The 56,088-nt window shown below is 36.9% G+C and carries 56 protein-coding genes, 1 tRNA gene, 4 pseudogenes and 2 riboswitches (1 of these 63 cut by a window edge); of the genes and pseudogenes, 46 read left to right on the top strand and 15 right to left on the bottom strand.

The genetic code is table 11. The annotated features are described in order from the left end of the window. Nucleotides 1-105: 105 nt before the first annotated feature. Nucleotides 106-768 (bottom strand): YitT family protein, encoded by a 663-nt coding sequence (locus tag ED2_RS01220; protein WP_016176803.1) that lies wholly within the window; start codon nucleotides 766-768, stop codon nucleotides 106-108. Between the two features lie 109 nt (nucleotides 769-877). Here ED2_RS01220 and ED2_RS01215 point away from each other — a divergent pair, with 109 nt between their 5' ends. Then, on the top strand, nucleotides 878-1,165 hold the full coding sequence (locus tag ED2_RS01215) for a hypothetical protein (protein ID WP_016176802.1): 288 nt from the start codon (nucleotides 878-880) through the stop codon (nucleotides 1,163-1,165). A gap of 582 nt (nucleotides 1,166-1,747) precedes the next feature. On the opposite strand, the gene ED2_RS01210 is transcribed toward ED2_RS01215, so the two are convergent. Together ED2_RS01210 and ED2_RS01205 are read right to left on the bottom strand one after the other, a co-directional pair. Continuing rightward, a complete protein-coding gene (locus ED2_RS01210; protein WP_016176801.1) occupies nucleotides 1,748-2,188 on the bottom strand; it encodes a helix-turn-helix domain-containing protein in 441 nt (146 codons plus the stop codon). 15 nt (nucleotides 2,189-2,203) lie between these two features. Beyond that, nucleotides 2,204-3,769, bottom strand: a complete 1,566-nt coding sequence (locus ED2_RS01205) for an ATP-binding cassette domain-containing protein (protein ID WP_005877149.1) — start codon at nucleotides 3,767-3,769, stop codon at nucleotides 2,204-2,206. Nucleotides 3,770-4,253: 484 nt separating this feature from the next. Between ED2_RS01205 and ED2_RS16240 the strand changes: the two are divergent. The 8 genes and pseudogenes from ED2_RS16240 to ED2_RS01170 form a co-directional block, all read left to right on the top strand. Next, a pseudogene (locus ED2_RS16240) lies at nucleotides 4,254-4,373 on the top strand (DUF3788 family protein); the annotation flags it as partial. Between the two features lie 553 nt (nucleotides 4,374-4,926). Next, nucleotides 4,927-6,465, top strand: coding sequence for an ABC transporter permease/substrate-binding protein (locus tag ED2_RS01200; protein ID WP_005877147.1), 1,539 nt, complete (start codon nucleotides 4,927-4,929; stop codon nucleotides 6,463-6,465). After that, on the top strand, nucleotides 6,462-7,427 hold the full coding sequence (locus ED2_RS01195; protein ID WP_005877145.1) for an ABC transporter ATP-binding protein: 966 nt from the start codon (nucleotides 6,462-6,464) through the stop codon (nucleotides 7,425-7,427). Before ED2_RS01200 ends, ED2_RS01195 begins: the two co-directional genes overlap by 4 nt. After that, nucleotides 7,414-8,733: a dihydrolipoyl dehydrogenase family protein gene (locus tag ED2_RS01190; RefSeq protein ID WP_016176799.1), complete on the top strand. Its 1,320-nt coding sequence runs from the start codon at nucleotides 7,414-7,416 to the stop codon at nucleotides 8,731-8,733. Before ED2_RS01195 ends, ED2_RS01190 begins: the two co-directional genes overlap by 14 nt. Before the next feature lie 47 nt (nucleotides 8,734-8,780). Next, nucleotides 8,781-8,885, top strand: a riboswitch (TPP riboswitch). 79 nt (nucleotides 8,886-8,964) lie between these two features. Continuing rightward, nucleotides 8,965-9,708: an ABC transporter permease gene (locus tag ED2_RS15895; protein ID WP_016176798.1), complete on the top strand. Its 744-nt coding sequence runs from the start codon at nucleotides 8,965-8,967 to the stop codon at nucleotides 9,706-9,708. Nucleotides 9,709-9,720: 12 nt separating this feature from the next. After that, nucleotides 9,721-10,707: an ABC transporter substrate-binding protein gene (locus ED2_RS15890; protein WP_016176797.1), complete on the top strand. Its 987-nt coding sequence runs from the start codon at nucleotides 9,721-9,723 to the stop codon at nucleotides 10,705-10,707. A gap of 11 nt (nucleotides 10,708-10,718) precedes the next feature. Further along, entirely contained in the window at nucleotides 10,719-11,453 is a 735-nt protein-coding gene (locus tag ED2_RS01175; RefSeq protein WP_005877138.1) for an ABC transporter ATP-binding protein, read from the top strand. Then, a complete protein-coding gene (locus tag ED2_RS01170) occupies nucleotides 11,446-12,174 on the top strand; it encodes a TatD family hydrolase (protein WP_005877136.1) in 729 nt (242 codons plus the stop codon). Before ED2_RS01175 ends, ED2_RS01170 begins: the two co-directional genes overlap by 8 nt. A gap of 184 nt (nucleotides 12,175-12,358) precedes the next feature. On the opposite strand, the gene ED2_RS01165 is transcribed toward ED2_RS01170, so the two are convergent. The 4 genes and pseudogenes from ED2_RS01165 to ED2_RS01145 all read right to left on the bottom strand — a co-directional run bounded on the left by ED2_RS01165 (nucleotide 12,359) and on the right by ED2_RS01145 (nucleotide 15,477). Next, nucleotides 12,359-12,979, bottom strand: a complete 621-nt coding sequence (locus ED2_RS01165) for a VanZ family protein (protein WP_005877134.1) — start codon at nucleotides 12,977-12,979, stop codon at nucleotides 12,359-12,361. Between the two features lie 33 nt (nucleotides 12,980-13,012). Then, complete coding sequence (locus ED2_RS01160) at nucleotides 13,013-14,206, bottom strand: ABC transporter permease (protein ID WP_016176796.1); 1,194 nt, start codon at nucleotides 14,204-14,206, stop codon at nucleotides 13,013-13,015. A gap of 14 nt (nucleotides 14,207-14,220) precedes the next feature. After that, nucleotides 14,221-15,095 (bottom strand): annotated as a pseudogene (locus ED2_RS01150) (ATP-binding cassette domain-containing protein). Beyond that, nucleotides 15,064-15,477, bottom strand: coding sequence for a GntR family transcriptional regulator (locus ED2_RS01145; protein WP_016176795.1), 414 nt, complete (start codon nucleotides 15,475-15,477; stop codon nucleotides 15,064-15,066). Before ED2_RS01145 ends, ED2_RS01150 begins: the two are co-directional and overlap by 32 nt. A 427-nt stretch (nucleotides 15,478-15,904) precedes the next feature. On the opposite strand from ED2_RS01145, the gene ED2_RS01140 reads away from it, so the two are divergent. The 7 genes from ED2_RS01140 to ED2_RS01115 all read left to right on the top strand — a co-directional run bounded on the left by ED2_RS01140 (nucleotide 15,905) and on the right by ED2_RS01115 (nucleotide 22,261). Next, the gene (locus tag ED2_RS01140) at nucleotides 15,905-17,368 is read left to right on the top strand and encodes an AcpB/EbpR/MafR family transcriptional regulator (protein WP_016176794.1); all 1,464 of its coding nucleotides are present in this window, start codon (nucleotides 15,905-15,907) and stop codon (nucleotides 17,366-17,368) included. A 354-nt stretch (nucleotides 17,369-17,722) separates the two neighbouring features. After that, the gene (locus ED2_RS01135; RefSeq protein WP_016176793.1) at nucleotides 17,723-19,195 is read left to right on the top strand and encodes an AcpB/EbpR/MafR family transcriptional regulator; all 1,473 of its coding nucleotides are present in this window, start codon (nucleotides 17,723-17,725) and stop codon (nucleotides 19,193-19,195) included. Between the two features lie 228 nt (nucleotides 19,196-19,423). Continuing rightward, on the top strand, nucleotides 19,424-19,762 hold the full coding sequence (locus ED2_RS01130) for an LPXTG cell wall anchor domain-containing protein (RefSeq protein ID WP_016176792.1): 339 nt from the start codon (nucleotides 19,424-19,426) through the stop codon (nucleotides 19,760-19,762). A 33-nt stretch (nucleotides 19,763-19,795) separates the two neighbouring features. Continuing rightward, complete coding sequence (locus tag ED2_RS15885; RefSeq protein ID WP_016176791.1) at nucleotides 19,796-19,939, top strand: hypothetical protein; 144 nt, start codon at nucleotides 19,796-19,798, stop codon at nucleotides 19,937-19,939. A gap of 114 nt (nucleotides 19,940-20,053) precedes the next feature. Next, the gene (locus tag ED2_RS15880) at nucleotides 20,054-20,398 is read left to right on the top strand and encodes a hypothetical protein (RefSeq protein ID WP_016176790.1); all 345 of its coding nucleotides are present in this window, start codon (nucleotides 20,054-20,056) and stop codon (nucleotides 20,396-20,398) included. Nucleotides 20,399-20,593: 195 nt separating this feature from the next. Further along, the gene (locus tag ED2_RS01120) at nucleotides 20,594-21,121 is read left to right on the top strand and encodes a hypothetical protein (protein ID WP_016176789.1); all 528 of its coding nucleotides are present in this window, start codon (nucleotides 20,594-20,596) and stop codon (nucleotides 21,119-21,121) included. Between the two features lie 225 nt (nucleotides 21,122-21,346). Then, nucleotides 21,347-22,261: a plasmid recombination protein gene (locus ED2_RS01115; RefSeq protein ID WP_312846475.1), complete on the top strand. Its 915-nt coding sequence runs from the start codon at nucleotides 21,347-21,349 to the stop codon at nucleotides 22,259-22,261. A gap of 38 nt (nucleotides 22,262-22,299) precedes the next feature. On the opposite strand, the gene apf is transcribed toward ED2_RS01115, so the two are convergent. Next, nucleotides 22,300-22,908, bottom strand: a complete 609-nt coding sequence (gene apf / locus ED2_RS01110; RefSeq protein WP_016176787.1) for an aggregation-promoting factor — start codon at nucleotides 22,906-22,908, stop codon at nucleotides 22,300-22,302. 492 nt (nucleotides 22,909-23,400) lie between these two features. Beyond that, nucleotides 23,401-23,610 carry a DUF378 domain-containing protein gene (locus tag ED2_RS01105; protein WP_016176786.1) on the bottom strand — a complete coding sequence of 70 codons (210 nt, stop codon included), beginning with the start codon at nucleotides 23,608-23,610 and terminating at the stop codon, nucleotides 23,401-23,403. Between the two features lie 345 nt (nucleotides 23,611-23,955). Here ED2_RS01105 and ED2_RS01100 point away from each other — a divergent pair, with 345 nt between their 5' ends. From ED2_RS01100 to ED2_RS01090, 3 genes are all read left to right on the top strand, one after another. Further along, nucleotides 23,956-24,231 carry a hypothetical protein gene (locus tag ED2_RS01100; RefSeq protein WP_005876387.1) on the top strand — a complete coding sequence of 92 codons (276 nt, stop codon included), beginning with the start codon at nucleotides 23,956-23,958 and terminating at the stop codon, nucleotides 24,229-24,231. Between the two features lie 456 nt (nucleotides 24,232-24,687). After that, entirely contained in the window at nucleotides 24,688-24,885 is a 198-nt protein-coding gene (locus ED2_RS01095) for a cold-shock protein (RefSeq protein WP_005876389.1), read from the top strand. A gap of 315 nt (nucleotides 24,886-25,200) precedes the next feature. Then, nucleotides 25,201-25,533: a putative quinol monooxygenase gene (locus tag ED2_RS01090; RefSeq protein WP_005876391.1), complete on the top strand. Its 333-nt coding sequence runs from the start codon at nucleotides 25,201-25,203 to the stop codon at nucleotides 25,531-25,533. Nucleotides 25,534-25,720: 187 nt separating this feature from the next. On the opposite strand, the gene ED2_RS01085 is transcribed toward ED2_RS01090, so the two are convergent. Next, a tRNA-Leu gene (locus ED2_RS01085) sits at nucleotides 25,721-25,804 on the bottom strand. Between the two features lie 115 nt (nucleotides 25,805-25,919). Between ED2_RS01085 and ED2_RS15570 the strand changes: the two genes are divergently transcribed. The 6 genes from ED2_RS15570 to ED2_RS01060 all read left to right on the top strand — a co-directional run bounded on the left by ED2_RS15570 (nucleotide 25,920) and on the right by ED2_RS01060 (nucleotide 31,961). Continuing rightward, nucleotides 25,920-26,075 (top strand): hypothetical protein, encoded by a 156-nt coding sequence (locus ED2_RS15570; RefSeq protein WP_005876393.1) that lies wholly within the window; start codon nucleotides 25,920-25,922, stop codon nucleotides 26,073-26,075. A 169-nt stretch (nucleotides 26,076-26,244) separates the two neighbouring features. Next, nucleotides 26,245-27,462 (top strand): pyridoxal phosphate-dependent aminotransferase, encoded by a 1,218-nt coding sequence (locus ED2_RS01080; protein ID WP_005876395.1) that lies wholly within the window; start codon nucleotides 26,245-26,247, stop codon nucleotides 27,460-27,462. Between the two features lie 196 nt (nucleotides 27,463-27,658). Beyond that, a complete protein-coding gene (locus tag ED2_RS01075; RefSeq protein WP_016176785.1) occupies nucleotides 27,659-28,495 on the top strand; it encodes a helix-turn-helix domain-containing protein in 837 nt (278 codons plus the stop codon). A 74-nt stretch (nucleotides 28,496-28,569) separates the two neighbouring features. Continuing rightward, the gene (gene nagA / locus ED2_RS01070; RefSeq protein ID WP_016176784.1) at nucleotides 28,570-29,718 is read left to right on the top strand and encodes an N-acetylglucosamine-6-phosphate deacetylase; all 1,149 of its coding nucleotides are present in this window, start codon (nucleotides 28,570-28,572) and stop codon (nucleotides 29,716-29,718) included. A 366-nt stretch (nucleotides 29,719-30,084) separates the two neighbouring features. Beyond that, nucleotides 30,085-30,504 carry a MarR family winged helix-turn-helix transcriptional regulator gene (locus tag ED2_RS01065; protein WP_005876402.1) on the top strand — a complete coding sequence of 140 codons (420 nt, stop codon included), beginning with the start codon at nucleotides 30,085-30,087 and terminating at the stop codon, nucleotides 30,502-30,504. 80 nt (nucleotides 30,505-30,584) lie between these two features. After that, on the top strand, nucleotides 30,585-31,961 hold the full coding sequence (locus ED2_RS01060; RefSeq protein ID WP_016176783.1) for an MATE family efflux transporter: 1,377 nt from the start codon (nucleotides 30,585-30,587) through the stop codon (nucleotides 31,959-31,961). A 64-nt stretch (nucleotides 31,962-32,025) separates the two neighbouring features. On the opposite strand, the pseudogene ED2_RS16235 reads toward ED2_RS01060, so the two are convergent. Then, nucleotides 32,026-32,151 (bottom strand): annotated as a pseudogene (locus ED2_RS16235) (DUF3788 family protein); the annotation flags it as partial. A 463-nt stretch (nucleotides 32,152-32,614) separates the two neighbouring features. On the opposite strand from ED2_RS16235, the gene ED2_RS01055 reads away from it, so the two are divergent. From ED2_RS01055 to ED2_RS01010, 10 genes and pseudogenes are all read left to right on the top strand, one after another. After that, the gene (locus tag ED2_RS01055; RefSeq protein ID WP_016176782.1) at nucleotides 32,615-33,457 is read left to right on the top strand and encodes a PRD domain-containing protein; all 843 of its coding nucleotides are present in this window, start codon (nucleotides 32,615-32,617) and stop codon (nucleotides 33,455-33,457) included. Between the two features lie 4 nt (nucleotides 33,458-33,461). After that, nucleotides 33,462-35,309: a beta-glucoside-specific PTS transporter subunit IIABC gene (locus ED2_RS01050; protein ID WP_016176781.1), complete on the top strand. Its 1,848-nt coding sequence runs from the start codon at nucleotides 33,462-33,464 to the stop codon at nucleotides 35,307-35,309. A gap of 19 nt (nucleotides 35,310-35,328) precedes the next feature. Next, nucleotides 35,329-36,774 (top strand): glycoside hydrolase family 1 protein, encoded by a 1,446-nt coding sequence (locus ED2_RS01045; RefSeq protein ID WP_060789674.1) that lies wholly within the window; start codon nucleotides 35,329-35,331, stop codon nucleotides 36,772-36,774. 504 nt (nucleotides 36,775-37,278) lie between these two features. Then, a complete protein-coding gene (locus ED2_RS01040) occupies nucleotides 37,279-38,313 on the top strand; it encodes an acyltransferase family protein (protein WP_060789673.1) in 1,035 nt (344 codons plus the stop codon). A 7-nt stretch (nucleotides 38,314-38,320) separates the two neighbouring features. Continuing rightward, a complete protein-coding gene (locus ED2_RS01035) occupies nucleotides 38,321-38,875 on the top strand; it encodes an RNA polymerase sigma factor (protein WP_016176778.1) in 555 nt (184 codons plus the stop codon). Then, nucleotides 38,868-39,596 (top strand): hypothetical protein, encoded by a 729-nt coding sequence (locus tag ED2_RS01030; protein ID WP_005876417.1) that lies wholly within the window; start codon nucleotides 38,868-38,870, stop codon nucleotides 39,594-39,596. The genes ED2_RS01035 and ED2_RS01030 overlap by 8 nt, the downstream gene beginning before the upstream one ends. Next, the gene (locus tag ED2_RS01025; protein ID WP_016176777.1) at nucleotides 39,593-40,459 is read left to right on the top strand and encodes an ABC transporter ATP-binding protein; all 867 of its coding nucleotides are present in this window, start codon (nucleotides 39,593-39,595) and stop codon (nucleotides 40,457-40,459) included. Before ED2_RS01030 ends, ED2_RS01025 begins: the two co-directional genes overlap by 4 nt. 4 nt (nucleotides 40,460-40,463) lie before the next feature. Further along, the gene (locus ED2_RS01020; protein ID WP_005876421.1) at nucleotides 40,464-41,624 is read left to right on the top strand and encodes an ABC transporter permease subunit; all 1,161 of its coding nucleotides are present in this window, start codon (nucleotides 40,464-40,466) and stop codon (nucleotides 41,622-41,624) included. A gap of 241 nt (nucleotides 41,625-41,865) precedes the next feature. Continuing rightward, nucleotides 41,866-42,211 (top strand): annotated as a pseudogene (locus ED2_RS01015) (VOC family protein). Between the two features lie 111 nt (nucleotides 42,212-42,322). Further along, nucleotides 42,323-42,829 (top strand): nucleotidyltransferase domain-containing protein, encoded by a 507-nt coding sequence (locus ED2_RS01010; protein WP_016176776.1) that lies wholly within the window; start codon nucleotides 42,323-42,325, stop codon nucleotides 42,827-42,829. 391 nt (nucleotides 42,830-43,220) lie between these two features. Here the strand turns inward: ED2_RS01010 and ED2_RS01005 are convergent, their stop codons facing one another. Both ED2_RS01005 and ED2_RS01000 read right to left on the bottom strand, forming a co-directional pair. Next, on the bottom strand, nucleotides 43,221-43,598 hold the full coding sequence (locus ED2_RS01005) for a hypothetical protein (RefSeq protein ID WP_005876427.1): 378 nt from the start codon (nucleotides 43,596-43,598) through the stop codon (nucleotides 43,221-43,223). Continuing rightward, nucleotides 43,599-44,285, bottom strand: a complete 687-nt coding sequence (locus ED2_RS01000) for a DNA/RNA non-specific endonuclease (protein ID WP_016176775.1) — start codon at nucleotides 44,283-44,285, stop codon at nucleotides 43,599-43,601. Nucleotides 44,286-44,435: 150 nt separating this feature from the next. Here ED2_RS01000 and ED2_RS00995 point away from each other — a divergent pair, with 150 nt between their 5' ends. Together ED2_RS00995 and floT are read left to right on the top strand one after the other, a co-directional pair. Then, nucleotides 44,436-44,960 carry an NfeD family membrane protein gene (locus tag ED2_RS00995; RefSeq protein WP_016176774.1) on the top strand — a complete coding sequence of 175 codons (525 nt, stop codon included), beginning with the start codon at nucleotides 44,436-44,438 and terminating at the stop codon, nucleotides 44,958-44,960. A 14-nt stretch (nucleotides 44,961-44,974) separates the two neighbouring features. Then, a complete protein-coding gene (gene floT / locus ED2_RS00990; RefSeq protein ID WP_005876432.1) occupies nucleotides 44,975-46,456 on the top strand; it encodes a flotillin lipid rafts scaffold protein FloT in 1,482 nt (493 codons plus the stop codon). Between the two features lie 113 nt (nucleotides 46,457-46,569). On the opposite strand, the gene ED2_RS00985 is transcribed toward floT, so the two are convergent. After that, the gene (locus tag ED2_RS00985) at nucleotides 46,570-47,172 is read right to left on the bottom strand and encodes an FUSC family protein (protein ID WP_005876434.1); all 603 of its coding nucleotides are present in this window, start codon (nucleotides 47,170-47,172) and stop codon (nucleotides 46,570-46,572) included. A 109-nt stretch (nucleotides 47,173-47,281) separates the two neighbouring features. Here ED2_RS00985 and ED2_RS00980 point away from each other — a divergent pair, with 109 nt between their 5' ends. After that, a complete protein-coding gene (locus ED2_RS00980; RefSeq protein WP_016176773.1) occupies nucleotides 47,282-48,235 on the top strand; it encodes an aromatic acid exporter family protein in 954 nt (317 codons plus the stop codon). A gap of 203 nt (nucleotides 48,236-48,438) precedes the next feature. Here the strand turns inward: ED2_RS00980 and ED2_RS00975 are convergent, their stop codons facing one another. After that, on the bottom strand, nucleotides 48,439-49,398 hold the full coding sequence (locus ED2_RS00975) for a Gfo/Idh/MocA family protein (protein ID WP_016176771.1): 960 nt from the start codon (nucleotides 49,396-49,398) through the stop codon (nucleotides 48,439-48,441). Nucleotides 49,399-49,584: 186 nt separating this feature from the next. Here ED2_RS00975 and ED2_RS00970 point away from each other — a divergent pair, with 186 nt between their 5' ends. The 8 genes from ED2_RS00970 to purK all read left to right on the top strand — a co-directional run. Beyond that, nucleotides 49,585-50,121: a hypothetical protein gene (locus ED2_RS00970; RefSeq protein WP_005876441.1), complete on the top strand. Its 537-nt coding sequence runs from the start codon at nucleotides 49,585-49,587 to the stop codon at nucleotides 50,119-50,121. A gap of 13 nt (nucleotides 50,122-50,134) precedes the next feature. After that, entirely contained in the window at nucleotides 50,135-50,938 is an 804-nt protein-coding gene (locus tag ED2_RS00965; RefSeq protein ID WP_005876442.1) for a M15 family metallopeptidase, read from the top strand. A 9-nt stretch (nucleotides 50,939-50,947) separates the two neighbouring features. After that, nucleotides 50,948-51,562, top strand: a complete 615-nt coding sequence (locus ED2_RS00960) for a glycoside hydrolase family 73 protein (protein ID WP_016176770.1) — start codon at nucleotides 50,948-50,950, stop codon at nucleotides 51,560-51,562. A 21-nt stretch (nucleotides 51,563-51,583) separates the two neighbouring features. Further along, nucleotides 51,584-52,267 (top strand): beta/alpha barrel domain-containing protein, encoded by a 684-nt coding sequence (locus ED2_RS00955; RefSeq protein ID WP_005876447.1) that lies wholly within the window; start codon nucleotides 51,584-51,586, stop codon nucleotides 52,265-52,267. Between the two features lie 355 nt (nucleotides 52,268-52,622). Further along, nucleotides 52,623-52,720, top strand: a riboswitch (purine riboswitch). A 135-nt stretch (nucleotides 52,721-52,855) separates the two neighbouring features. Next, nucleotides 52,856-53,437, top strand: a complete 582-nt coding sequence (locus tag ED2_RS00950) for a xanthine phosphoribosyltransferase (protein WP_005876449.1) — start codon at nucleotides 52,856-52,858, stop codon at nucleotides 53,435-53,437. Nucleotides 53,438-53,439: 2 nt separating this feature from the next. Then, nucleotides 53,440-54,756 carry a nucleobase:cation symporter-2 family protein gene (locus ED2_RS00945; protein ID WP_005876451.1) on the top strand — a complete coding sequence of 439 codons (1,317 nt, stop codon included), beginning with the start codon at nucleotides 53,440-53,442 and terminating at the stop codon, nucleotides 54,754-54,756. 309 nt (nucleotides 54,757-55,065) lie between these two features. Then, entirely contained in the window at nucleotides 55,066-55,554 is a 489-nt protein-coding gene (gene purE, locus ED2_RS00940; protein WP_005876453.1) for a 5-(carboxyamino)imidazole ribonucleotide mutase, read from the top strand. Beyond that, on the top strand, nucleotides 55,547-56,088 hold the 5' portion of the coding sequence (gene purK / locus ED2_RS00935; RefSeq protein ID WP_005876455.1) for a 5-(carboxyamino)imidazole ribonucleotide synthase. It continues 583 nt past the right edge of the window; the window shows 542 of its 1,125 coding nt (coding positions 1-542); it begins with the start codon at nucleotides 55,547-55,549; its stop codon lies beyond the right edge, outside the window. The genes purE and purK overlap by 8 nt, the downstream gene beginning before the upstream one ends.

The raw sequence follows: 56,088 nt of genomic DNA, 5'->3' as shown, positions 1-56,088 counted from the left end.
AAAAAAGATGTTGGCGAAGTTCACCAACATCAAAAAGTATAGAGCCGAAATTGAAAAAAAAACGAACAATACGTTTTTTGTATTGCTCGTTTTTTTTTTTTAAAATCAGTCAAATTGTTCGGCAGAATCCAATCCTTCAAATGGTTCAGAGGATGTTCTCTTGAAAGATTTGAATGAAAGTGGGATCTCCAGATACTTCACTTTGTTCAAAGTGTATGAGAGGATCGAGCAGCAGATCAATGTATAGAAGAAATGCCGTAGGTCCAAATAGAGCAAGGAAACGACTAAGATACTAAAAGTGATCAAAAATAAACTTTTTCCGATTTTTATCTGAAAATATTTTTCAAACGCTTGGTAGAGGATGTCTGTTCCGCCAGTACTTCCACCAAAGCGAAAAACAAGCCCACAACCAATCCCAGAAAGGAGCCCAGTCATCAGACTATTCACCAAAAGATTCTGCACCGCAAAATGTATATGAAGACTTTCCCATGTACGCAAAAAGAAAACCAAAGCAAAAGTACCAACAATTGTCCGTAAAAATGCTTGCTTTCCAAAAATGAACAATGAGAAAAGTAATAAAGGTAAATTGATCAACAAGGAAGTGATAGATGGAGCAAAGCCAAATAAATTATTTAATAAAAGTGCGATACCAGTAACACCGCCATCTGCTAACTTTGATGGGATATTGATCCCGGTCACGGCTAAGCTGTAAAGTGCAGCCCCCAGAGTAATACCAACTAGATCAATCAATAAATTGTTTTTTTTCATGTCTAACCTCTTTCCTTTTGAAAATTTTCAGCAACTTCTTTATTATACTGATAGATACTTATTCTTCAATAGGAAAAAATAAAAAAATAGTCAGAAAAGGGGAAAAAAGATGCGCGCTGCAGATTTGTTGACAGTTTTGTCAAATCCACCTACAAAAAAACCTTACGAAAGCATCGAATTAACAGCCGACAGTCGATCCTATCATTTGACCGGTGTCGAAATAACTGAAACTGGCCAATGCAATTTTTTATTTACCCAAGGGCAAAAACAACTTCCGATGAAAGAACTATTGGTTTTTTTGATGAAAAATCGTGAGAAAGAAATCTTTTATCAAAAAGATAAAGAAAAATTACCTTTATATGGAATAAAAGAGAAGGATCAACAGTTGATCATTTAACAAAATATTTTTATTTTATTTAGGAAATAAGGGGAAAAGTACAACGTTTATGATCTCAAAACAACCGATTGTTACATTTTTAGTAAAAATAGTTGGTTTTCCAGTATAATAATCGTTGAACAAGCCAGTAAAAAAAATCTCCCCCACGAGGTCCAATATTTACTGGCTGTTTTAATTTATATTCGGTAATCGCGCACTTTGTGTCTTAGAACATAAAGTGTGTATTTTTTTGCCTTTCTCCAAACAACTATCTTCAAAGAAAGAATACGAGGAAGTTGGAAGAAATTTTGAAGAGGTACGTACATTGCCAGAAAATATAAGTTGATTATTATCCGTACAACATCCCTCTAAAAATGTAATACCTGAGTCAACATCCATTGCTTTAGCTGAATTATTTGGCTAGATACATTTCCTACGGTGATTCCTGCGCGTTCAAAGAATTGCCTTAGCCTTTAACTCTGGAATCTGCTTCACAATCATCCCACGATTAAAACCATGGGCTCTATCAGAAGTTCTGCAATACTTTAAGCTTAACTTGGATGAGAATGTATCACGATATTTTTACTGTTAACTAGATACATATCAATAATATCGTAATGAATCAGTTATCCAACTTCCAAAATTGGTTACATATTCAGGCGGTCCTTGAAGTGTGATTCTTGCGCGTTTTGGGGAAATCACTTGGTAATAAAACTTTCTGTTCTCGCCGCCGTCATATACTTTATTGTATTGATCAATTAGTTCATTCTTTAATTTTTCAATTTTATCTGGGCTAGTAATAGGAACATTCACAGAAAAAATTGCGTCGATTTGACTGACATTTTCATCTTCCAAAAATTTGAAAATAGGGTTCTCCACTGGAATTCCGATTTGCTTGTAGAGATCGGATCTTAAAAATTTCCATTGGCCTCCAATTTTACTTCCCTTTAATTTACCATCAGCTATATAATTTCGAATCGTTCTTGTGGTGACTCCTAAAGCTTCTGCGACTTCTTGTACGGTTAGCATATCATTATTGTTCATACGGATTCTCCTGTACTAAATTGTAATAACTTTATTTGCATATTTTTTAAAATACTTGTCATGAGTTGTAAATAAAATAATTTTATCGTTTATATTTTCCGTTAAAAATTCCATTATATCAATTGCTGACTCTTTATCAATATTACTAATACTTTCGTCTAGGATATATAAATCTGCATTTGTAATTATAACACGACAAATAGCGATCCTTTGCTTTTCCCCGCCAGATAAATTTGCTCCATTTTCATATAAAATACTATCCCAACTTTTTTCTTTAAGAATTGAATTAAGAATCCCTGATTTTTCAATAAAAACTTTTTCCTCTTCCGAAAGCTCATGCCCCATTCCAATATTATTTTCTAACGAGGTTGATAATATCGTCGGAGTTTGAGAAATATAGGTTATTTTGTTTCTCAAACTTGAATTACAAATTTCATCTATTTTTATTTCGTTAATGCGAATACCAGTGGATTTTCTAAATTTCAACAGTAGCCTTAATAAAGATGATTTTCCACTTCCAGAATCACCTTCAATATAAACTATATCATTTTTTTTCACACTTAAATTCAAAGGGTAAGAAAAAGTTTTTTCATTTATCGAAAAAGTGGGAGATTCGAAGCTGATTGTCTCAATGGAATCAAGCTCTTTTCCGCCACTTTCCTCTTGATTTGCGTCAAGTTCCTGTTTGATAAAATCATTTGAAGTGGATAAAGATTTATAATCAACATTGGCTTTTGATAGTTCACTCAACGCTGAATAGTACATTGGAACTATAATACTCAGAATAATTAAACTTCCCACTGGCAATTGTTTTTGCACAATTAAAATACTTGTCCAGATATAGGTCATATTTTGCACCAATTGGTTAACAAATGTAATCGAGCTGCTGGTTACTTGGGCATATTTGTTATTATTCGCCAAGGAATCATACATTGCAGTCATTTTTGGCTTAAGCAATAGTTCAATTGCAGAATTATCAGCCTGTGCCTTAACATTGTCCACATTTGATAGGGTAACAATTAAATCCTTTCTTGCGTTTGCTGAATCTTGCTGCATTTGTTCCATTTTGATGGAGAGCTGTTTGTTGATGTACTTAAACCCCAGGAAATTTAACGGCAATAGCAGTAATAGAACTAAAAATATCTGCCAAGACATAAACAAGACTAGTCCGAGGGATAATAGAATGATGAATCCTGATTTCGCGATTGTTGAAACACTACTAAGTAAAAATAAATATAAGGAATCTACAGCTGCAAATATGCGATTAATCAAATAAGAGGATTCTTTTTCGATAAATTTATCGTAGGTGATACCTGTTAATTTGTTTATCAGAACAAATAAATAAGTAACATTAAATTTTGCTGCATAATTCTCTCGATAAATCAGCATAAATACCTGTAATAAAAAAGAAACTAGCATTGCAAAAAAAATCAGAAACATCATATTGTACGTCACAGTAGTATTTCTTTGATTAAAAATTTGAATAAATATAGGAGTGATCATGGATGTCAATGCTCCAACAATGACTAGAATTGCTGTAATAAATAAAAATCGTTTGTTTTTTCCTAATATTTGTTTCAATAGAATCCCTTCTTTCTAATTCATTCAATTATCAGTCTAATATAGAAATCGTTAAAATGTCAATTTATTCCTAAAATATAGGAAATTAATTGAAAAAATAATTGACAATATAAAAGTGTTATAGGAAAATGATTGTAACGGGAGAAAAACCGTTTATTTAGGAGTTGAATATTCAAAATAGGAAAAAGTATGAATTTGCAAGAAACGTAGGATTCATTGCTCTATAAAAGTGATTATTGTCAATAGCAATAGTAAAATGTATAAAAAGGGTAATTTAGAATTCATGGGTTTTCTACATTTTTTGAATCTTTTTAAATAAGAATTGATGAGATTGATAAAATTAAAGAGGTCGAGACAAAAGTCGTTTAGGTTTGAGAAATTGGAGAGAAAAACGAACAAAATGTTTTTTGTATTGCTCGTTTTTTTTTTTTTTTTTGAAATTTCTGAAAAGCCGGACTTTTGGACACCGTTTATTTGAGAGAGGCTGGGACAGAAGTGTTTAACTCCGAGAAATAAGAAGAAATGAACGAAAATTGCTTTTCAAATTTTTGTGAATTTCGGCTTATTTCCGAAGGAGTTGCTTCTGCTCCCGCCGTTTATTCGAGAGTCTGTAGCAAAACTGATTTTTAGATTTGTCTCACCTTCTTTTTTATTTCACTTGGATTAATGGCTCTTTGTCAATAAGGACTGATGCGTTTTGTAAAATGAAATCTGGAACAGGAGGAATAACCTTCTGTCTCAGATTTTTTTGTTATTTCACTTGAATCAATTGATTGATCAAAAAAATCCTGATTTTCGTGTTCTCAAAGGATTCAAATCTATAAGATAATCGTTTCAGTATTTTGATATGAATATTCTGGGCCTTTATTTTGCTATTAGAATAAGAACATCTTGTAAGAAATTTCAGTCCTATAAATTATAGAGCCGTATTTTTTTTCAAACAACTATCTTCAAAGAAAGAATACGAGGAAGTCGAAAGAAATTTTGAAGAGGTACGGATCAATGTATACTTTTTGTACCAGATTCTCTTCCCATAAATGAGAATGTTTGAGGAAAGCAGAAAGTATTTATCCGTACTGATTTTGTACGAGGTCAATTTAGTTGGGGAATTGTTGTTCGTTGTTTATACTTGAATTATAGCTAGAAAGGAAGGTCTTATGAATAATTTTATACAAACGCTCAATGAGCGAAAAGGTGAGTTACTGACAGCTACCTTTCAACATTTATCCATATCACTGATTGCGTTGTTGATTGCGATCTTGATCGCGATACCAATTGCAATTTGGTCAGTCAACCATAAAAAAATGGCTGAAGTACTACTACAAACGACAAGTGTTCTTCAAACTATACCTTCACTGGCGTTATTGGGGTTGTTGATTCCATTTGTCGGGATCGGTACTTTGCCAGCATTGATCGCTTTGGTCATCTATGCGCTATTACCGATTTTTCAAAGTACGTATATTGGTCTGAGTGAGATCGATCCGTCAATTGAAGAGGCAGCTCGCGCATTCGGTATGTCTAGAATGAGGCGGCTGATCAAAGTAGAACTTCCTATTGCGCTTCCTGTCATTATTTCAGGTATTCGAACAGCTTTAGTGTTGATCATTGGTACGGCTACATTAGCAGCTTTGATCGGGGCTGGTGGTTTAGGAACATTCATTTTATTAGGGATCGACCGTAATATACCTGTCTTGACGTTGATTGGTGCAATCAGTTCAGCGTTACTAGCCATTGTCTTTAGTAGTTTGATCCGACTGCTGCAACATTTAAAGCCTAGATACACAGTGATTACATTGATCGTTATCCTGTTAGGAATCGGTGGTGCTTCATTGGCTCAAAGTGAGATATTCAAGGAAGAAAAGATCACTATTGCTGGTAAACTTGGAGCGGAGCCAGATATATTGATCGAGATGTATAAGGAACTGATTGAGGAAGAAACAGATACTAAAGTTGAACTGAAACCTAATTTTGGTAAAACAAGCTTCTTGTTCAGTGCTTTGGAGAATCAACAAATCGATATTTATCCTGAATTCACAGGAACTGTTTTGGAAAGTTTAGTAAAGGTTCCTGAAAGTTTAAAAAATAAAAAATTAAATGAAGAAGAAACCTATGAGCAAGCAAATACTTTATTGAATGAACAATTCAAGATGCGTTTGTTGCAACCGATGGCTTACCAGAATACGTATGCACTAGCGGTTAAAGCCAACTTTGCACAGGAAAATGGACTAAAAACGATTTCTGACTTGAAGAAAATAGAAAATCAAATCAAAGCAGGATTTACTCTAGAATTTATTGATCGATCGGACGGTTATAAAGGCATTCAAGAAACGTACGGATTGGATTTTCCAAGTGTACAGAGTATGGAACCTAGTCTAAGATACCAAGCAATCAATAATGGTGATGTGAACATCGTGGATGGCTATTCGACCGATAGTGAATTGAAGCAATATGGGTTAGTTACCTTAGAAGATGATCTAGGACTGTTTCCAGCTTATCAAGGGGCACCTTTGATGACAACTGAATTTGCCGATACACATCCAAGGATCGTTAAAGCACTAGAGAAACTTTCAAATAAAATCACTGAAGAACAGATGATCGACATGAACTACCAAGTAAACGTGGAGAAAAAACAACCTGCAGAAGTCGCTCATGCATTCTTGATAGAAGAGGGACTACTGAAGGAGGAAAGCAAATGACCAAGCTGATTGAATTTAAAAAAGTCCAAAAAAAATATGGGGACAAATACGCAATTAAAGAATTAGATCTAGCCATCGAAGAAGGAGAAATCTTTGTGCTAGTGGGCCCTTCTGGTAGTGGAAAAACGACTTCATTGAAGATGATCAATGGTCTTTCTCAGCCTACTTCAGGTGAAGTCTCTTTCAAAGGGAAAGCATTGAAAGACTATGATTTGCAAAAAATGAGATGGAATATGGGGTACGTACTGCAGCAAATTGCACTGTTTCCGAATATGACGGTCAAACAAAACATTGAAGTCATTCCAGAAATGCTAGGTTGGGAAAAAACGAAAAGGGAACAGACGGCAGATCGTTTGTTAGAAAAAGTTGGACTTGACCCCACTAGCTATAGAAACAGGATGCCTCAGGAATTATCAGGGGGAGAACAACAAAGAATCGGGATCATTCGAGCATTAGCAGCAAATCCAGAGGTGCTTTTGATGGATGAACCATTTAGTGCGCTAGATCCTTTGTCACGGGCCTCTTTACAGGATTTGGTATTGTCTTTGCATCAGGATCTAGGAACGACGATCGTCTTCGTTACGCATAATATGGATGAAGCAATCAAACTAGGAACAAGGATAGCGGTAATGAAGGATGGGGAGTTGATCCAATGCGAGACACCGGAACAATTACTGACCAATCCGAAGAACGAGTTTGTGCGCAGCTTTTTTGATGATTCTCTTTCTCAAAAAGAACAAACTGTAAAAGAGATCCTCTTGGCCAAGAATTACACAAAAGGAATCAGCGAAAAAGATCGTCCTGTGGTTCAATTCAATACACCATTGAATGAAGTTTTTGCATTGCTGGTTGATCATGAATCTGTAAATATTCAGGAAAATGAACGTATTTCTGGTGAGATCACGAGAGGAGATATGTTTGCTTTTCTAAGTAGAAAGGAAGAAGACAATGAAAAAGTATGATGCGGTCGTCATCGGTTCAGGAGTTGCTGGGTTAAGCGCTGCGTATGGGTTGAAAGCGGCAGAAAAACAGGTGCTTGTCGTGGAAGAAAACCTTTGGGGCGGAACTTGCCCAAATAGAGGGTGTGACCCGAAGAAAATTCTATTAAATGGTGTTGAAGCAAGAAAAAGAATCGAACAACTCATTGGTAAAGGTTTCTCGGATGTACCTCCTGTTGATTGGGCAGAATTACAAGCATTCAAACGAACATTCACAGATCCTGTTTCTAAAAATCGCCAAGAAGAACTAGCGGCTGCAAAAATCGATCATTTATCTGGTACTGCCCAGTTTATCGATCCACAAACGATCAAAGTGGGAGAAGAAACCATCACGGTTGAGCATTATATCCTTGCGACTGGGCAGCGACCAGCTATTTTACCTATTGAAGGAAAAGAATTTCTGCAAACTAGTACGGACTTTTTAGCGTTGGAAAAATTGCCAAAAGAGATTATTTTTATCGGTGCAGGTTATATTGCATTTGAATTAGCAATGATTGCTCATGCTGCTGGAAGCAAAGTAACGATCGTTCATCATAATCAGCAACCTTTAAAAGGATTTGAAGAAGAGTTGGTCAACAGTTTAGTTGAGCAAATGCAAAAGGCAGGGATCACTTTCATTTTTGACTTTGAGTCACAGCGTGTCATTCAAGAAGCATCTACGTATCGTCTTGTTTCAAAAGACAAAGAGTTACAGGCAGATGCAATTTTCGTTGCGACTGGTAGAAGACCGAATATTGAACATCTGCAACTTGAGCAGGCAGGTGTACACACAGTGAAGCAAGGAATCGTCGTCAACGAGTATTTACAGACAAGTAATCCGAATATCTTTGCATGTGGGGATATTATCGCAAAAAATGAACCCAAACTAACGCCTGTTGCGACGTTTGAAGGGACTTATGTTGCTGATTATTTAACGGGGAAAACAGCACCTATCCACTATCCGGTAATCCCAACGATCGTTTACAGCAGTCCGAAGGTGGCACAGGTCGGACGAACAAAAAAACAGACAACTGAAAAAGACCAAGTGACCGATGTATCAATGACAGATTGGTTTACCTACCATCGAGTAAACGAACCTCTAGCGAAGGCTCAACTTACCTATGATGCGAATGATTTTTTAGTTGGTGCTGCTGTTATCAGCGAACAAGCAGATGATTTGATCAATGATCTAACTCTATTGATCAATCAAAAAGTAAAAAAAGCAGAGCTAGATCAATGGATTCTCGGATATCCAACTTTAGCTAGTGATCTTTCCTATTTGCTGAAGTAAAGTACCTTGTTACTAAAAATAAGTTGTGTTACACTAAACGAAAATAAAGATTGTTTCTGGGGATGTCGTAGACGACATGAGAGTAAGTTGTGAACTTAGACCCATCGAACCTGTCAGTTAACACTGGTGAAGGGAGAAACGTAGTAAACGCTTGAAGTTGGGCTTTCTATGTTGCGCCCGATTTCAGGCGTTTTTGATGTGCCCTTGAAACATGTGAAAAGGAGGGGAGAAATGAAGAAAAAAATTTATCCAGTCGTAAGCATTATTTTCTTACTAGCCCTTTGGCAACTACTAGTAACGATTTTTCACACGCCTGCATTTATTTTACCAAGCCCGCTAAATGTCCTCTCAGCACTGTTCGCAGATGGGGCTACGCTCGTTTATCATTCTTTCGTAACGTTAGAAGAAGCCGTCATCGGTTTGGTCATTGCGGCCTTACTTTCTTTTGTGACAGCTATTGCTATGGACCACTGGCAAATTTTTAAAAATTCTTTGTATCCACTTTTAGTCGTTTCACAAACATTACCGATCATGGTCCTTGGACCGCTTTTGGCGTTATGGTTCGGGTTTGGGCTGTTTCCTAAAGTGATTTTAGTTATTTTGATGAGCTACTTTCCTATTGTGGTTGCTTTTTCCGATGGGTTAAGTAAAGTTTCAAGTGAGCAGATCAACTTTTTTAAAACAATGGGAGCGAATGAATGGCAGTTGTATCGGATCATCAAGATTCCGCAAGGATCAAATGATTTCTTTTCGGGATTGAAAGTAGCTGCGACCTATTGTGTAAGTGGCGCAATCGTTGGAGAGTGGCTAAGTGCGCAAGCGGGTTTAGGGTATTATATGATTCGTGTAAAAAATAGTTATCAAATTGATAAGGTATTTGCAGCTATTTTATGTGTGATCATCCTAAGTCTATTGTTAAATATGCTCACTGTACTGTTAAAAAAAGGATATTACTATATCCTATATCGTTCATAAAAGGAGAAAAAAATGAAAAAAATTTGGTTACTCATTCCTTTATTATTTGCTTTAACAGCTTGTAGTACAGGATCAAAAGCAGCATCGGAAGAAAAAGGATTAAAGAAAGTTACAGTAGTACTTGATTATGTGCCGAATACAAATCACACCGGTGTCTATTTGGCGAAGGAAAAAGGATATTATAAAGATGCAGGCTTAGATGTGAAGGTCATCGAACCAGGGGATGATTCAACGAGCATCGGTCTGGTCGGCGCAAACAAAGCTCAGTTTGGTGTCAGTTATCAAGAGGATGTGACGTATGCACATGTGGATGGTCAAAATATTCCCGTTAAGGCGATCGGCGCGATTATCAAACATAACACATCAGGATTTGTATCGCTAAAAAATAGTGGAATCAACTCACCCAAAGACTTTGAAGGAAAAACGTATGCAGGGTGGCAAAGTCCAAGCGAAGAAGCTGTACTGAAAGCCACGATGAACAAAGAGGGAGCAGATTTTTCTAAATTAACGATCATTGGCAGCAATGGTGAAGGCCCTCAAAGCTTGGGGAAGGAAGCAGATATCCAATGGTACTTTGAAGGATGGGATATGATCAAAGCAAAAGAGTTGGGGATCGACTTGAATTATATGCCTCTAAGAGAATTGGATAAACGGTTAGACTATTATACTCCGCTGATCATCACGAATAATCAGATGATCAAAGAGGACCCTGATACAGTCCAAGCGTTTATAGATGCTACTAAAAAAGGCTATCAAGAAGCGATGGAAAATCCTAAAGAAGGCGCAAAAATCTTACACAATTACGCAAGTGACTACGAACAATCCTTTCTAGATGCTTCACAAGAATTCTTATCGAAAAATTATACGGATGATCCTGCTAAGTGGGGAATGATGGATGCGAAAGTATGGGATAACTATACTGACTTTATGAAGGAAAATGGTCTGATCAAAGAGAAAGTATCTGCGAAAGAATTATTTACGAATCAGTTTATCGAATAGGAGAAGGAAGCATGTCGATAGAAGTTGAACACCTCAGCGTAACCATCAACCAACTTGAAATTTTAAAAGAGATTGATCTGTCTATCCCCAAAAATACATTTACGTCGATCATTGCTCCAAGTGGTGCCGGAAAATCAACTTTATTGAAAGTGTTGACAGGAATTCTGGAACCTTCCTCTGGCAAAATTCTGATAGATGGTCAAGAAACAAGTAAGTTGAATACACTATTTAGTTATATGCCACAAGAAAATATGCTATTGCCATGGCTAAGTGTCTACCAAAATGTGACGTTATATCAAAAAATCAACCATAAGACAATTGATAAAAAACAAGTATTGGATGATTTAGCACTTTTTGGGTTAAAAGACTATCAGCATTTTTTGCCACCGCAACTTTCAGGTGGGATGCAGCAACGGACAGCACTACTGCGAACAATGCTAAATCCGGCACCCTACCTTTTATTGGATGAACCATTTGGCTCGTTGGATGCGATGACGCGATCCCAGATGCAAGATTGGTTACTTTCTCTTCCAGAAGAAATGAAACGGACGACTATTTTAGTCACCCATGATATCGAGGAAGCAATCTATCTTTCAGATCAGATTTTTGTCTTGTCGCCACGACCGGCGAAAGTTCTGACCACTATCAAGATTCCATCGGTGGAAAGAACACGTGCATGGCTGATCGGCCAAGCTGCCTTAAAACAAGAAATCTACCAATTATTGGGAGGTGATTCCATTGCTTAGTGATGCCCATTGCCATCTGGAAGGAAACCAAGAACTTGCAACACTCCAACAAGAAAATGATGTCTTGACGATCATCAATTGTGATTCTCCCGAGGAATGGCAAAAGAATCAGCAATTAGCTGTTGGTCGTGATCAATATCTAAGTTTTGGTCTCCATCCCTGGAAAACAGAAGACTATACTTTTGAAGAAATCTACCCTTATCTTCAACAAGCAGCCATCATTGGTGAAATAGGGCTTGATCGTGTTTGGACCAATATTCCTTTAGCGCACCAAGTCAAATTATTCCGAAAACAACTAGCGTATGCCGCATTAACGGATAAACCAGTTGTTTTGCATACCAAAGGATGTGAAAGAGAGATATTGACGTTCATTAAAGAATATCCGAATCGCTATCTTGTTCATTGGTACTCTTCTCTGGAATTACAAAAGGAATATATCGAAGCAGGTTGCTATTTTACGATCGGTGTTGATTTAAAAATAAATCCGGCAGTGCAACAACTAGCAAAAGGAGTCCCTTTCAATCGTCTATTAGTCGAAACAGACGGATTAGGGGCGATCGAATGGGCGTTAGGAACTCCTGCTCCTACAAAAGAATACTTAATGCTTCTTGAAGACCATTTCCATCAGATCAGTAAAATTAGAGAAGTTTCTCAAGAAAAGTTAGAGAAACAAGTTCAAACGAATTTATTCGAGTTTTTAAGGATTCGAACATGCTTATGATTTCTTTTGGTCGAGTCTATGCAATGTACAGTCCTTGCATAACGAGTTGATTTTGATAGCGAATTTTTAAGTCAAAATGGTGCTCTTTATCAAAAAATGATTGCAAAAAAAGAGTCAAACTTCTGTCCGCTGAATTGCGAATGATGAAGTTTGGATCATTCTTTTTCTTAGAAATTCTGGAATGTTAAAAGAAAGTTACCAGACCGCCCAATATAAGAATCATGATTGGCAGATAGCGTGGATTAGCAGGCGAACTTTCCTTGTTGGTAGTAAAAATCTTGGCCAATAACCAATAACAAGCAAAGCCACAGACGCCACCAAAGGTATTTGCGAGCAAATCATTGATATCAGTTGCTCGATACAAGGTAAACAGTTGGCTAAGTTCAATCGCAAGCGAAGCACAAAAGACCAACAAACAAGTATTTTTCAGCTTTTGAAAAACTGGGCTAATCCAAGGGGCTAAAAATCCCATAGGCATAAAAATGAGGATGTTCAAAATAAAGCTGCGGGAAAAGCCATCTGCGAGAAAGCCCCATTCGATGTTAAGATTGAAAATTTTCTCATCTAAATCATGCAAGCGGAAAAATTCCGCTAAACTTGGGGTACCAAAGATATTTGTTAAGGCAATCACCCAAAAAAAATACAGGCAACATGATGCCAGGCTGACGCGCAGTTTTTGCTTCCAACTGGCGTTTACCAACGAGAAGTGCAAGGAAACGAGCAAAACGAGCAAGCCCAAGATGCTGAGTGGACTGATAACAAATAAGTCCAAAATTGAGTCGAGTAAAGAAAGCTGTTGTTGCATCACGTCATCCTCCTTTAAGGGTTATTTTGGATACTAACGCGCCAATCTTCGAGCTTTAAGTGAGCGGAAAAAGCGCTTGATGCTAGAAAAGAAAACAACCACAAAACAAATCCCACCACAAATGACAATTATAGTAAGTGTTGTCATCATCGTAGCCATGAATGACACTTCAAAGTTATACTGCAAGCCGTTTATATAATAAAGCCAAGGATTTTTTATGGCAAACACTAAGACAAAACTTGTGAGTACGGTCATGAAAAACCAAATTTGCCAACGGGATTCAGGTGTTAAAAGATACTCGCTTTCATGTTCCAAACTGATGACCTGAAACTTGCAGTATGCCCAGTAGATGAAAGAAATACTGATAAGTAAAAACAACAGGCTCATATACCAATGTCCAGTCGTTTTGCCGATTTCAAAAATAAATAAAGTGTTGAAGTCGAAATCACGTAAAAAGTGTGCGTGTAGCATGCGGATCATACTCAATAGACCACCTACGGCACTTGGAATTTGACATAAAAAAATCAAAAAGACAAACCAAGTCAATGGACCAAACACCATATTACCTACCATTACTCCAACAAAGACACTTAGGCAAAAGAACACTATGATCAACGAAAAACTATTCACAACAGAGGCGAACATATCTCCTAGACTCGCATTTAAGTACGGTTGTGGGATTCCTAAACGAAGAATAGCCAAATAGATGAGTTGACCAACGAAAATCGTTGCTAAAAATGGTAAGGCAAGGTAGAGCAGCTTTTTGGCGAATAATTCTTTACGACTGACAGGTAAGCTAAATAAAAAGCGTGTGAAATGGGTTTTCAGATCGACAAAAAATAAGCAAAAACCAATAAAAGAGGCTAAAAAAAGTGCGAACAGTGTAGCTAAGTTGCTCGATTGGTTGAAATAAGTTTGATTTGGGTCGGTTTTTTGCGATATTTTGTCTGAAAAATCATTTTTATGGTAGACATACAGTTGGTGTTCGATATATTTTTCAAATGAAGCGTAGGGAATATGTTCTTGTTTTTTCTCATCCAAATAAGTGTAGTGCTCCGGATAGGCGTTAAAATCTGCTTTTAATTCTTTGTCGGTAGTTAGATAGCGCTCGTTATCATGCCAATTTTTAATATTACTCCAAGCATTGAAGGCAAACATGAGCAATATCAAACCAATCAATGGCAACAAGATTTTACTGTAACGCGTGAGATAGATATTTTTTACCATGTGATTCTTCCTTTCTAGCGGGGCATTTTTTCTTTTAAGTTGGCTTCGAACAAATCTTCTAAACTTAAGGGCAGCTCTTCAAATAAAACTGGTTGAAGTGTTTGGATCTTATTAGCCAAATCTTGATTAAAATCTTCAAAAATCGCAGTTATGACACGTCCTTGAATGGTCAATAATCTTGAGTGTTCTTTGACAAGTGATGGGATTTTTTTGTTTTGAAAACCATTTGGATTTTTTTTGCGGATTCTCGCATTTCTTCCAGACGATAATCTTTAATGATGGTTTGATTTTTCAACAACAAGACGCGATCAGCTAAATTTTCAAGTTCATTTAAATTGTGTGATGCAATCAATGCGGTGCGCTGATTGTCACTGATATGTTCTAACAATAAGCCGATGACATCTTTGCGTACAATCACGTCCAGGCCATCAAAAGGTTCATCAAGCAATAAAAAGCGCGCGTTCGAGCTGATAGCTAAAATCATGTTAAACAAACCCTGCATACCTTTTGACAAGCCGTGATAATTCACATGCAAGGGAAGCTGATGCGAGCCTGTCAATGTAAGAAATAAGTCTTGGTTAAAATTCGGATAGGCAGTACGGTAAAACTGATTGATCGTTTTCAACGTGTAGGGTGCTAAAAAATTTTCTGCTTCATCAATGTAAAACAATTCTGATTTTGACTGTGTTGCGGTCAACAGCGAGATACCATCAAGTTCGATCTCTCCTTTGTCGGGTAAATATTGACCGGTTAGTGTACGAAACAAAGTGGTTTTGCCAGACCCATTACGACCAATCAAGCCGACGATTTCGTTTGCTTTAAGTTCAAAATGAACGTCGTTGAGAATTTGTTTACCTTCAATCATTTTGGAAAGTTTCATGACTTTCATGTTCAGGACCTCCTAAGGCTGCTTGAGTTTGTTCAATCCAAGTAATGAGCTCTTGTTCTGTGACTTTTAGATGTGTTGCTTCGATGACCAGATCGTTCATCTGGTCTTTTAACTGTGCAATGCGAAGTTCATCGCGCGGCAATTTTGCAAAATCTTTGACAAAGGTTCCTTTGCCTTTGATTGTGATTAAAACTTGCTCGGCTTCCAAAACTTTGTACGCTTTACTGACAGTGTTAGGATTCATCCACTGTTGTTTTGCCATTTCACGTACTGAGGGGATCTTGTCACCGGGCTGTAAAATACCTTGGAGAATCGCTTCTTTAATGCTAAGCATCAGCTGTTCGTAATAGGGTTTGCTGCTGTTTTTATCAATCGTAATCATGGCGTTGCTCCTTCCATTTGATACCGTACCCTTGTGTACTAGTATACGTAGTACACTAGTGGATGTAAAGTTTTTTTTCTAAAAAAGTTTTATAGAATACTAGACAATAAGACAGAAAGTTGAAGTGAATGGTGCCGAAGCGTATTAGTTCGTGAAGTGAGAAGAGGTCGAGACAGAAAGGTCGGTAGCTGAAACGGTTTTGTTTAGTTTTTTAGAATAGAAACTAATTTGAAATAGTTATATTTGTTATTAATAAATTTAGTACTGTTATTCAAACATAATTGTACACATTGGTGTAATTATAAAATGATTTTTAATATTACTATGTTTATATTTTAATCTAGTTATAGACATCTTTCGTTTAGTAAATTAAAATTGAATTATGGGGGAGTAATAAAATGACAAATAGTTCTATCAGGAGGGGAAAATGGAGGAAGTATTAAATAAGCAGAGTTTGAGACAACTCGCTTTATTAGAGTTGTTGTGGAACAAAGAGTGGGTGACAGTTTCTGAAATAGTGAAGGAAATCGGCGGGGTTGAAAAAACGATCCGCACAGATATCAAACAGCTAAATGAGATCATTGAACCATTAACAATAGAGACATCCTTTAAACATGGTGTCTTTTTAAATAAAGAAATGTGTATTTCTAAGACACATCTGTATGCGCTCTTTTTACAAAAGAGTGTTGAATGTCAGCTACTTGAAATGATTCTTTTTAATCCTCATATAACGAAAAGAGAAGTGTGTGATCAACTGTATATTTCTGAAACACAATTGAATCGATTGCAAGTGAAACTAAACAAAGGGCTTGAAAAATATGGCATAAAAATCACCACTGATTTAACAATTGTTGGGGACGAAAGGAATATCCGTAAATTACTTTCAAGCCTATTTTATGAGAAGTATCTTTCCCCAGATCATTTTTTCAAAGAAAAAGAATTTCAATTGATTGATCAGGTGATCCGAAAATTCTATAAAGCAAATACGGCGATCATTGCTGCGAACAATCAATATCATTTTTTATTGAATAAAATGCGTATGAAAATACTTGTGGCGATCTATCGTTGTAAATCAGACTATTTTTTAGAGCAAAAGCAACATTTCTTCGATTATACGATGATTACTGAAGACAAAGAGTTGAATAAACGGTGGCAAGTTGTCTTTGGAATCTCATTGACAGAAAAAGTTCTGCATAACATTTTTGAACATTATTATGCTCCTTTTAAAGTCACTGAAACCTGTCTTGAGTTAGGAACGAGCCAGTTTACCTTAAAGACTAGACTTGAACAATTGATTGGTATGATTTGTCAGCAACTGAAAATCGAATGCCGAAACCAAGATGCTTTGATCCATGCAATTTTATGGAGTAGTTTTCTAACAGTTGGTCCAAGTTATATTTTACACAATACGAAAGAAGAATTCGTGTTGGAATTATTGAGAGACAAGCAAGCAATCGCCAATGACTTACAAAAATATTTTGCCGACATTTATTCTGACCTATCCCTATCGGCTGAGGATAAAAATAATATTCTTTACCAGTCTATTTATACATTAGTGACCCAATGGCATGAGTTTCGCGTAGAGATTCGTAAGACGATCATGAAAATCAAAGCAGCATTGCTACTAGATGCGCCGGAAGAACATATGATCATGTTAAAAGAAGAAATCGAATATCACTTTAGAAATATGTATAAAGTAGATATTTTATTACCAGATGATCCAATCACTTTTTCCCGCTTGAATTGCTATGATTGTATTTTAACTAATTTATTAAATATTGATGAGTTGGGAGAAGTAAGCGTGATTGGTATACCAAACTATTTTGGAGAAGAGTTCATAAAGAAATTGCATCTTTTTTTTAATAGTAAAAAAAATGAGGGAAGGATTTAAAGCAACACTTTTGACATAGGTCTTGAGGAATAGAAGAATAAATAAGATACATAAAGAGATACGTTCAATCAGGCCTATCTCTATTTTTTTGAGTTTTTTTCTTGGACACGATTTTTTATGTATCCTATTTTTATTATTTGAAAAAAACAGATGAAAAAATGCAATCTCAATTGGAGTTATTTATAAATGGTCGACTAGGAAATGTAAGAAGTCTTTACATAGAAAAAACTAAAATGTAACGTTGCTAATGTTATTTTACCAAGCGCTCGGTATATTACGGTTATTTTTAGGCGAGCGGTTGTGCTAAAAATTATTTAGAAGAGTTTTTTCGTTAAGACGAGAGGTGGAAGAAAAATGAGAGAAATATTAGACGGGCGTTTGAAACGTCAATTAAATATTTTAGAGATACTTTGGGAAACAGAATGGATCACGACTTCTGAATTAGCAGAAAAAGCTGATAGCTCGGAGAAAACGATCAGAAATGATCTTTCTCAAGTGAATGAGATGATCGCTCCGTTGTCTATTGAAACCTCTTTTCGATCAGGTGTCATTTTAAAGAAAGATCTGATGACCCCAATGTCATTTATTTATTCTAAGATACTCGAAAAGAGTTTAGAATACACACTTTTAGAAACAGTTTTTTTTGGAATTGTCCATTCTAAAGAAGAGTTAAGTGACATCTTGTATGTTTCAGAAACACAGGTGGCACGTGTCATTAACCGTATCAACCACGAGTTGCGTTTTTTTGATTTTCAAATAACCAAGCAACTGGAAATTGTCGGTAATGAGGGGAACATTCGGGATTTTTTTGCAGTCTATTTTTCGGAAAAATATAGTTTGCCTGAGAAGTTGATCCAGAAAGACGAAATCAATTTGATCTCAGATATCATTGAATTGTTTATTAAAGAAAATATGATCTGGGCAATCGTATACAATGACAATCATCTATTTTTAGGAAATATAAAATTCCAATTATTTGTTTGCTTAACCCGCTTGAAGCAAGGGTACAAGATGCCCTCAGATATTACTCCGTTTAGTTTTTCACATCTATCAAACAAAAAGAAAATGATTATCAATATACATAATATATTTGATGTAGAAATCAAAGAAGAGAATCTTCCACAATTATTCTATGAATTTTATCAACCAATCCATCCCACAGCACGATTCGATTATGAAGGAATCGACATTGACTCTGTAGCAATCAAAAATGAAATCAAAGCTGTCATCACTTTACTAGAAGAACAGTTCCATCTCCTTTGCGAGAATAAAGATAAGCTTGTTCATGATATTTATTGGACTACGTTAAGTGCTGTCAGACCAACTTACGTCCTACATAATAAGAAGGCAGATTTTTTTGAAAATACGTTGAGAGATAGTCCAGATTTGATCAATGCATTAAGAGATGAGTTCTTTGATATTTATTTTTCGTTAGGAAATCCGTTTCTTTCTTATTTGGATGAAATGATCCATCAATCTGTTTTTAAATTGCTTACTTCCTGGTCTGAGTTATGGGTCCAAGTAAGAGCCAGCAAAGTCAGCATAAAGGTCGCCCTTTTATTGGATAGTTCGTATGATCACATGAGGATGCTGAAAGAAGAAATCCAGTTTTATTTTAGACACAATATCAAAATAGAGATAATGAATCCTTCAACGAGAATCCAAAAAGATTATTTGCAAAAGTTCGACTGTATTTTAACAGATATCTATTCGCAAGACTATTTTGGTATTCCTACCATTGGTATCTCAGACTATCTTGATGAAGATGTGATCAATAAATTAGTTGATTATTATCACACTAAATTGAATGCAGGAGCCAGAGTATGAACAGATGAACACTCAAGAGAGAGTAAGTATGATCTGGATGACTGACGTTTTTTTGAAGCGCTTTTTACATTTTTTAACAGGATGTTCAAGTGAGTTTTTCGTCAATTTACCAACCTATCGGTAAAACTTGGTTTTAATTATTTTTCGCTTTTTAGCATAATTATAGCTGTGGAAGTTGCGTCATTAAGTAATGGAGGTGAAGAATAAATAAAAAAATTTTTGTATATTTTGACAGGTATTATACTAATCAATTTAGGTATTACAACAAACTGTCATGCGCAAGCCACAGATACACAAAATGTTCGTGTCGAAGCAACGATAGGACCATGGGATGTCAGTTCAAACAATCAAGGAAATGGCGCTGGAACAAAAGAAAAACCAACTATAGCAATTCCACCATCTGATTCAGGTTCTTCTGCAAATCTTCCACAAACTGGCGTAAAAAAACAAGGTCATATTCTAGCAATCGGATTGCTGCTTTCTATTTTTTCGGTAGTGATGTTCGTCACTGTGAATCGGGAAAAAGACAGTTGGGGCAAAGTGGGTATCGCTATCAGAACGAAATAATTCACTATTTCAATAAGGAGAGAAAAAAGAAAAATGAAAAAATTCACAAGTATGATTCTTTTATCGTCTGTTTTACTAGGCGGCTTGGCTGTCGGAACGATGAATGCTAGTGCAGAAGATCTAGGTTGGATCCCTGGTCAACCAGATCCTGCACCAGGACAAACGATTAAAGGTTAAGACAATGCAAGCGTTGCTGTTTCTGGATGGGTCGGAGAATGGACGCCAGTAGATCCAGAAGATAAAACATATGTAGATATCACTGTTCCAACAACAGTTCGTTATGCGAATGCGATGTCTGAAGACGGAAAAATTCTTCCAGATATCTTATCTCCGCTATATACGATCACCAATAATTCAAAAGTACGTGATGTGAAGGTTGAAGTAGCAAGTTTTTCTGAAACAGGAAATTCAGGTGTCAAACAAGACTTGTTCTTTACACCAGTCAATGAAGCAGGCGTACGTTTACAAAGTGCTGCAGGACAGTTCTTAGATACACCGACTCATTTAGCGACTATCGGTATGGGACAAAGTAAATATTTGAAATTCGAAGGTAAGATCGCTGAAGGATTCAAAGCGGATGAAGTCATCAAACCTTCTTATACAATGACGTTCAATTTTACAGCTTTAAAAAATTGAGTTGACGCCAAGTAGTTAAATATAGTATAGAGTTATTTTGGAAACCCGTGATCAGGTGTTTTCGCACATATTTTTTAGGTGAACAACGAGTCGATAGAGCAGTAAGATTACTCGAAATGAACATCAACTTAAAAATGTCACTTTTTGCAAAAATCAAAGCAAAAGCAGCAACTTTCAGCAACGACAGAGAAGGGAGTGTTTAAAATAGCACATAGTAACAATGCAACACAAGACAAGAATAAAAAAAGAACATATATCCTCATAGCTCTAATAGTGTTGTTTTTCGCACTCGGAGTTGGTGGATACTATTATTTTAATCAATCTCCCCCAAAGGTCGTTACTGGACTTCCAGAATTAGACAAGAATATTTTTAAATTGAACAACGACGATCTATTGAAATTGATGCAAACTGAAGTAGATAAAGACAATATTCGGATTACATTAAAACATGAGATTGAAGTAGACAAGAACGGGAAAGCAAATGTCGATATTCGTAATAGTCGAGAGAATGCGTACAACATCCAAGTAGAATATTATTTAGCTACTAATCAGAAAAAATTGTACGTTTCAGGGTTAGTACCGCCAAATAATGGAATCGCCACTGTTCCTTTTGAAAACATACCGAATAAAGGGGAGCATACTGTAAAAATCTATTATAAAATGTACGACAAACAAGAATTGATCAACACAACAAAGATTGATGGAACCATAATCGTAAGTTGATGATTCAAAATAATGGGTAGCATAGACTTTGGGGTAATGCTAGTACACATTGATTGCTCATTTTGGCTAATGATTAAAGAGGATTTCTTTTGGGGAAGAAGTCCTCTTTTTTATGGCAAGGCGGCTTATATTTTTACCTAGAGGTAGGAAGATATAGGTTTGTTTTTAAGATCGACATTTCATAAAATAAGTATATAAGTAATTTGAGTTAGAGGAGGTAAGAAGATCAAGCCAATTAGTTTAGAAAGAAAAAATTATCGTTTTTATGAATTAGAAAAGGTTCAAATACACAATCAAAGAGAAATTTGCGAGTCACTGATCGTTCATTCTGAAAAGACCCTTTTGAATTATGATGTCTTGAACAAAAAAAATATAAACTATAAGAAAGCCATTAAACGTTGGTTGACACATCTATCTGCATCTAAGTCAGTCTGTTCTAATTGGACAGTCTTGGTTGAATGGCGTGTCTTGTTCGAGGAGTACTCTTTACAAAAATTATCAAGTAGAGAAATGAAATTATTCTTTTTACAAGTCGTACAGATATTTCAAAAATTTTATGGTATAGCAAATATTATTTATGCAAGTGTACATTTTGATGAAGAGCAACCACATCTACATATCAGTCTGATTCCAATGAAAGAAGGACGTTTGAATTCTGCTCAAATGATCACTAAATATAAAAAGAATGAGTTGGAAACTGAACTTTCTTTGAAGCTTGAGATGATTCTCAAACAAAAAAAGACCGCAATTTCTGGAAACAACACATCCAGAGCACATATTTCTTTAAATACGAATAGTCAGCGTTTAGAATACAAGCAGCTTTATGACAAAATCGTGAATACATCTATTTTGCCCTCAGAAATTGGAATAAAAAAGCCAGAGCAGAATAAACGAGATCCACAGAGCAAGTTTATGAGAAAAAAGAATAAAACAATAGAAGAATTTCAAAAAGAAAATGATTATTTGGAATATTTAGTAAAACAACTAAAAGCAGAAAAAAATTATTTAGTGAAGGTCATTCGAGAAGCTGAAAACAATATCCAACAATTGGAAAAGCAATTGTTTTCTACCCAAGAGCCCAATCAGAAAGTAACAAAGTTTCAACAAAAAAAATACGCAAAAAAATTGGCTGAAACCTAAGGATTCCCGCCAATTTTTTTATTTTCTATTTGTACTTCTTAGTACCAACTGTTAGCTAACCAGAATGCTTGGGCAGCATCCCATGAACCATAACGTGAAGTAACATATTGATCGGCTACACGTTCTTGGTTAGCAGCAGAGTAGTCACCATTCAAGTATGAAGCATCTAATTGGTAACGTCCGATGTAACGGCCGTTAGTTGCTGTGTAAGAACCGCTAGATTCTCTTTGAGCGATCCATTCTTTCGCTGAGCTTGTGCTTGCAGCTGGTGCTGCAGTTTCAGTCACAACAGGTTGTGCTGCTTCTGCAGGAGCAGATTGAACTGCTTCTTGTTGGACAGGTGCGGCAGCTGGTTGTGCTTGTGTTTCTTGAGGTGCAGAGTAAGTTGTTTCTGCAACTGCTGCTTGGTCTCCTGTAGGGATCGTTAATTGTTGACCTGAATAGATCAGGTTAATATTTGAAATCGAATTATGTTCTGCAATAGTTTGGATCAAGGAGTTGTCACCAACGTATTTTTGAGAAATCGTTGATAGTGTATCACCTGATTGAACGGTATAAGCTTCGTCCGCATGTGCAGATGTACCCATAAAGAATAGAGCGCCGGCAGCCAAAGTTGTTCCTGAAAGTAATGTTTTAAGTGATTTCATGTAAAATCTCCTTCGTCGTTTTAAAAAGTATTTGTTGTGTTCAACGAGGATTACTTTAACACGTGGAAATATTTCATAGGTAATAGCTTCGTGACACTTTGTGACAAACCTACGTTTTTTGTAATAAACGAAGTAATATATGTAATTGAAAAAGCTTTCTTTTCTTTTAAATCAAGTAACTAAATTTATGAAATTCACAAAGCCAAACTATTAAGAAAAGGTAAAATAGGTAGGTTAATTATATTATTTGCACCGATTTTAGAGAATCAGTATAAAAAAGCAGAGTTCGATACCTTAGGATTTATTTTCAAAAAATAAGAAAGAACGCTAAAAATCTGTATTTCTAATCCTTAAGAAATAGTAGCTTCTTTTTAAATAGATACCACTGTTTAACTAAGTGTAGAGGGTAAGATAAAAGCAACATCACTTTTATCTTACCCTCTACGATTTATTTAGTGTTTCTATTACACTCTTTTGTTTATATGAATGGATCTATAGTTCGACTCTGTTTGTAAGTAGCGGAAAGAATTTCAAACAATAAATAGCACAAATACCTACGACAATATAGATGACTTTCGCTAAAATTGTTGTAGAACCGCCAGCAATTGTAGCAACTAGATCAAATTCTAATAACCCAACCAATAACCAATTCAATCCCCCAACGATCAATAGTGTTAAAGTAATTACGTCTAATGTTTTCATTGTTATTTCTCCTCTCCTATCTGAAATAAGTTCATTATAAACGAATCTAGAGGCTACGGCTAAAATACTGCTTGTGAGGATTTTAGTGATGGAGCAATTGATTTGAAAAATATGCTATTTTTCGAATAAAGTTTGTGTGCTGATCGTACCCTAACAATGGTAACCCCGATAAGAAAAGCATTCTCAAAGCATAAGGTGAGTGGATCATATAAGAGTTGAGAGGGAGGATTAATAGGTGAAGGTGAAAAGTTTCGAACAAAGCAAGAAACTTTTATCAAGTAACTAGCAGATAATTCTTGCAAAAGGGAACTTGTGTTCGTATAATTATTGTAAGAGGTGAGTAAAATGGAACATAAATATGGAACTGTAAGTAAAATCAGAACACTCAAACTTAATGCTCGTCCATTGATCCGTTTTACCTTAGATAACGTGAACTGTTTGATTGCTGCCCATAGTCTAAACTTCTTGGCAGAAGTCGATGAGGGAATGAAGCTATATGTGAAAGGCTACTATAACCAGCGAAATCAATTCGTTGTCAGGGATTATACGGTCTTAGGTAAATCCAAAATTGCTGTGATTTTCGAAAAAAGCAAGTATCCAAAGAGAAATCATTCAAAATAGATGATTGTAAGGAACATAGCTTTTTTATAGAAAACGTATCGTCTAGAAGGATGTGGTTAGACTATTTTCTTCTATATAATATAATTTTTGCGAGTGAGAGAAATTCTCTTTATAGATGAAGAGGATAGGGAGAGGGAATTAAAAGTTATCAAAAAAAGCGAAGCTACCTATAAACGCGTTTCTTACATGGCAGTCCCACGCTTTACTGAACATGATGAGGTCGTTATATCAGTAAGATTGGTCATCTACAGGTATGATCCATTATTGATCAATTGACATTTTGTGGAACTTATAGAAGATAATCCTTGCATTGTTTGAATATCCATGCTATATTAAGTAAGTAATCTAATTTGAAACGTAATCTGAGCGATATATTCACACTATAAAAACTCCTTTTACTAAGTAATATTAATTGCAACAAAACACGTATGATATACGTATTAGGAGGAAATATATATGAATAACGGTACAGTAAAATGGTTTAACTCAGACAAAGGTTTTGGATTTATCACTGGTGAAGATGGACAAGATGTATTTGCACATTTCTCAGCTATCCAAGGCGAAGGTTTCAAAACATTAGACGAAGGTCAAGCAGTGACTTTTGATATTGAAGATGGTCAACGTGGCCCTCAAGCAGTAAATATCGTAAAATAATGTTGAACTTTAACCACCTCTTATGGGGTGGTTTTTTTATTTGTCGTAAAACTGTCTCCATACATTACATATGAAAATTGACAGGCTCAAAAAGTGCGGGTAAGATATTTATATCACCTTATACTTTATTGGGTCTGTTTTTTATTTTTTACTCTATCTGTAAGCTGAATAGTGAGAGGTGCCTGTTTTGCAACAGTTGCCGTCTAGCTGCAAAGTGTTCTCATTATGGAGTCAGCTGGCTCAGGGAATTTATACCACTCAGTCATAGGATTTAGTCTTATAAGAATTTCAGATAAGAAGTGAGGAGGCGGAAAAATGGCGATTACTGTGAATATCTATTATAGTGGCAAAAATGGCAACGCAAAAAGATTTGCAAAAGAAATGATTTCAACTGGGACTGTCGATGCGATTCGTGCAGAAAAGGGTAATCTTAAATATGAATACTTTTTCCCTATGGATGATGAAGAAACGGTCCTTCTGATTGACAGTTGGACGGATCAACGCGCAATTGATCATCATCATGATTCGCCTATGATGACCCGTATTGCTGAACTGAGAGAAAAATATGATCTGCATATGAAAGTAGAACGCTATATAACGGATGAAAATGGAATTCCTCAAGAAGATTCAACATTTATCAGAAAGTAGATAGATAACTGAAAATACTATTACGTTTTTTTATAAGATTCCCTATACATTTTTTAGAGAATCATGGTTGCTCTTTTGGTGGGACGTGTATTCCTCCTATGAGAAAACAATAAAGAATCAAAAAGAACTTTTTATAACAAAAAAGAGGGCAAGAAAAGCTGATCACTTTCCTTGCCCTCTTTTATTATGCAGATGATGGGACTCGAACCCACACGAGCGTTAGCTCACATGACCCTCAATCATGCTTGTCTGCCAATTCCAACACATCTGCGTGAATCTAAAAATTATAGTCCTACCAATAAAAAGCATGCCTACGTTATAATAGAAACAACAATTAATGATAGCGAGAAATGAGTTAGATGTCAAGCCGAAAAAGGAGTAGAAACATGAAGAAATACGATGGTGAATTTGCTTTATTGGGGATGCTTATCGGGATTCCAATTGGGATGATTTTCGAAAATTTGATGTTTGGTATCGTACTTGGAATCATAATTGGCATCGCGATGGATTGGTTAGCAAATCTATGGAATAAATATCGCTAAAACAAAGAAAATGACAATAAAAATTTTAAATAAAAAACAAATTTTATTTTGGTTTTATGAAAAATATAGCAAATTTGGAAAGAATAGAGTATGATATTGGAATAAATATGTAAATAATAAAAAATCAGAAATTTCTAACTTTTTTTGAAAAGAGGGATTGGATAGCGTTATGAGAAAATTTGAAAAATCCAATAAACTAGAAGGTGTCAGTTACGATGTACGTGGCCCGGTTCTGGAAGAAGCAGAACGTATGCAAGAAGAAGGGGTCAGCATCTTAAAATTAAATACTGGGAATCCAGCTCCCTTTGGCTTTGAAGCACCGAATGAAGTCATTCGTGATCTGATTATGAACGCCCGTGAGTCAGAAGGTTATTCTGATTCGAAAGGGATCTTTTCGGCAAGAAAGGCAATCCAACAATATTGTCAAGTCAAGAAATTCCCTAATGTGACTATCAACGATATTTATACTGGGAATGGTGTCAGTGAATTGATCACTATGTGTATGCAAGGGTTGTTGGATAATGGAGATGAAGTCTTAGTTCCAATGCCAGATTACCCTTTGTGGACAGCCTCTGTTTCTTTGGCAGGTGGTAATCCAGTTCATTATATTTGCGATGAAGAAGCAGAATGGTATCCAGATATTGCAGATATCAAAGCGAAAGTGACAAGTCGGACGAAAGCAATCGTCATCATCAATCCTAATAATCCGACTGGGGCGCTCTATCCAAAAGAACTTTTAGAAGAAATCGTAGAAGTCGCAAGACAAAACAATTTGATCATTTATTCAGATGAAATCTATGATCGTCTCGTTATGGATGGTAGGGAACATATTCCAATTGCGACCCTTGCACCTGATCTTTTTGTCGTTACCTTAAATGGGTTGTCTAAATCACACCGAGTGGCAGGATTTCGCGTTGGCTGGATGGTGTTAAGTGGCGACAAATCAAATGTACAAGGCTATATAGAAGGACTAAACATGCTTTCTTCGATGCGTCTTTGTTCGAATGTCCTTTCGCAACAAATCATCCAGACCGCATTAGGTGGGTACCAGAGTGTGGATGAATTACTTCTGCCGGGTGGTCGAATCTATGAACAAAGAGAATATATCTACAATGCAATCAATGATATTCCAGGGCTTTCAGCAGTAAAACCTAAAGCAGCATTTTATATCTTTCCAAAAATCGATACAAAACGGTTCAATATTTTCGATGATGAAAAATTTGTACTAGACTTTCTCCATGAACACCATATTTTACTTGTTCACGGTGGAGGATTCAATTGGCCTCAACCTGACCATTTTAGAATCGTTTATCTACCAAAAATGGATGATTTAAAAACAACCGCTGTTAAAATGCGTGAATTTTTATCAACCTATCGACAACAATAAAATTCAAAGCAAAAGTGTTTACCTGAAAAGAGCCAAACGCAAAGGTTTAGGCTCTTTTTGGTGTGAAGGCTAATAGAGTGAGGAGTAGAAACTAGCGAAGACTAAAATATTATGATGGGTCTTTTCTTGATGTTTCTTCAGTCGTAAAGTAAAATACTTGTATAATGCGAATATGCATATTTTGAGGAGGATACTTATGGAAACGTTAGTCGATTCCTTTGGTACAATCATAAAAGAAATTCGAAAAGAACAAAAAATGACACAAAAGATGCTTTCGCAAGATATCTGTTCACAAAGCGTTTTGAGCAGAATCGAAAATAACGAAGAATTACCAAATGTTGTTGTAATGGCACAAATCTGCCAGCGACTAGGGGTAACGATCGATCATGTCATGAATTTATCAAAGAGAAAAGTTCGTTCTGCCTTGAAGCAATTCGAATTAACAGATTTGTACTTCCAGCAGCGAGATTATCGAAAATTAGAACAAGTGATCAAATCATCAACGATGATCGAAAATCTCTATGATGCAGCAGATTATCAGAAATATTACTATTATTTAGGTGTGTGTGAGTTCACTCTTCGAAAAAATATTACTCAAGCACTTAGTTATTTAAAAGAAGCGTTAACTTATTCAAGCCAAAAAGATCGTATCCAAGTGTCAGATGTAGAGATCCAATTGATCAGTTGTATTGGAAAAATTTACGGTGTAGCTGGAAAAAGTGGTGAAGCAAGGTATTATCTGAGCCGCAGCATCCAATTATTCCATGAATCGATCCAGGATCGAACAAAGAGCGAATTTACGCAGATTTTTTATAACTACGGAAGCTTTTTATTGCATCAAGGAGAAATCGAGGCTGCCTTAGAACAGGTGAATCAGGGAATCAGATGGGTCCAAGAAAAGAACAGCTATTACTACTTGAACGATCTATTTATTTTGAAAAGTTTGATTTTTAAAAACAAAGGAGAAATAGATAAGGCGTTGTTCTATGAGGAATTAGCGCAAGCGGTGAAAAAAATCTCAAAAAGTTTATAAATGGTTTAGACCATTCTTGACTTCTCTCTGAAATAAGAGTACCTTAAAGGTAGCAAATCAAAGGAGAGAGTAGAATGAGAACATTTATCTATGCAGACAAATTCTTTTTGGCATCTGGTGTCAAAAATGCAGGTTATCTTGAAATCACTGATGGACTTTTTGGAGATTATTCTCAAAAAACACCAGAGGGAGAAGTCAATATCATCGACCAAAGCGGAAAATGGATCGCACCTGGTTTAGTGGATACACATATCCATGGTTATATGAACCATGATGTGATGGATAACGATGCAGAAGGCGTGAAAGCGATGTCTGAAGGCCTGGTGTCTTGTGGTGTTACATCATTCTTGCCAACAACGTTAACATCAAGCAAAGAACGCTTACGTGACGTTGCGGAAACAATCGGTAAGATGTATCAAGAAGCTCCAGGAGCAAAAATCAAAGGTATTTATTTTGAAGGACCTTTCTTTACAGAGGAACATAAAGGTGCGCAAAATCCAAGTTACTTTGGTGACCCAGATTTGAATACTTTCCATGAATGGCAAGAAGCTTCTGGCGGTTTGATCAAAAAGATCGCATTAGCTCCAGAACGTAATGGTGTAGAAGAGTTTGTTAAACAAGTAACTGAAGAAGGCGTGGTTGTTTCTTTAGGTCACAGTAATGCAACGCTTGACGAAGCACAAAAAGCAGTTGAAGCTGGTGCAAGTGTCTTTGTTCATGCTTATAACGGTATGCGTGGGTTGAATCATCGTGAACCTGGGATGGTTGGGGCATTATTGTCACTTGAACATGTTTTCTCAGAATTGATTTGTGACGGGCATCATGTCCATCCAAATGCTGCACAAATCCTAATGGAAAAAGCTGGCCATGACCATGTGGCATTGATCACTGACTGTATGATGGCTGGTGGGATGCCAGATGGAAACTACAATCTAGGCGAATTTCCTGTAGTAGTAAAAGAAGGTACAGCACGTTTAGAGTCTGGTAACCTTGCTGGAAGTATCTTAAAATTAAAAGAAGCAATCAAAAATGTCGTTGACTGGGGATTAGCTACACCAGAACAAGCAGTGATGATGGCAAGCTTAGTTCCAGCTATCAGCTGTAAGATCGATGATACTTGCGGAAAAATTGCTAAAGGACGCGATGCTGACTTTATCGTATTGAATCCTGATATGACGTTAGATGCCACATATTTAGATGGTGTAGAACGTTTCCACGCTTAAATTCCTATTGCTTAAGCGTGAATGGAACAGCTAACAGCAAAATAAAGTAGAGCATAACCGATTGGAAAAATAAATTAGACTCCAATACAAGGACTATAAATAAAAAATGTATAAAAATAGTGGAACTCTTTTTATGATTGGTTCATAGAAGGCGTTTCAGTATGATAAAAAGTGGGGCGATGATCAAAAGACAATTTGATTATTGCCCCGCTTTTTTAGTGAAGAACTATTGGCTCTAGGTACTTTCTTTATTGTAAGGTATCTAATAATTAGAAATATAATTATTTTGTTGACAATTTTGTATGATGCGTGTATATTCATTTTGAATAGTTAGATATCTAATTATTTTGAAAAGGGGGATTCATTTTGGATAAAATGGTCGTTTCCAATTTACTACGGTCAATCATGAACAAATCTCGCGAATCGATGGAGCAACGGGTCAAGGATATGGATGTCACTCCGCAACAAGGGCGAATGATCTCTTACATTGCGCAAAATGAAGACAAGGGTTTAATTCAAAAGGACTTAGCAGAAGTATTTCAACGCCGTGGAGCAAGTATCACGAGTATGTTGCAAGGGTTAGAGAAAAAAGGGTATATCGAGCGACGCATTCCTGCAGATAACGAGCGACAAAAAAATATCTACGTTCTACCAAAAGGAAAAGCGTTAGTTGATGAAACAAATGAAGCCTTTTATGCAGCTGAGAAAGAATTGGTCCATGCGCTGAATGAAGAAGAAGTCCAACAATTGACGGAGTTGTTAAGAAAAATCGATCGCAGCCTTTAATCAACAAGCAGTGTTTACCTGCTTGTAGCAAAATAGTTAGAAATCTAACATTTAAAAATCTAACAAAAGAAGGAATTACCATGGAAGAATTTGAAATGAATGAATCAAATATTTACTATTTAAAAGAAAGTCCGATCCGCAAAGCCATTGCTCATTTATCGATTCCAATGATGGTCGGGATCTCAGCGACAACGATTTACAATTTAATCAATGCGTACTTCATTGGTTTGATCCACGATACGAATATGGTGTCCGCAATTACCTTAGCGATGCCTATCACGATCATTTTAATGGCCGTTGGGAATATGTTTGGTGTCGGTGGAGGCAGCTTTATCACACGGTTGCTAGGTAACGGGGACACCCAAAAAGGGAAGAAAGTTGCTGGCTATTCTTTCTACGCAAGTATCATTTTGGGGATTATCATCGGTATCGTAGCGATTATTTTTATGAATCCCATTGTTCATGTACTAGGTGCGGATGGTCAAACTATGCTTTATACTAAACAATATATCACGATTTTATTTGCTGGTGGCGGAGCTTTTATCTTGAACTTTGCCTTAGAACAATTGGTTCGTTCAGAAGGGGCTTCGAAAGAATCAATGTACGGTATGTTCATTAGTGTTGCGGTCAGTATCATATTAGATGCCTTGCTGATTTTAATCTTTAACCTCCATGTAATCGGCGCAGGGATATCGATCGTGATCGCAAATCTTGCCTCTACAATTTATTATATTTGGTTTTTGGAGAATAAAAGTGAATCATTGCAAGGTTTTTTAAAGCATTTTAGACTTTCATTCAAAGATCGGTTAGAAGTCTATAAAATTGGTATCTCTGAATTGTTTAAATCGGCGTTTATGATCGTTACAACTTTATTATTGAATAATTTCTCTGTTGAATATGGTGACAATGTTGTTGCCAGCTTTGGTATTGCTGTTCGAATCACTCAGTTGCCAGAATTTTTGACAATGGGCTTGTTCCTAGGGGCAATGCCACTATTTGCTTACAGTTTTTCTGCCCATGATACAAAACGTCTAAAAGAATCGTTGAAAGAAGTTTCGTTGTGGATCGGAGGTATCTCCATTTTCTTTGCGCTCATTGTTTACCTATTCCGAGTGCCTGTGTTGGAGCTATTTACTAGTGATCCAGGTGTCATCCAAGTAGGATTGACAATACTGGCTGCGCAATTGGTTTCTTCAGTGTTCAATGGTTTCTCTGGCCTATTTACTGGCATCTTCCAGGCCTCTGGTTATGGATTTCAGACAGGCGTGATGTCAACGATCCAAGGCACTTTCTTTATTCCAGTTGTTTTGCTACTGCATCACTTCTACGGATTGGATGGTTTGATCTGGTCAATGACGATTACAGAAGGTATCGCATTTATTGCTGGTGTAATCATGCTTGTTCCCTACTTGGGGAAATTGAGTAAAAATGAGCTACCAGCCTTGCAAGTACAATAAGAAGAGTAATCAAAAAAGAGGTCGAGCGTGGGACAAAACTAAAAATCAGTTTTGCCACAGACTCTCGAATAAACGGTGGGAGCAGAAGCAACTCCTTCGGAAATAAGCCGAAATTCACAAAAATTTGAAAAACACTTTTCGTTCATTTCTTCTTATTTCTCGGAGTTAAACACTTCTGTCCCAACCTCACATTCTTTCTATTTCTTTGGTTGGTTCCGAGAATGAGGTTTTAGAAGTAGAAAGATACGCAAAAAAAGTTAATTGAAATGATTTCATCCAAGAAAATAGTCATCTTGCCAAAAGCTTGGTATTTTATCGATCGGTATCTCTAACTTAAATGACACAAAGTGGTGAAACTGATTCACTTATGGAGAAAAGGGTCTTTCTGTAAGATCTCAGTTGGTAGATGTTTGACGTTAGTGATATTTTTCAATAATAAATGAAATCGTTCTTGCTTTCTTTGGTACGGTTAATAGTGGCGTATCAAAAAAAGGTTGACACACTTTTTATCTGTGCTATTATAATCCTATAAATAGAGAACGGTTGCAGACGTGCTGTAACCTTGAGGCGTGTTACTGTCAGAAGGCAAACCTCATACTTGTACCCGATGGGTGGAGTATGAGGTTTTTTAGTGCCTAAAAATGGAGGAAAACATGAAAATCAAAAAGTTTTTAAATAATAATGTAGTGTTATTAAAAAAAGGTAGTAATGAAATCATCGGATTTTCTACAGGCATCAGCTTCAAGAAAAAAACAGGAGATGATGTGGAGGAGAGCGATTTTGAAAAGATTTTTGTCTTGGATACCCACGCGATGCTGGAACATTTTAGCTATCAATTAAGCAAGTGTGATCCCAAATATGTAAAGTTAGTTACTCAAATCGTTGAGTATGCTAAACAGAATTATCACTTAAGAGTAAACGACTATATTTATTTGACTCTTCTGGATCATATTGATTTTACAGTGAGACGCTTAAAGGAGAATATGGTCTTCAAAAGTCCGCTACAATATGAGGTTCGGCGTTTTTATCCTGACGAGTATGCAATCGGGGTGTACGCAGTGCAATTACTGGAACGAGAACTTGATTTGGAAATTCCAACCGAAGAAGCTATTTCAATTGCCTTGCATTTTGTAAATATTCAATCGACGAAAAGAGATATGACTGTTACCAATAAAATCACAAAATTTATTGAAGATGTCTTGACTATCGTTCGCTATGAATATACTCAAAGCTTTGACGAAAATAGCTTTCATTTTTCACGATTTGTCACACATCTACACTATTTTGCTCAAAATGTGATCAATCATACCATGCCTAGCTATGAGCAGACGGATTTATTTGAGCAAGTAGAAAAAATGTATCCTAAAGCGTTTCACTGTGTTGGAAAAATCAAAATCTATATTAAAAATACTTATAACATAACGATTTCTGAGAATGAAGAAATTTATTTAACCTTGCACATCCAAAAACTGACAGAACAAATTGAAAAGAGGTAAAGTTATGGACTACAAACAATTAGCTGCTGACATTTATGAAAAAGTTGGTGGGGCAAAAAATATTCAACATGTTACACATTGTGCTACACGTTTACGGTTTACATTAGCCGATAGCAAAAAAGCGGATGCAGAAGGGATCAAACAATTACGAGGTGTAACTGGATTAGTCGAAGGAAATGGACAATTCCAAGTAATTATCGGACCAGATGTTTCCAGTGTATATGCACAATTACCAGGGACGGGAACAGCTGAAGAAACAGCTGAAAAACAGCAATCAGTTATTTCACGGTTATTAGATTTTATTGCCGGATGCTTTACACCAATGATCGCAATTGTAGCGGCTGGTGGGATGCTACAAGTATTATTGTCTTTATTACAGCTTTCCGGATTATTAGCAAAAACAGATGACACATACCTTGTGCTTTATCAAGTTTCTCAAGCAGCATTCTTCTTTATTCCGGTATTTTTAGGTAACTCAGTTGCCAAACGATTGAAAATCGATCCATTTTTGGGTAGCTTTATTGGTGCTATTTTTGTGATGCCGGGGTTGACCGAATTGATCAGTCAAAAGGGCGGAATCTCTCTATTAGGCTTAGCGATTCCGAATGTCAGTTATAACGCATCAGTACTTCCAGTACTATTAAGTATTTGGTTGATGTCCTATGTATACAAATTTGCAGATAAAATTTTACCCAACAGTGTAAAGTTTATCCTGCGTCCGCTGATCTCAGTGATTGTGATCACGCCTTTTGCATTATTGCTTTTAGGCCCTTTAGGTGTGATGATTGGGAACTACGTAGCAGAATTCTTAAACTACTTAACAAATAATTTTGGACCATTGGCAGTCTTGTTTATGGGAGCCTTTGCACAATTGCTTGTGATGACAGGAATGCATACGACATTGACACCAATTTTATTAACTTCTTTAGCTACTTATGGCTACGACAATTTGATTGTACCAGGAATGCTTTTGGGGTTAGCAGCTGAAACAGCGATTTGTTTGGCTGCTGGAATCAAGGCGAAGGATACTGAATTCAAACAATTGAGCTTTTCTTCTGCAATCACGGCTTTGATGGGTGTGTCTGAACCAGCCTTATATGGTGTGACGTTGCGGTTGAAGAAACCGATCATCGGTATGATTTTAGGTGGAGCAGCTGGTGGATTATATTTCGGATTGATGAACATTAATACTACTGTTATTATTGCCTCTTTTGTAGCTTTGCCATCCTATAGCAATGTTTTACATGCAGTAATTGGTTCATTGATCACGTTTGCTATTGCCTTTGGTTATACTTGGATCATGGTGAAAGATGCTGATTTTCCAAATGCGAATATACCAAGTGATCAAACTGCTGAAAAAAAAGAACAAAAAGCAGCACCTTTAAAACAGGTGGCGACAGAAACGATGATTGAAGCACCTTTATCAGGTACTGTGATTCCTTTGAGTGAAACGAACGATCAAGCCTTTTCTTCCTTAGCCTTAGGGAAAGGGTTAGCAATCAAACCGACAGACAATACAATCGTAGCTCCTTTTTCAGGAACAGTATCCGCAGTCTTTCCTGGAAATCATGCCATTGGTCTGACTAGTGATTCTGGAGTTGAACTGTTGATTCATATTGGTATCGACACTGTGAACATGCAGGGAGAATCTTTTGTTCGAGAGGTCAATGAAGGCGATCACATTCACTCTGGTCAGAAATTGCTGCGTTTTGATTCACAAAAGATCGGAGATGCAGGTTATGAGGATACTGTGATGATCACAGTAACGAATACATCAGATTATTTGGATGTCATACCAGCGACGGATAGTAAACAAGTAAGCGCAAATGATCAATTTTTGGCAGTATTTTAAGAAAGGCGGGAAAAGATAAATGAGTTTTCCAACAAATTTTTTATGGGGCGGTGCATCTGCTGCCAACCAATATGAAGGCGGATATAACGAAGGCGGAAAAGGCTTGGCCTGTGCGGACCTTATCAGCGGAGGAAGTCATACTGCTTCACGCCAAATTACGACGACTGTAAAAGAAGAGCTACTCTATCCTAGTCATGAAGCAACGGATTTTTACCATCATTATAAAGAAGATATTGCATTGTTTGCAGAAGCGGGTTTTAAAGCCTTTCGTCTATCGATCAACTGGACGCGGATTTTTCCAAAAGGGATGGATCAAGAGCCCAATGAAGCTGGGCTACAATTTTATGATCAGGTGTTTGACGAATGTAAAAAATACGGGATTGAACCTGTAGTAACGATTGCTCATTTCGATGTCCCTGCGTATTTAAGTGAACAATACAATGGATGGGCTAGTCGAGAAGTAATCGATCTATATGAACACTATGCTGCGACAATTTTTGATCGCTATCAAGACAAGGTCAACTATTGGATCACTTTCAATGAAATAAACACAGCGACATTAACGATTGGCAATTTTCTTTCTCTTGGTCTGCAGGTTGGAGAGTCTCCCTTCATTGAACAACCCGATGATCCACAAATGCGATATCAGGCATTACATCATCAATTTGTCGCCAGTACGAAAGCGGTAAAGTTAGCACGGGAAAAATATCCGCATTTCCATATGGGCTGTATGATTTCCTATATGCCAAGATATCCATATACCTGTCATCCAAACGACGTCCTATTGGCTAAACAAGAAGAAAACATGCATTCAAAATTCTGTGGAGATGTTCAAGTAACTGGGAAATATCCGTATTATGCAAAAAACTACTTTGCAGAACATGGAATTGACATCACATTTGCTGAAGAAGATGCTACGATACTTGCGGAAGGAACGGTAGATTACTATACATTTAGTTATTACTTGACCTTATGCGTCTCCGCGGATGACGAAGTAGAAAAAAACGGACACAGTATGATCGGCGGCTCTGGTGTAAACAATCCTTATCTTGAACAAACAGAATGGAATGCCATGATTGATCCAGTGGGCTTACGCATTGCACTCAATGATATCTATGATCGCTACCACTTACCGATGATGATTGTTGAAAATGGGATTGGAGTGTCTGAAGAACTTACGTCAGAAGGAATGGTCCACGATCAGTATCGCATCGATTATCTGCAAAAGCACATTATTGAAATGGAGAAAGCATTAGAGGACGGGGTCGATTTATTTGGCTATACGATTTGGAGTGCAGTGGACATCGTTAGTGCCTCTACAGGTGAAATGAAGAAACGCTATGGCTTGATTTTCGTTGACAAATATGATGATGGTACTGGGACATTGAAGCGTTACAAGAAAGATAGTTTCTATTGGTACAAGGAATTGATTGAATCAAATGGCGCTAATCTGATAGTAAGATAAGAAACAGATTCCATTGTCATCGATTAGCTTACGATCAAAAAATACTCTCGTTAACTATGAGAGGCGGGTTATTTAATTGGAAATGATGTCATAGCATTGAGAAAAAAGCTTCCTATATGAATGAGAAATTCCAGAAAAAATCATTTGATTTTTTATTTCTTTTATTGGTTCCGAGAATGAGATTTTAGGAATAGAAAAATTCGCAAACGACGGTGGTTATTTGAGCATCTGTAGCAAAACTGATTTTTAGATTTGTCCACATTCATTTTATCAAGCAATAACTCTAACTTAAATGACACAAAAATGATAGTTGAATACGAAGAATGATTCCAAAATAAAATGGATCTTAGATAATAGACACTGGTAAAAAATGTCAGTGAAACCATTATCTAAGGTCCATTTTTAAAATCTGGTCGTTTTTTATTAAAAATCCCTAATGTTTAAATGATTTTGGGAACCTAGTTGTTCATTACTAGTGAAAGGTCAAAAACAGAAGGGAGAAATATGGAAAATAAAAATCAGAAACTATACCTCGCTCAGTTTGTTGCGACTATTTTTGTGGTAATGATTCATTCTGGAACGGTTATAGGAAACCCAATTGCACACTTCATCTTGAAAAGTATGATCTGTCGGTTAGCTGTCCCTTTTTTCTTTATCAATAATGCTTATTTTTTTCACGTAAACGCCCCTAAGTCAGGCTATAAAAAAAGATGTTTAGTAAAAATACTAAAGACGTACTTTAAATTTTTTCTGCTATACATACCTTTTGGCATTCAATTGATAAGTCAGTCAATGGATAATCAATGGAACTATTTACCTATAGTCGTAGTTTTCAGCTTTCTTTATTCAGGAAGTTTTTATCATCTGTGGTATTTTCCAGCTCTACTTTTTTCACTATTGTTTGTCAGAATAGGTATCAATAAACTTGGTTATAGCTGTACGTTTAGTATTTGTTGCGGACTATTCATTGTAGGTTCATTGGAGACATATTCAGCATATATATCTAATCACACCGTAGTTTCGATTTTACATAAGTATTTAGATTTATTCCTTACAACGAGAAATGGGTTGTTTTTCAATCCGATTTTTGTTTTGGTTGGCTGCTATTTAGCGGATAATAGAAATAGATTAGTAGAAAGGAAAAATAAGTTTTACTTGGGATTGGTCATATCTGGTTTGTTAGGAGTAGTAGAGGGAATTCTTGTTTTTCGAAATCAAGGAATAGATAAGAATTTTATGTATTTTACGATTGTATTTTGTGGCTGCTTGTTTGCTATTCTTTTACTTTCTAAAAATACAAATCGAGATTTTGAAAGCATAAAGTCCTATAGTCAAGGAATATCTTTGCTTCACATGATTCCAATCCAATTATTTAATTTAGTGCAAAATGAGATAAGTCCTATGTACGGAGTTTGTCGTGGGATACTAGGGGTCACTATCCCTATAGTAGGCATCAGACTTTACAGATACGTAAAGAAACGCTCTTCTGGTGTTCATTTTTTAAAAAATAGAGTGATTTCACAAAATAAAAAAAACTAGCGAGGAGGTGAGAGCAATCAAAGATTACGTAATAATATTGAGAATTAAATCGGGAGACGTAGATGCATGGGGACTACTAGTAGAAAAATATTACGATACAATCTTCAATTACTGCAGAAGAAGATTTTTTGGGAACACGATTTTAGCAGAAGATCTGACGCAGGATGTGTTTTTAAAAGTGATAAGTAACATTGATTCCTATAAATTTTCTGGGAAATTTTTCAATTACCTTTTCACTGTAGCGGTAAATGCATGCAATAATTACAGCAAAAAACAGAAGTTTGAAGAATCGGAGTTTGATGAATCCTATGCTGATCACTCCAATCTAAACTCAAAAAATAAAGAAGTAGCGGATAGTAAAGGGGATGAGATCCAGAATGCTTTAGATGCTCTCCCAGAATATCAACGAGAAGCACTCATCTTGCGATTTTACTATGACATGAAGGTGAAAGAAGTAGCAATGGTTACTGGTACAAGCGTGGCCACAGCTCAATCAAGAATTCAACAAGGCCTAGATAAGCTAAAGAGATTATTAAAAAGGGAGGACTTTTATTTTGAATAAAATAGAGCGAAAAGAAAAAAGTTCTGGTCGAAATGAGTTGGAAAAAAAGATAATTGAATTAGGTACAAAACAAATGCTCAAAAATCAATTAAGCCAAACATCTTACCTAAGTCTATTTTTTTCAGCGATAAGATTTGTAGGATGGAAACTTTGGGGGATACAAACATTTCTATTTATTTTTTCTCTGTTACTTTTAAATGCGAATACTGAAACGGATTTTGAGAATGTACTAAAAGGTATAACAGGTCTGGTTTTATTTTCTGGTGTTTTTTTTACAGATGCGTTGTTCAAGAGTTATACCAGCGATATGTGGGAGCTAGAACAGACCTTTAAGTATGATCTGAGACAACATACAACGATGAAGATGCTTGCTTTTGGGAGTTTTGATCTATTACTGATTATAGTACTCTCACTTTTTGCCAAAGAGCTTTTTTCAGTTTCTTTTTTGCAGTTTGCTCTTTTCTTATTCGTTCCATTCAATATTTTTTGTATCGTTCTTTTTTCTGTATTCACTGTTTTACGAAAAAAGTTATCTACTGTTTTACTTTGGGGGAGTTCGGGAGCAATGGTTGGGCTCACGATAATATTGGAAGGTTTACTAAATGTCTATGAGCTGCCAGTTCACTATTGGGCAATTACATGTGTAATGACGTTACTTGGATTGGTATTGTTAGCCAAACAGATGATGAAACAGCATCATACGGGAGGAATATTCATATGAAACTCGAAATAAAAAATTTAACAAAAACATTTGATGGTGCAAAAGCTTTAACAAATGTATCAGTTACTTTAAATCCAGGTGTTTATGGATTACTAGGGGCGAATGGCTCAGGAAAAACAACGTTGTTCAGACTGATTTGCGGAGTAATTAAGGCAGATGAAGGGAAGATTATTTACAATGGTGAAGATATTTCGTTAAATGAGGAAATGTTTAGATCAGTATTAGGATTTCTCCCCCAAGATTTCAGTTATTATGCAGACTTTACAGGATTGAAGTTTATGCTCTATATCGCTGCATTAAAAGGCTTAAGAGGAAAGTTAGCGAAACAGAGATCCTTGGAATTACTTGATTTAGTTGGGTTATCGGAGCAAAAAGACAAGAAAATCAAGAAATATTCAGGTGGAATGAAGCAACGTTTAGGTATTGCACAAGCGATGATCAATGACCCCGAAGTGTTGATTCTTGATGAACCTACAGTTGGGTTAGATCCGAAAGAACGGGTGAGATTCCAAAATTTGATCAGTTCGTTATCAGATAACAAGATAATCATTTTATCCACTCATATTGTTTCGGATGTTGAATCTATTTCGGATGAGGTACTTGTTTTAAATAAGGGAGTTATCCAGGATCGTGGTTCCGTGAATCAATTACTGAAAAATATTGAAAATAGTGTTTGGGAAGTGAGAACAACACAGAGAGAAATGAAATCGTATTATCACAGTTTTTCTATCAGTAATCAAAAATATGAGGGAGATGATGTGGTATTACGGATAATATCCGCAAAAAAACCAGCAAATAATGCGGTCCAAGCTAAAGCAAATCTAGAGGATCTATACCTCTATTATTTCAGAACGGAGTTTTAGGAGAATGCAGATTTTAAAATTTGAATTTTTAAAGATCTTTAAAAATAAATCATTCATTGGTGCTTGGGTCGTTCTATTGATGAGTATTATGGCTATCATATTCATTGGTTTTTTTCACTCACAATTGATGAGTGACAAGCATTCATCAATTTCAGGGCGAAGTGCTGGCGAAAGAAATCTAGAATTTGCAGAGAAGTACAAAGGTGAACTGACAGATAAAAAAGTAAAAACGATCATCACAGATTATTTGGACATCTACCAAGAAAAGGTAAAAGAAAAAAAGCAAATTTTTGATTATTTCCAATGGACGGTTGTCGATACCTTTACACCTGTTACTGAACAAGATATCTACATGGAAATGATCGATTCAGTTAGAGCAAAAAAAACATATACGATTGATAATGTAAAGATCTTATCAATGCACGATGTCGGTTATAAAACAAAAAAATTTCCAATCTATATTGGTAATTTTATGACTTGGACAGATCTATTACAAGTTAGCGCTAACGCATTTATTCCGATTGCTTTATTTGTCATCTTGTTTTGTTCCATCTTATTTGCAAATGATACATCAAAGAATTTAGTTACATTGTTATTATCCACCAGATTTGGTCGAACAAAAATGATCCGGTCAAAAATTATTGTTGGCACGGTATTGACTATCGGTACGTTTTTGGTAGCTCAATTGATTATTCTTACTGTATTTGGATGTTTTTATGGATTTAGTGGATGGGATACAAGCGTACAGGCTAATCTAGATTGGCGAATAGTCGATTTTCCTCTTGAATGGAATATGTTACAGACATATATATTTGGTATTTGCTTCCATCTTATCGGCTTACTATTTGTTTCAGGCTTTACAATGTTAGTATCAAGTTTGTGTAGTTCGCCGTTTAGTGCGTTGGCAATTTCTTTGGGGCTGTTTTTTGTCCCTCAAGCATTGAAGCAACTTCTTGTGACTGGTCTACCAAACAAAATTCTTTATCTTTTCCCAATCAACACTTTTGAAATCGACAAAGTATTGTTATGGATGAGTCGGGATAACATGTTTTTCTTTCACTCTTTTATCGCTAATATCAGCTTGATTGCGATGGTGATGTTGGGAATGAAATTTGGGAGCGATTTGTTGGTATATTTACGAATGAAAAAGTTAAGCTTAGCGTAATGTCAGACTCGACTAGTTAAATTTTTGAACAACGGTTGGTTAAATGGTATCCTTTTGGAAAAGGATACTTGCTTGTTTACAGAAATGTAAGGGATATCATCTTAAAGAAATAAATTCCTTAGACGGAAGCTTTTCTAAGGGGAATACTCATTTTTTAAAGAGGGCAATAAAGTAAGGCTTCGAAATATCCATAGAAGGTAAAAAGTAGTCGTAAAAAATAGATTAATAACGGAGGGATAAGATGAACAGAATCAACCTTATTTGTCTTGGTGTTAGTAATATACAGAAAGCGCTGGCTTTTTATAAAAACATCGGTTTCAGAACATTCGAGAAGGATAATAATCCACCGATTGTCTTTTTTGATACGCAAGGAACTAAATTGGAACTGTATTCGATCGATAGTCTGGCCAAGGATATAAATGCGGACAACCCATCCATTATCACGAATAGTGGATTTAGTGGAATAACTTTGGCAATTAAACAGTAGTTACTTTCAAGATCTTGATGGCTACTATTGGGAAGTTGCGTATGGACCTAACTGGAAGTTTGATGATCAGGGCATGCTGATCATCGAAGAGGAAAAATGATTTTTTCAACAGATAAGAGAATTTTTATATATTTTTGGGTCAGGTTATCAAAGAAAAAGGGAAGATGTAACGAAAGAAGAACTAGATTTGATGTAGAAAGAAATGGAAGCAATGGAATCCAATAATAATAAAAAAAGTACGGTAGACATAGAGAGTTTCCTTAAAATCATCGATCTGATGACCAACTTGAAAATCCACTATTGGGTAGAAGGGGGCTGGGGTATCGATGTCCTCATTGGCAAGCAAACAAGGAAACACAGAGATGTTGATATTGATTTTGATGCAGCTTTTGAGGGGTTATTGATTAAAGAACTAGAGAGTTTAGGGTATCGAATCACTATGGATCAGCGCCCAAGCCGTGTCGAATTGCATCATCCGATACATGGAACTATAGATATCCACCCATTTATTATTGCTGAAGATGGAGAGATGAAACAGGCGAATCCAGAGGGGGGTTGGTTTGAGTTGCAGACGGATTGGTTCACGGATAGCGTGTTTGAAGGAAGGACGATTCCTTGTGTTTCTGTTGCAGGACAAAGATTGTTCCATGATGGATATGATTTGCGGGATATCGATATTGCTGATTTGAAAAATTTAAATGACGCTTTTCCGCATTGAAAAACATAGTAAAAAGAAGTTGGCGATTGTGAGGACCCGCCTGAACAACACTAAGAATAGCTAATTTGGAAATGGTATCGTATCTTAAAAAAGATTCCACAAAGTAAAAACCTGTTTTTTAGTATGGTTGTATCCATTCAATACAAGGATGAATCGAGTAAATCCAATAGAGGTCGAGACAAAAGTCGTTCAGGTTTGAGAAATTGAAAAAAAACGAACAATACGTTTTTTGTATTGTTCGTTTTTTTTTTTGAAATTTCCGAAAAACTTGATTTTTGGACGCCGTTTATTCGCGAGTCTGTAGCAAACCTGATTTTTAGATTTGTCCCACGCTCTATTTTGGTTTATTTGAAGTAGTGCTCCTTTGAACTGACCAATCGATCAAATGATTTTATTTAGAGAAAAAATAAGTGATCGATTGAGTAGAGTTTGCGTATTTAATTAGTAGATGGGCGAAACTAGCATGAAAATGAAGAATCTCATCTGGAAAATGAGAACGTGGAAGCAACAATACTTGTTCTTCATTCGCAAATAAATGATCGCCATCGATCGTTCGAGCCACCAACCGATAGTTAGTGAATAGTTGCTCGAAAAATAGGGTATCAGAAGATTGGTCAGCCATTGTTGAAAAGATACTATTTTTTAAATGCGGTAGTGGGGGAAAGAACACTAATTCTTCGAAAGCATCGATTTGTTTTTTTCTTAACCATTCGAGTGTCTCGTCAAGGGAATATTTTTTTTTGGATAACTGCTCAAACAGAATAAACACCTACTTTTTATTTGGGATAACTACTTTGAAATCGATCGTTGTGTTAGGTGCCAGTCCTTTTGCCTCTAAAATGATGATTTCCGGGATCAATTCTTGTCCTGAATATTGAGGAATCACACGGTAGCGGATCGTTTCCCCTTTATTCAAAGCATGACGAATTTTTAATTCATAATAGTTCATATATGGATCATTTACAGGATACTGATATAAAGTGACCAAATTTTTAGGGTCATCACCGCTACCACCAAACTGTTTTGCGATCAAATGACCACGGGAATGATCGTATTTTGGACCAGAGATGAAACCAGGTGGGCGTATTTTTCGATTAGCACTGGTTCCAGTATTGATCATTGCTTTTTTCAATAAAGCTTCTGCGCCAGTTGGTCGTTTCAAATGATCAAACGGATCGTAGCTGATCCAGCCTTCTGACGTATCCTTTAGCTCGCTGTTGGTAAAAGTGGCAGGACCTGATTCTTGAGGCCCACTGTTGGTTCCCACGGGTTTTAAGTCTGCTTTAGTGGGTAATACAGAACTTCGGTGTCCAATTGAACTATCCGTGATTTTCGTATTCTCAGATACTTGATTTTGCGAAGTATCGTGAGCGGATGGATCAAGTCCATACCAGCTGGCTGCACCAACGATCAGTAGGGTGACCAATGTTCCCCACAGTTTAGTTAAGTTTTTCATTTTTTCACCTCGATTATTAGTATAAACGATAATCAAATACAGGCAAAGAAGAACACGAAGAACAAATAAATCGATGTTATTTGCGAAAGAAGCTATACAGTAAATTCTTCTATTGGTATGATAGACGTAGAAGATGAAGGAGGCGAGAAAATGATAGGGGGAGTGTCAATAGAAGTTATCTATTGGTATACCTTATTGGTGTGCGCTGGAATAGCAATCATTCTAGTCGTTTTTGGAGATGTATTTGATTTTGATGGGCCGATTGACCCGATGCTTATCGTTCCTTGGTTGACGTTTACTAGTTTGTTTGGTTTTTTAGGAGAACGTTTAACACCGTTGCATTCCGTACTGATACTTATTATTAGTGGCGTTATTGCAACCGCTTTAGTTTTTTTGCTTAATTTTTACGTGCTGATGCCGATGAAGAACGCTGAATCGACCTTATCTGCGTCCGAAAAGACATTAGAAGGGCAAATGGCTGAGGTGGTCACACCGATACCGGTAAAAGGAATGGGTGAGATCAGACTAAAAAGTGTCACTGGTTCGATCAGCCGACCTGCCTGTTTTTATGCACCACAAGATTCACCTGCTGAAAGTGGCGAACGAGTACTTATTATTGAAGTGAAAGATAGGGTCTGTTACGTCACACCTTATGAAGAGATGTTAAAAATGTAAAGGAAGTGTATTGGATGATTGTACCAGAGATTTTTGTAGTAATAGGTGTTGCAGTGTTAGTGTTATTGATGTTGTTAATTGTTTTTGTCGCAAAATACCAAACAGCTAAACCAGATGAAGCGCTGATCATCAGCGGTAGTTACTTAGGAAGTAAAAATGTCCATACCGATGACAGCAACAATAAAATCAAGATCGTACGAGGCGGAGGAGCGTTTGTTTTACCTGTGTTTCAGCGTTCGAACCGCATCAGTTTGCTTTCTAGTAAACTGGATGTATCCACGCCAGAAGTCTACACGGAACAAGGGGTCCCTGTGATGTGTGATGGGACTTCGATCATCAAAATAGGTTCATCCGTAGAAGAAATCGCTACTGCTGCTGAACAGTTTTTAGGCAAAACAAAAGAAGAACTAGAAAATGAAGCACGAGAAGTATTAGAAGGACATCTGCGTTCGATCTTAGGTTCAATGACTGTGGAAGAGATCTATCAAAATCGTGATAAATTTAGCCAAAGTGTTCAAGAAGTCGCCTCAGTGGATCTAGCAAAAATGGGGCTGATCATCGTTTCCTTCACAATCAAAGAAGTACGAGACAAAAATGGATACTTAGATTCTTTAGGGAAACCAAGAATCGCTCAAGTGAAGCGTGATGCAGATATTGCCGAAGCCGAAGCGTTTAAAGAAACGCGTATCAAAAAAGCTGAAGCAGAAAAAGAATCACAGGCTGCTGAATTACAACGACAAACTGAAATCGCTGAAGCGTTGAAAGAAAAAGAACTGAAACTTGCTACTTACAAACAAGAACAAGATATAGCAAAGGCCAAAGCAGACCAAGCCTATAATTTGGAAAGTGCACGCGCGCAACAACAAGTTATTGAACAAGAAATGCAAGTGAAAGTCGTTGAAAGACAAAAACAAATCGAATTAGAAGAAAAAGAAATCATCCGCCGTGAAAAGCAATATGACTCAGAAGTGAAGAAAAGAGCAGATGCAGACCGTTATGCCAAAGAACAAGAAGCTCAAGCTCAAAAAGCCAGAGAAGTAGCAGAAGCGGAAGCTGAACAGTTCCGAGTAGAAGCGTTAGCACAAGCCGAAGCGAATCAAACACGATTGGCAGGGCAAGCCGAAGCGGAAGCAACGTTAGCCAAAGGAAAGGCAGAAGCCGAAGCAAAACAAAAAATTGCAGATGCTTTCAAAGAATATGGAGAAGCTGCTGTGTTGAGTATGGTGATCGAAATGTTGCCACAATTGATGCGAGAAGCTGCGCAGCCTTTAGGGAATATCGAAAAGATTTCTGTAGTGGATACAAGTAGCGGTACTGGAGAAAATAGCGGGGCGAATCGAGTAACAAGTTACGCAACGAATCTTTTATCATCCACTCAAGAAACATTAAAAGAAACGACTGGGTTAGATATCAAAGACATCATTGAGAACTTATCCAATCGCGGAACGATGAAACAAGTCAATCTATACGATACAAAAGCAGACTCAGAAGAATAACATCGAATAAATGGATAATGAAAAAACTAGTGCTCTATCTGACAGAGATTCCCTTTATCTTTAAAGAAATCTTTAGGGATATCTGATGGGGAGACACTAGTTTTTTATATGTATTACTGGTCAAGATGATTGTTTTGTTTCTTGATCTGTTCCTCGACTTTTGCTAGATCCTCACGCAGTCGTTCTTCTCTTTTTTTTAGTTCAACAAGGTCTTCTGCTAATTCTTCTTTCTTCTCGATTTCTGGCGGGCGCAAGAAGAAATTGATTCCGATTGCAATAAATGTTCCGATAAAAGTATCTAGGACTCTCTGAATGGCATACAAGGAAGATTCACCTTGCGGAATACTTAAAGAAATCAAAAGTAGCGTAGAGATGGCGGAAATGATACCTGAATTATTATCGATTCCGTCAGATACAACGATGACAACGATAACTAAAAGAGGAAGCAAAAAAAGTTCTACGAGAAAATCATTGTGAAAATAGTTTTTGACAAAAAAATAGAAAATCCCTAAGAGTCCCCCTAATGTATTGCCGATGATTCGTGAACGGCCAAAGGAAACTGTAGTAGTCAAATCTTGTCTTAATGAGAAAACAGCAGACAAAGCGGCGATCATAGGAAGGCCGCGATTAGATACATGAAAAAACAAAATACATAAGAAAACAGCTAAAGCAGTTTTTGTGGTTCGCATACCGAGGCGAAAACGACCAAATTGCATAGGGTGATCTCCTTATTCTCCTTTTTAATAGGATAACTAATTTTCGGGAAGATTGCTAGTGTTTCGTTGTTGCTTTTAGTATAATCCTAAGAAAAGGAAGAGGTGACTTATGCGTATTGGATTACGAACAGTGAAAACGGTTTTGAGCAGTATGTTGTCGATGGCGGTTGCCCATGCCTGTTCCTTGTTGTTTTGGCCCTCAGCAGGGATTATTGCATTATTGAGTGTTGGGAATACGAAACGGTCGACTTTGTACACAGGCATCTATCGAATCACGGCCTTTATTCTTGCTACATTGGTTGCTTTTATTAGTTTTTCTGTTTTAGGATATACGATTCTAGGTTTTGGGTTATTTTTATTGTTGTTCATACCTGTGACAGTTTATTTTAAATTGACCGAGGGAATCGTTGTCAATTCAGTATTAGTTACACACTATTTAAGTGAACAAAATATGAGTTGGTCCTTGATTGGCAACGAAGCAGGGTTGATGGCAATTGGCGTTTTATTTGCCCTGATTGCAAATATCTATATGCCGAATACCAAACGAAGACTTCAAGAAAAACAATTGGTGATCGAAGAAAGATTTCGCATGATCTTAAAGAATATGGCTCAGTTTCTTCTTTCAGGTGAGCAGATAGAGAATGAAAAAGACTGTGAAGAGTTGCTTGTTTTTATTCGTACCAGTCAAACAGATGCTAGAACACACCAAGAAAACTTTTGGTTGAAACAGACACAATATTATGAGACTTATTTTTCGATGAGACGTGCGCAAGTGAATGTGATTAGAGATATGCAGGATACGCTTCAAAGAATCAAACGCCCAGATTTATATGGCAAACATATCTATGGTTTATTGATCTATACTGCAGAGACTTTTTCTGAAAGAAATGATGGGAAAGAGTTGCTAGAACGAATTGAAGCAGTGTATGACCTATATCGTGGCATGCCATTACCAAAAGATCGATTAGAATTTGAGGAACGTGCAGAGTTATTCCAATTTCTACAATCTTTTAAGAGTTTTATTGAAATAAAAGCAGAATTTTCGCAACAAGTTAGTTTTTAGAAGAGAAATCACTGGATAACAGACGGAGAAACAGTACATTTTTAGGTGGATCACTAATGTGGCTTGATTTTTCTAAGCTTTATGGAGACGCGCAAAAAAGAAAACCTCCAGTTTTTGTTGTACCCAATGTGGAACAGAAGCGATATACGCGACAGTTGGGTTTATTGATACTGGAGGTCCATATTTTTAATGTGTGGTAGAGCCTACTTTTCTTTTTCCCAAAGTTTTTGCATGTCATCGAGGATAGCGATGACATCTTTCGTTAAGAAAAGTGATTTGTTAGGGCGCTCACCGGCGATTATTTTAGTCATATTTTCAATTTCATAGTTCATTGCCTGTGCAGTATAACCACTTTCAATCCATTCTTTGGTGCCATCGTTATAGGTTATTTCTGCACGATCAGCACGAGGGTAATCGGTGATCGTTAAGTAACCATTCTCAAAGGCAACGATCCCAACTTTCGGCATTTTTGCTTGGAATGTAAGACTGATCGTCGCCATTTCATTTTCTTTGTTCCTTAAAAGAGTGACAGACTGTTCATCGACGCCAGTCTTAAAGGGAACCATGCTGGATGCGATGACTTCTGGTTGAGAACTTAAAAAGAAACGAGCGAAGGACACAGCATAGGTACCGATATCTAACAAAGCTCCACCAGCAAGTTCTGGATTAAAAAAGCGATTGGTTGGGTCGGGTTCTTTGTAACTGCCAAAGGGTGCTTGGATCATTTTTAACGCTCCTAGTTTTTGGGAGTCGATCAAGGAGCGTAATTGCTGATAAAGTGGCATATTGAAAATGGTCATAGCTTCCGCTAAAACTAACTGCTTTTCTTCTGCCAATTTCATGGCTTCTGCTAATTCATCTTTATTCATTGTGATTGCTTTTTCGCACAAGACGTGTTTATTTGCATGCAGTGCTTGCAAAATATTGTCGATATGCTGCCGATTAGGAACAGCGATATAAATGATATCGATTGCTTCATCATTCAAAAGTTCTGCATAACTGCCATATGCTTTAGGAATAGCGTAGCGTTTGGCGAAAGTTTCTGCTTTTTCTAATGTTCTTGAGGCAACCGCTGCCAATTCGCTCGTTTCTTGTTCAAAGCTGTTGGCAAATTCATGGGCGATCGAACCTAGACCGACGATGCCCCATTGATACTTTTTCATACTTCAAAACTCCTTCTCGTGTTATATTTAATAGAGAGTCTTATCATTTAGCACTCTGTGTTTCCTGACTTGATTATAGCAAATATCTCTTTGTTTTTTCAGTCAAAACACTTTAGTAAGAAAGAATAAAGAAGTAGTGATTTTTTTAGGAATTTTAAGTAAAATAAATTAGAGGAGGAGATTATCGTGCATCAAGTATACGTTGATCTTATTATTAGTGTATTACTCGAACAATTCGAGACAGAAAAGAATTTTTTAGATGATTATTTACTGATTAGCGAGGAGCAGTGGCAAGGTTGGAAAACTGGAGAAAAGAATCTTCCTTCTGAAGCCATGCAAAAGATCAAAAATCTCTTTACAGATTATGAATGGATGCTGACACAAAAGATTTTACGTCAGACGATCATTTTCCCTGAAAAAAGGACGACTGCTGTAGCAGAATATAAACAAATCAAAACGAGGATCGCTCAAAAATGGTTAGGAGCAGGGATCGCTAAAGTAGAATTGATCCCGTTGAAAAATGATCAATATCTCAGTCGGTTTCTTGACTTGAAAGTAAGTATTAACTATGATGAATGGGGTTATGATGACATCTTGAATTTCCGTCTGCCTGCTGATATCCAAAAGCAGATCGAAGGAGAAAAGGTGGAACTCCTGGATTGGGTAAACGAAAATTTAGAAGAAACTTACGTTCATGAAAAGGAAGAACCAAAAGAAGAATGAAAGGATTTTTTAATTGAATAAAGTATTAGGATTTGCAGCGGTCGTGATCATGATCGGGGCTATGGGGTATGTCATAGTCAGTGAGCAACATACATCAACTGCCGTAGAAGCTGAAAAACAAACAACGGAGAAAGTTCAGACAACAACTTCATCCAGTAATGAAAAGAAGACAAGTACTTCAACTAAGAAAACAAAAAATAACCTACCAGATGTTAAGGCAGAGGACTGGGAGTTGATTCTTGTTGGACCCGATCATAAGCTCGATCAAGAAATTGATGAAGCAACACAATTGACTGCTTTAGACAATGGGTATATGATCGATAAACGCATCAAAGCAAATTACGAGGAACTTGAGAAAGCAGCTGAAGCAGCAGGGTTTCCGTTAGTGATGGTCTCGGCTTATCGTTCAGTTTCCTCTCAACAAGCTGTCTTTTCCCAAAATGTACAACAAGTGATGAGTAGTAAAGGTGTTTCTGAAGATGAAGCAACAAAGATCACAAAGCAGACGATCACAGTTCCTGGGTATAGTGAACATCATACGGGGCTGGCTGTCGATGTAGTAGATCACAATTGGTACAACAATTATACTTCTCAACTGCTAGACGCAAGTTATGGCGACCAGCCAGGTGCGAAATGGATCGCTGAGAATGCGCCGAAGTTTGGGTTCATCGTTCGATATCCAAAAGATCGTCAGGATATAACGAAAATCACTTATGAACCATGGCATTTGCGTTATGTAGGAAAAGAAAGTGCGGAATATATCACGAAGCATGATCTGACGTTGGAAGAGTACTTGGATCAATTGAAAGAAAAATAGGAGTATCCGATGACCAAAAAAAAATGGAAAAAGCAAAAGCGTAAAAATGTCCGTATTATTGCTGTTGTTTTGGGTGGCATATTGATCATGATGGCTTTTGTTCTTTCTTTACGAAGTTTGTCCACACCTTTTTCAGATCAACCACAAGAAACTGAAGCAAAAAGCCATCAACAGTTTATTGATCAGCTTGCTCCTCATGCGAAAGAATTACAAAACGGTTATGGAATCTTGCCTAGCATTATTTTAGGACAAGCGATCCTTGAATCGAATTGGGGAAAAAGCACCTTAGCTAGCGAATACCACAACCTTTTTGGGATCAAAGCATACGGGGATCAAAAAAAAGTAAATCTAGAAACCAAAGAATATGTGAATGAAGAATGGATCACGATCCAAGGCGATTTTCGCGTATATGATTCTTGGGAGCAATCGATGGATGATCACACACAACTTTTTGTGAATGGCGTGGACTGGAACCCTGCATTATACGAGAAAGTAATTACAGCAACGAATTATCGTGAAGCCGCACAAGCACTGCAAGATGCAGGGTATGCGACGGACCCGACCTATGCACAAAAGATCATTCAAGTCATTGAGACATATCATCTGGATCAGTACGATCAATAACAGTCAAAAGGAAGTGGCACTATGGCGGAACAATTTATTCCGGAGATCATGACAGAATTACGTAAAGATATCGTAAAAGTACCCGAAGTAATCATGGAAGCAAGTGGAATCAAGATTTTTGGGAAATTGATCCGCTCCATCATCTTTACCACAGATATAGCAATTGTCAGAAATACAAATGCAAATGCGGTCATTGCCGTCTATCCATTCACCCCACATCCAGCAATTACTAAAAGTATTATTGAAGCAGCAGATATCCCAGTATTCTCTGGAGTGGGCGGTGGTCTTACTCAAGGTGCGCGGTCTTCTTATATGAGTCTGTTTGCTGAAGCGCAAGGTTCCCTCGGGGTAGTACTTAATGGTCCAACGCCATTAGAAACAGTCCAAGAAGTATGCCAAGTGGTGGATATTCCTGTAATCAGTACGGTTACATCGAAATATACAGAAATCGATGAGAAGCTTGAAGCAGGAATCACGATCATTAACATTAGTGCAGGAAAAGAAACTGCTGAAACAGTCAAATATTTTCGAGAAAGATACCCAAAGTTGCCTATTATAGCTACAGGAGGGCCGACTGAAGAAAGTATCAGAGAAACGATAGAAGCAGGTGCCAACGCAATTACGTACACTCCGCCAAGTAATGGTGAGCTATTCAGTCGGAAAATGGAAAAATATCGAAAAATCGAAAAAAATGATCAATCTTGACATTCCTAAATAAAGTTGGAAACAAAAAAGAGTGGGATAAACAGTCTTTATTGCTTCTGACTTTATTTTTTTAGTTTGATCTTTAAGAAAACCCGAACAAAATCGACGTTCAAAATTAGAAATATTAGATTTTAGAAAAAAACGATGAAACTTGGTTGTCAGTTTCAGAAACAAATGTTAGACTATTTTCAATATTTGAAACATAACAGTCGTTCAAGTACTTGGATGACTACGAAAAAAACTATCTTGATTTATCCGCCTATTTTTGGCATTTTTCCTAATAAAAGTCAGAAAAACGATTGTTTGATCGTGTAAGAGCTAGCGTGTGTTTCGTTCTAGTAGTTGGTTATAATTGTTTTTCTGATCATCCTCTACTTATATATCGTCATGATAAGGTTGACAGTATCTAGCCAGTACCGTAAATACTGGACTATAAGTAAAAGAGTGTTTTGTACACCCTTTTTTACTTATCGTTAAGTAAAAGGGTGTTTTTTATTCACGCTGAACCGAGCGGAAAATAGGAATAATTGGAATTTTCTGTGAAAAGTGGTTATTTTTGTATTAATAAATGAAAAAGGAGCAAATAAAGTGAAAGAATTAGTTGAACGTATTCAAAAAGATGGACATGTTTTGGGTGAAGGAGTGTTAAAAGTTGATAGCTTTGTCACACACCAAGTCGATCCAGTATTGATGGAACAAATGGGACAACGTTTTGCAGAAGTATTCAAAGAACAAGGGATCACAAAAGTAGTAACGATCGAAGCTTCTGGTATCGCCCCAGCTTTATTTGCGGCAAAAGAGTTGAATGTACCGATGATCTTCGCCAGAAAAGCGAAAAGCTTAACAATGGATGAAGAATTACTAACAGCATCTGTTTATTCATTTACGAAACAAGTAACCAGTACGATCTCTATTTCTCGTAAGTTTTTATCTGCAGAGGATAAAGTATTGATTATTGATGACTTTTTGGCGAATGGACAAGCGGCAAAAGGGCTGATCGAACTATGTCGTCAGGCTGGAGCTGAAGTCGAAGGTATTGGCATCGTCATCGAAAAATCTTTCCAAGATGGTCGTCAATTATTGGAAGAGATGGGATTAAGAGTTGTTTCACTTGCGCGGATTGCTTCTTTATCCAATGGGCAAGTCGAATTTCTTGAGGAGGACGCATAATCGTGGAAAAAGAAACACAAAATGGCAAAGCCGCTGTCCTAGGCTTACAACATTTACTGGCGATGTATGCAGGTGCTGTAGCTGTTCCATTGTTGATCGGTACAGGCTTAGGGTTTAATCAAGAACAAATGACTTATCTTATTTCCATCGATATCTTTATGTGTGGATTAGCCACGCTGCTACAATTGACTGTCAACCGCTTTTTCGGTATTGGCTTGCCAGTCGTGCTAGGATGTGCGATCCAAGCAGTGGCACCCTTGATTTTGATTGGTAGTAGTAAAGGTGTTGGTGCCATCTATGGTTCGATCATTGCTTCGGGGATCTTCGTTGTTTTGATTGCCGGTTTCTTTTCTAAAATCAAAAAATTATTTCCGCCGATCGTTACTGGAACAGTTATCACTGTTATTGGGCTAACATTGATCCCTGTTGCTATTGAAAAAATGGGTGGCGGGGATTCAGCTGCCTCAAACTTTGGCGATAAAACGAATTTGTTATTAGCGTTTGTGACCATCTTATTGATCGTGGGGGTTCAAATGTTAGGAAAAGGCTTCGTTCGTTCGATTGCTGTCCTGATCGGGTTAGTTGGTGGTAGTCTTTTAGCAGCGTTCATGGGATTGATCGATTTGAGTGCGATCGGTCAAGCACCATTATTCCATGTTCCGCAACCTTTTTACTTTGGTAAACCAACCTTCGATGTTTGGTCGATCCTATTGATGATCATCATTTCAATGGTCAGTATGGTTGAATCAACAGGTGTTTACTTTGCATTAGGGGATATTACAGGCAAAAAAGTCGGAGAAGAAGAATTGAAAAAAGGATATCGTGCAGAAGGTCTAGCTGTGATTTTGGGTGGGATCTTTAATACATTTCCTTATACTGGTTTTTCTCAAAATGTTGGTTTAGTTCAACTTTCAGGTATAAAAACTAGAAAACCAATTTATTTTTCTGCCTTTTTCTTGATCGTATTGGGTCTGTTTCCTAAAATCGGTGCATTGGCACAGATCATCCCTGAACCAGTATTGGGTGGCGGCATGCTTGTTATGTTCGGTATGGTTGCTGTCCAAGGAATCCGTATGTTATTAGAAGTTGATTTTACAAATGATAAAAATCTTTTGATTGCCGCAGTTTCGATTGGGTTTGGCCTAGGTTTCAATATCATGCCGAACTTATTCAGTCAGTTGCCTGAAACAGTACAAATGTTTACAGGAAACGGTATCGTCATGAGTAGTGTAACTGCCATTATTCTAAACTTGATCTTTAATGGGTTCAAAAAAGATGAAGAAATACTGGAAGAAGCGATAACAAGAAAAAATAAATAGAAAAGATCAAATATAGAGGTTGGGACAGAAGTGTTTAACTCCGAGAAATAAGAAGAAATTCACGAAAATTGCTTTTCAAATTTTTGTGAATTTCGCTTATTTCCGAAGGAGTTGCTTCTGCTCCCACCGTTTATTCGGAGTTAGAGTCTGTGGCAAAACTGATTTTTAGTTTTGTCCCACGCTCTATATTTTTGCTCTAGATAAAACACGAACGATTTTGCAAATCATTTAGATAATATTCGAAAATTCTTTGACAACAAAAAAACTCATTGCTAAAATATGGATGTAAAAGAGAGAGAGGAGAAAGACATGAGTGCAACGGTTTCTGTGATTATGGGAAGTACCTCCGATTGGGAGACGATGAAAAATGCTTGTGACATTTTGGATGAATTCGAGATTCCTTACGAAAAAAAGGTGGTGTCTGCACATCGGACACCTGATTTGATGTTTCAATATGCGAAAGAAGCACGTGAGAGAGGGATCAAAGTGATTATTGCGGGGGCAGGTGGTGCTGCTCATCTACCGGGGATGGTGGCTTCTCAAACGACACTACCAGTTATTGGTGTGCCGGTACAAACACGAACATTGAATGGATTGGATTCGCTACTATCGATTGTTCAGATGCCTGGAGGAGTACCAGTTGCAACGACGGCAATCGGAAAAGCAGGGGCAATTAACGCTGGACTACTTGCGATAGAGATGCTTTCAATGTATGATTTAAAGTTGGAGGCTAAATTGGCGCAACGACGCTCAATGTTAGCAGAAACTGTTATAGAAAGTAGTGATCAACTTGGTTAAACCTTTGTTGCCTGGATCAACGATCGGGATCGTCGGTGGCGGTCAGCTTGGCCGCATGATGGCGATCAGCGCGAAAGAAATGGGCTTTAAAGTAGGTGTTCTTGATCCTGTAATTGATTGTCCAGCTGCACAAGTGGCAAATTGGACGATTCAAGGAACCTACGATGACACGTTTGCACTAGAAGAACTTGCTAGAAGAACAGATGTTATCACTTATGAATTCGAGAATGTCAGTGTCGAAGCACTTAATGCGATTTTACCAATGTCATTTATCCCCCAAGGAACGGATCTATTGGCTATCACACAGGACCGGCTGTTAGAAAAGTCCTTTTTGGAAACAAACAACATCGTCATCGCTCCTTATGCGACAATCGTTAGCCCAACGGATATCCAAGATGCAATTGACGGGATCGGGTATCCTTGTGTATTGAAAACAACGCGAGGAGGATACGATGGAAAAGGGCAATATGTATTGAGAAGTCGTACAGATCTTGCTCCAGCGATGGATCTGTTAAGAGAAGGGACTTGCGTATT

The sequence above is a fragment of the Enterococcus durans NBRC 100479 = LMG 10746 genome (assembly GCF_001544215.1).
In the GTDB taxonomy this organism is placed as follows: Bacteria; Bacillota; Bacilli; order Lactobacillales; family Enterococcaceae; genus Enterococcus_B; species Enterococcus_B durans.
The sequence above is the reverse complement of the archived record's forward strand: the minus strand, read 5'-3'. Positions and strand labels throughout refer to the sequence as shown.

What these genes read in the sequence shown, in the direction of transcription:
- ED2_RS01105 (WP_016176786.1), bottom strand. Translation starts at nt 23,610, where the DNA reads ATGAAAACATTAGACGTAATTACTTTAACACTATTGATCGTTGGGGGA.
- ED2_RS15895 (WP_016176798.1), top strand. Translation starts at nt 8,965, where the DNA reads ATGAAGAAAAAAATTTATCCAGTCGTAAGCATTATTTTCTTACTAGCC.
- ED2_RS01025 (WP_016176777.1), top strand. Translation starts at nt 39,593, where the DNA reads ATGAAACTCGAAATAAAAAATTTAACAAAAACATTTGATGGTGCAAAA.
- ED2_RS01090 (WP_005876391.1), top strand. Translation starts at nt 25,201, where the DNA reads ATGGCGATTACTGTGAATATCTATTATAGTGGCAAAAATGGCAACGCA.
- nagA (WP_016176784.1), top strand. Translation starts at nt 28,570, where the DNA reads ATGAGAACATTTATCTATGCAGACAAATTCTTTTTGGCATCTGGTGTC.
- ED2_RS15890 (WP_016176797.1), top strand. Translation starts at nt 9,721, where the DNA reads ATGAAAAAAATTTGGTTACTCATTCCTTTATTATTTGCTTTAACAGCT.
- ED2_RS01050 (WP_016176781.1), top strand. Translation starts at nt 33,462, where the DNA reads ATGGACTACAAACAATTAGCTGCTGACATTTATGAAAAAGTTGGTGGG.
- apf (WP_016176787.1), bottom strand. Translation starts at nt 22,908, where the DNA reads ATGAAATCACTTAAAACATTACTTTCAGGAACAACTTTGGCTGCCGGC.
- ED2_RS01040 (WP_060789673.1), top strand. Translation starts at nt 37,279, where the DNA reads ATGGAAAATAAAAATCAGAAACTATACCTCGCTCAGTTTGTTGCGACT.
- ED2_RS01000 (WP_016176775.1), bottom strand. Translation starts at nt 44,285, where the DNA reads ATGAAAAACTTAACTAAACTGTGGGGAACATTGGTCACCCTACTGATC.
- ED2_RS01080 (WP_005876395.1), top strand. Translation starts at nt 26,245, where the DNA reads ATGAGAAAATTTGAAAAATCCAATAAACTAGAAGGTGTCAGTTACGAT.
- ED2_RS01200 (WP_005877147.1), top strand. Translation starts at nt 4,927, where the DNA reads ATGAATAATTTTATACAAACGCTCAATGAGCGAAAAGGTGAGTTACTG.
- ED2_RS01145 (WP_016176795.1), bottom strand. Translation starts at nt 15,477, where the DNA reads ATGATTACGATTGATAAAAACAGCAGCAAACCCTATTACGAACAGCTG.
- ED2_RS00995 (WP_016176774.1), top strand. Translation starts at nt 44,436, where the DNA reads ATGATAGGGGGAGTGTCAATAGAAGTTATCTATTGGTATACCTTATTG.
- ED2_RS01160 (WP_016176796.1), bottom strand. Translation starts at nt 14,206, where the DNA reads ATGGTAAAAAATATCTATCTCACGCGTTACAGTAAAATCTTGTTGCCA.
- ED2_RS01010 (WP_016176776.1), top strand. Translation starts at nt 42,323, where the DNA reads ATGGAATCCAATAATAATAAAAAAAGTACGGTAGACATAGAGAGTTTC.
- ED2_RS01175 (WP_005877138.1), top strand. Translation starts at nt 10,719, where the DNA reads ATGTCGATAGAAGTTGAACACCTCAGCGTAACCATCAACCAACTTGAA.
- ED2_RS15880 (WP_016176790.1), top strand. Translation starts at nt 20,054, where the DNA reads ATGTCTGAAGACGGAAAAATTCTTCCAGATATCTTATCTCCGCTATAT.
- ED2_RS01220 (WP_016176803.1), bottom strand. Translation starts at nt 768, where the DNA reads ATGAAAAAAAACAATTTATTGATTGATCTAGTTGGTATTACTCTGGGG.
- ED2_RS00955 (WP_005876447.1), top strand. Translation starts at nt 51,584, where the DNA reads ATGGCGGAACAATTTATTCCGGAGATCATGACAGAATTACGTAAAGAT.
- ED2_RS01045 (WP_060789674.1), top strand. Translation starts at nt 35,329, where the DNA reads ATGAGTTTTCCAACAAATTTTTTATGGGGCGGTGCATCTGCTGCCAAC.
- floT (WP_005876432.1), top strand. Translation starts at nt 44,975, where the DNA reads ATGATTGTACCAGAGATTTTTGTAGTAATAGGTGTTGCAGTGTTAGTG.
- purE (WP_005876453.1), top strand. Translation starts at nt 55,066, where the DNA reads ATGAGTGCAACGGTTTCTGTGATTATGGGAAGTACCTCCGATTGGGAG.
- ED2_RS01055 (WP_016176782.1), top strand. Translation starts at nt 32,615, where the DNA reads ATGAAAATCAAAAAGTTTTTAAATAATAATGTAGTGTTATTAAAAAAA.
- ED2_RS01100 (WP_005876387.1), top strand. Translation starts at nt 23,956, where the DNA reads ATGGAACATAAATATGGAACTGTAAGTAAAATCAGAACACTCAAACTT.
- ED2_RS00960 (WP_016176770.1), top strand. Translation starts at nt 50,948, where the DNA reads ATGACCAAAAAAAAATGGAAAAAGCAAAAGCGTAAAAATGTCCGTATT.
- ED2_RS00985 (WP_005876434.1), bottom strand. Translation starts at nt 47,172, where the DNA reads ATGCAATTTGGTCGTTTTCGCCTCGGTATGCGAACCACAAAAACTGCT.
- ED2_RS01165 (WP_005877134.1), bottom strand. Translation starts at nt 12,979, where the DNA reads ATGCAACAACAGCTTTCTTTACTCGACTCAATTTTGGACTTATTTGTT.
- ED2_RS00975 (WP_016176771.1), bottom strand. Translation starts at nt 49,398, where the DNA reads ATGAAAAAGTATCAATGGGGCATCGTCGGTCTAGGTTCGATCGCCCAT.
- ED2_RS01060 (WP_016176783.1), top strand. Translation starts at nt 30,585, where the DNA reads ATGGAAGAATTTGAAATGAATGAATCAAATATTTACTATTTAAAAGAA.
- ED2_RS01215 (WP_016176802.1), top strand. Translation starts at nt 878, where the DNA reads ATGCGCGCTGCAGATTTGTTGACAGTTTTGTCAAATCCACCTACAAAA.
- ED2_RS15885 (WP_016176791.1), top strand. Translation starts at nt 19,796, where the DNA reads ATGAAAAAATTCACAAGTATGATTCTTTTATCGTCTGTTTTACTAGGC.
- ED2_RS00980 (WP_016176773.1), top strand. Translation starts at nt 47,282, where the DNA reads ATGCGTATTGGATTACGAACAGTGAAAACGGTTTTGAGCAGTATGTTG.
- ED2_RS01135 (WP_016176793.1), top strand. Translation starts at nt 17,723, where the DNA reads ATGAGAGAAATATTAGACGGGCGTTTGAAACGTCAATTAAATATTTTA.
- ED2_RS01190 (WP_016176799.1), top strand. Translation starts at nt 7,414, where the DNA reads ATGAAAAAGTATGATGCGGTCGTCATCGGTTCAGGAGTTGCTGGGTTA.
- ED2_RS01195 (WP_005877145.1), top strand. Translation starts at nt 6,462, where the DNA reads ATGACCAAGCTGATTGAATTTAAAAAAGTCCAAAAAAAATATGGGGAC.
- ED2_RS01210 (WP_016176801.1), bottom strand. Translation starts at nt 2,188, where the DNA reads ATGAACAATAATGATATGCTAACCGTACAAGAAGTCGCAGAAGCTTTA.
- ED2_RS01020 (WP_005876421.1), top strand. Translation starts at nt 40,464, where the DNA reads ATGCAGATTTTAAAATTTGAATTTTTAAAGATCTTTAAAAATAAATCA.
- ED2_RS01140 (WP_016176794.1), top strand. Translation starts at nt 15,905, where the DNA reads ATGGAGGAAGTATTAAATAAGCAGAGTTTGAGACAACTCGCTTTATTA.
- ED2_RS01075 (WP_016176785.1), top strand. Translation starts at nt 27,659, where the DNA reads ATGGAAACGTTAGTCGATTCCTTTGGTACAATCATAAAAGAAATTCGA.
- ED2_RS01095 (WP_005876389.1), top strand. Translation starts at nt 24,688, where the DNA reads ATGAATAACGGTACAGTAAAATGGTTTAACTCAGACAAAGGTTTTGGA.
- ED2_RS15570 (WP_005876393.1), top strand. Translation starts at nt 25,920, where the DNA reads ATGAAGAAATACGATGGTGAATTTGCTTTATTGGGGATGCTTATCGGG.